The following is a 42,187-nucleotide window of genomic DNA, read 5'->3' as shown; positions in this document are numbered from 1 at the left end:
GGGGCGAGCGAGGGCCTGGTCGATCCGGGTGATGCAGCGCCCGGCCCAGCCTTCACCCGTGACAAGGCGCCGTCTCCGGTGCCGTCCGTGGGGAAGGCGGCGACCGCAGACTCGGCATACCTCGTCACGACGGACGGCGCGCCCACTACAGACGTGCCGGACCCGGGACACGAACCGGACCGCGGTGAGGCCGCAGGAGCCAATGCGCCGGTGGTTGTGGGCGGTTCGCCCACGATCCCGGCGGCGCCTGGCATCGACCGAGGCACGGTCGCGGGGGACTATCTGGATCTAGGCACGCTGGGCCCGGGCGCCTTGGTGGGCGTGGCCAACGTATCCGAGGTCACGGACGAGATCCGCAGGAAGATCGGCGATTTGGTGGGCTCGTCGAGCGTCAACGGACTCGATGACGTGGTACGGGTTGTGCTCGACAATGCGGACGGCACGGGCGCATTGCATACCCTCCTCGGCGCAGGCCGCCCGTTCCCCGTGACGGTGGCCGGTAGACCGATGGAGTTGCGAGTGCGCGTCGAGCTGACGGAGCCTGTCCCCGCGCCGGACCAGGACGCACCCGGCGATGTGACGCGGCTTGACATGACCAGCGTCTCGGCCCACTCAACCAGCGTGGGCAAGGTGCACAGTTCCGGTATGGAGCAGTCGCTGACGGTCAACGTCAACGGCAAGGTTGACCCTCTCGACGTCGTCCCCGGCGGCGGTCTGACCTTGCAAGGCACGCTACGGCGGGTCACCCGGGAGTCTTCGGCCGCCCAGTCGGTGGTGGTGCACCGACAGATGCGTTCCAGCGGCCGCTCCGAACAAGTCAGCGTCAAGGCCAACTATCAGGTGGAGCTGTGGCGCACCGGCCGGCACGGCGACGAAGTTTCGGTCGGCACAGCCGGGATCACGACGACGGCGACGCTGCGGATGCCGGAGTACGCCATGGTGCCGGCCGCGACAACCGAGACCTCCGAGCGGTTGTCGAGCGAGACGCTGCCTCGGGTGCACCAGGTTGAAGCGGCTGTGGTGGAGAGACTGTGGGAGCTGGCCCGCAATACGCTGCCGACTGGGCTGTTCAAGATCGGTTCGGCGAGCCGTGCCGAACTGCAGCGAATTCTGAGCGCTCGTAACGTCGAGGCGTCCTTCGAGCGGCTTGTCGGGGGGCTGGAGGTCCCGGCCCTGTGGGACGACGTCGAGAAGAAGGTGGCTGGGCCGTTCGTCATCAGGGTCACCGCCGACCGGTACACCGCGCTGTCGCGTACCGACGCGCTGCATCTGCGTGACAGCGCGCAGGTCGTCCGGACCGCCTACCACAGCAGCGAAGCCGTGCTGAACGCCAGTGTCAAGGCGCAGGCTGGTTGGAACGGCCCGGTAGACGAGAATGGTCGTCCCGTTCGGTTGATGGCGGGGGGATCCGTTGCCGTAGGGCGCGGGCAGGTCGCGCTGGGTGGTGGTGGCGGTGGTCGGCGGAGGACAATCATTTACAGCGGCGAGACCGAGTTGCGTTCGTATCCGGTGGTATGGGAGTTGAGCGTCCCGGGCCAAGAACCTCTTGCGACTTCGGCGGCGGGTGACAGGGTCTTTGTTCGAGTCGGCACGGACCTGATGACCAAGCCGACGGACCCTATTCGGGTGGAGCCTGGGGATCGGTTGCTGAGCGAGCCGCTCGGTGATGGTGTGGTCCGTGAGATCACAGGACTGGCCGGCGCGCTCGACAAGATCGAAACTCTGTTGCGGGAGTTCCCGGTCGCGATGGCCGCCGATCCCGCCTCGGTCGATACGATCCGTAGCTTGCGGGATCTGATGAACGCGCGGCACAATATCGCCTCACTGCGAGCGTCGTTGTCGGTGCCGACGATGCGGGCCATGGTCGATAGTCTGTTCGACACCGGCGTCGTGGTGAACCTGAAGCGGTACGGCTGGTTCTACAACGACTATGTGCGTGTGGTGCTGACCGCCGAGCGGACCGGCGCGACGCATACCGGCGACTCGAGGACGGTTTCGACACGCCAGCATGACCTTGCCGATGATCGGGCGATCAACCAGGTCGCGGTTCGGCGTGGATATCAGGTTGGTGGCGAGGCGGGCTTCTTCCGCCGCTGGAAGCGGCCTGACAAGCGGGCGTTCGCCGGCGTCGGGGCCGAGCTGCGCTACAGACACGACAGCGATCGCCGATTGAGCACAGGTCAGCAGGTTTCCCAGGTGGAGATGTCGGTGAGTGAAAGGCCGGCGTCTGACCGGATCACCGCCCGGGAGTTCACGATCGGCGTGGACTTCTACGCGGAGGTCAGCACATACCGGCGCCCGCGCCAGCTCATGCGGACGGCAACCATGGGGCTGTGGACGGCGGCCAGCCTGTCCCGGTACGCACACGTGCCTCACGGGATGGAGGTTGACACCGGCTCCGTCGAGCTGTCCGACACACCCCAGCGCGTCTTGCTCGATAGTGGCGAGGTTGTGGTCTGGCAGACCGCGGACTGGGTGGACGCTATGGGGGTGGATGAGCCGTCCACCGCCAATGTGACCGGGATTGAGGACCGGCCGGGCAGCTCGTTGGGCGCCGCCGCAAGCGGCCCCGTGCACTGGCTGCCGCCGCGGTTCCAGACGCATAGCGTTGGGTTGATGGCCGAGATCCGCCAGAACGCCCTGGAGCTGTTGGAAGGGCTGCCCTACGGCCATGTGATGACGAGTCCGGGCAGCGTGTCGCGAGAGCGAATCGATGCGTTCTTCAGCCCCGAGTTCGAGCTCGGGCGGGCTCGTGTCCTGTTTGAACCCGGGCATGTTGTGAGCCATCTCCTGGCGGCCGGGTTCTTCCGCGACCATCACGGCGCGCTGGAGGTCGCGTTCGTCCCAACGCGTTTCCAGCCGGTCGGCATGAAGAGATACGAAGCGGAGTCGTCCACGCTGGGTGTGTACCCGATTGGGCAGGGCCGTTCGGTCCGTCACGGCATCGGCCTGCGTCTGTTCGGCTCGTTCGGTCACCGTAGGGACGCCTATACCGGGTTCGCCGATGCCGATGTCGGCGTTGAGTATGGTGTCGCGTCGGGGCGGGACACGAGCCGCGCCGGCAGCGGTGAGCGAAACGTGGTCCATAACGGGCCGTTCGTCTTCTATCGGGTGGACGGCGACTGGCATCTCAGGGCGAGCGTGCGCTGGGCGGGTGCGCCAGACCTGTTCGTCGGCGGGGTCAACGCTCGTAGCCGGGTGGTGCATACCAAAGACGCCGTGGTGATCGCCGTGGCGGTGCGCGACGTCCACGCGACCAACGACCTGATCCGCGAGCACAATGAGCGAGCGGGGGACGGTGAGCCGACGATCGCCGAGCTTCCGCTGCCTCCCGGTGCCCCGGCGAAGCCGCTGAGTCTGCATAGCACGCAGCCGGAGGCCCGGGGGTGGCATCCACCCGCCTACCTGAGCAGTGACCGCGGCAACGGCCTGTGGGGTGGGGAGATGGGCCGTGGCTACGTGGATGTCATGGGACGGCCCGAGGTCATCAAGTCCATGCTCAGGGAGCTGGCCGCCAACGGTGTGCCGCTCAGGCCCGACGCACCGTTGCGGGATGCGCTGGGGATGGGCAATCTGGACCGGGCACGGGTGACGTTGAGCCGGTTCGGGCTGTCGGCCTTCATGGACAGTCTGCTCAGCCACGACGTACAGCTACGGCTGTTCCGGCGCCGGCGGCTCCCGTGGTTTGCGTATCTGGTGAAGTCGACGACCGGGGTCGACCTGAAGATCGAAGGCCGGCTGCAGGGCCTGAAACTCGTTGACATCGTCACCGACCCCACCGATATCGAGTACTACATCAGGGCGACCGACACGCGCGGCACAAGCAGCAGCCGCGGGCTCGGCATTGAGCTCAGCGGGAGTTACCAGGGCGCACGTGACAACAGCGCGAAGGGCCAAGGTCATACGGGTGCGATGGGGGCCGGGCCCGGAGTGAGCTACGCCCACCAGGCCAGGGTCGGCCGCCGCGCGGGGTCCAGCGACGCGGACGAGCGGGTCGTCGTCGGGGTCGGGCCGCTCGCGCAATTCGAGGCGACCCTGGCCATCACCGTGCAACGTGTCGACAACAACCAGCAGGTGTCGGATCAGACGATCCTGTCGTCTCAGGAGATCCCGATCCGGCTGCGGTTCCCGGAGTCTGAACTGCGGGCAACCGCGCCGGTACACGACGCCGGTGACCGGCGCGTGCGTCCCGAGCCACTCAGCCGCGCGGACACCGATCCGGATGCGATCAAGGCATGGCACGCCCGTGGCACCCGCCTGCCCGGCCAGGCGGTGGTCACCGTCTTCACCGGTGCGCGGGCGGTCGAGGACGCGGCGCGGTCCGCCGTGTCCGCGCACGCACGCACCTCTGTGGCGCAGCAGTGGCTCGGCAACAATCCGCTACGCGATCCCCGGTCGAACATTGCGGAGGCCGTGCACGACATGGCCTCCCCCGAGTGGTCCAAGGCGCAATACCCGAGCCTGGTCCGCCACGGCGTCGACCTGCGCGTCTCTGGCGCGGGCGTGGTGCCGCGCTACGGGGCGGTCCTGCGGCGGTACGTGAAGCTGGGCAAGCCCGTGCTGGACCGCATCGTCGACGACTCCCGGGTGGAGTCCCGCGAGATCGTCAGGTCGACCTCCGACATGGTGGTCGACCGCCAATCGACCACCGGGTTTCGGGTGGTCGATCGCACCGCCGCGGCGCGGATTGTGCCGGACGACGTCAACCAGGCCGCCCTGCGGCTTGGCAATACCACCGGCGGTGTACTGGTAAAGGGGGCAACGGAGGAGAAGAGCGCCTTCATCAAGGCCCGCACGCGAACCATGGTCTTCACGTTCGACGTGGAGGAGCGGATAATCGTGCATGACCTGCACAATCCGCGCCACGGCGTCGGCACGGAGGTGGCTCTGCGCGACGCTGTCGAGGTGCACGTCCCGGAGGATGTGGCACGTGCCAACGGCTGGTTGCACGACGACATGGCGGGCAGTCGTAGGGCGATCCGCGACACTATCGCGGCCTGGGATCATGCCCTTCGGCTGCGCCTCGAGTGGCTCGTCGCCGCAACCGAGTGGGTCGACGCGCGTGCCTCCATGTATCGGCTGGATCCGGCGGTCACCGACGAGTTGCGTGAGCGAGCCGAAGCCGTCGCCAGCGACGCCCGGCCGCGCCGGCCTCGGGCCTCGAGGTGGCTTGACGCCCCAACCCAGTGGACCGACGCGCGTGCCTCCATGTATCGGCTGGACCCAGTGGTCACCGACGAGTTGCGTGAGCAAGCCAAAGCCCGCGTCAGTGACACCCAGGAGCGCAGCGCATCGGCGCAGGCGGTATACCTCGACGCCCGACGAGGGGCCGAGGCAGCCTCAGAACGGCTGCGCGACCACCTGCGACGGGCGCAGGGCACACTCCCGCGCTTGGGCAGGGATCGGCCGCGACTGCCTGGGCGTGTCGCAAAGGCCGCCGAGGCCGCGCGAGCGCGGGAGTTGAACGCGACTCGGCCGTTTGAAGGCCTGCTGGGCAGCCGGATGCGTGATCTCTTCGAGCACTTTGCCCATGTACTCCGCACCCCGGCTGACATCGAGCGGCAGCACCTGCGCACCATCGCTAGGGCAGGACAGACGGTGGATCAGCTGGGACCGCTCGCAGATCAGGTGGCCGTACGACACAAAGCGATGGAAGCCTCCGAGATCCAACAGCTGCTGGACGATGTTGCTCACGCGACAGAGGGCCCAGACCCGGACATGAACCGGCTCGAACGCGCCCACCGGATGGCCCGCAACATTTCCCCATACGGTCATAGGCCCCTGGCCGGGGAAGTGAATCGGCTGATTTATCCCAGCGACTGGGCCAACCGCTCCGCCTCAGAGAGTGAGCGTTATCAGCAAGTCGCCCGGGCCGCCGCGTTGATCCAGCTCGCCGAGGAGACGGACAGGGCGTGGGAGGCCGGCCGTGTCCAGGCCCGCGCGGCGTACGACGACGAGCTTCATCGGCACCAGCAGCCGGCCATTGGTGATGAGCCGCCGCCGTACACGCCCGGGTCAGGCGCTGCCGTTCCGGATCCGGTGGCGAAAGGTCCCGCGCCGCAGGCTCCCGCGCCGCAGGCTCCCGCGCCGCAGGCTCCCGCGCCGCAGGTTCCCGCGCCGCAGGTTCCCGCGCCGCAGGCTCCGGTGTCGGCGGTGAGCGTGCCCTCGGTGGATATGCAGCCGGCCGACGGAAGCCGGGCAGAGCAAGCTGTTTCCGACCTGCCCCCGGCGCAGCAGCGGCGGGTGCGTCGCATCACGGACGCCGCTATACGTCCATTCGTCGGACCGCTGCCGGCGGCCACAGGGGCGCTCTCTGATCTCGGCTCGCGGGCGCTCGCCGCGTTGGCCGAAACGTTGGGTGCGCCGAGTCCTCAGCCGCAAACCGACGAGGCGCGGGCCGCCGCGGCCGTGGCCGGGGCCGCGCCGGCCCCCTCAGTTGCGTCCGGGCAACGGCGCAGCGCGCCGCAGTCTCCCCCGCTCGTGCGGCGGCTGCTGGAAAGCGTGACGTCGGGGCATCCACGCGGTGAACCGAGGACCACCGGCGAGGCTGAGTCCGGTGCCGACACGCCCGGCTCGGCGACGGTGGCGCAGCCGGTTCAGGCTGCCCACCCTGAAACCAACGCCGAGAGGGGCATCCACATCGTTCCGCCGACGCCGCCCGCGTCGCCTATTGACAGCCCGCATGGCCAGCTGGCCCCCCAAACGCCGCCCATGAGCGCCTCACCCGGGTCGCCGAGCGGCTGGCTGCCGAGTAGTTGGCTGCAGTCGAAGATGGAACAAGGCATTTTCGGCATGCGGCAGCTTTCAGTGCCGTCCGACAGCCGCCCCGTTCCCGACGGTGATGCCGCGACCAGCCGCGACCAGCGTCCGCCATCGCCGGGCCAGGTGCTCGAGGTGCCGTCGTTCGGGCGGATGCGCGTGGTGGACATCCCAGGCAACGGCGACTGTCTGTTCAACGCGGTGCTGGTCAGCAGCACCAGGCAGGGCGTCCAACTGCCCGTGTCAGCGCAGGACGCGGCAGAGCTGCGCGACGAACTGGCCAGCTTTGTCCAGCAAGCCCCGCCGGCGTTGTTCGATGGGCTACACCTGCGCTCGGCGGGCCAACTGCTGCGCGACGCCTTGGGGCGGAACGTCCCCAACGACCTGCTGCCCGGCTGGGAAGCGCCAGCGGTGACGGACGACATGCGCGCCCACTGGCGGGAGGAGGCGGAGACTGCCGAGGTCCTGAACGAGGCGCGCCGGCACGGCATCGAAGACGCGTCCGGGCTCGCCATCGAAGAGTTGGCAACAGCCATCCGGACGCGGAACCCCGAGTGGCGCCCGTTGGTTGAGCAGGCGGTGGCGGACCGCGAGCACGGCCACACCGCCTACGCGTACCACCAGGAGCTGATCAGGCGGATCGACGCGGGTGATGACGCGGACGAGCCGGTAGGGCGGTTGTGGGACCACTTTTTTGAAACAGACGACTGGGGCAACGACATCGTCGCCGCGTTCGTACAGGACCACATTTACCACGACGGTCGGCCGCCGAGCGACCTTGAACTGCTTGAGGCGGCCGTCCAACGCACCGAACTGTGGAGTTCGGAGGTCGGCCACGACGTGCCGCCCGCCCTCGCTCGGCTGTTGGCCTTCGCTGCGCGTCAAAATGGCGGCAGGGCCGTCAACTTGGTAGTGGTCGAGGACGGGCGGACTCTGCAACTGCTGCCTGACGCGCCGCAGACGCTTTTCGTTCGGCGCATCGACGGCAACCATTACGATGCCCTCGATCCAGTCCCGTCGGCCCCGTCGGCCCCGTCGGCCCCGCCCGGCCCACCGGCCCCGCCCGGCCCACCGGCCCCGCCCGGCCCGCCGGGATCGGCGGCCTCCGCCGGGCCGGACGTGCAGGATGGCCCGCCCGGCGTCGCCAGCCAAACCGGAGCTGCGCCGCATGATGCTCAAGGGGGAGTCCATGGACCGCAGCAGGGGGCGCCGCAGGACCTAACCCGGCCGATCGGGCCGCCCGGGACCGACGGCAGGTACACCGTGCCCGACGTCCAGGAGGCCGTCATCGAGCGGATCGGCCCGCACTCCCCCGAGCTGTCCGCGGTGATGCAGCGGCTCCTCGGCGACCCGCGCACCCTGAACCTCACCGACTCCCTGCGCAGCCCCGCGCTGCACGAGCGGGCACTCGCCACTATCGAGGAGCTCGCTCGCCGCGACACGCTCCGGCCCTACGGCGGGGATCTGGCGGGCTTCCTGGCCGAGCACCCGGGCCGCGGGCCGCTGTACGAGCAGGTGCCGCACGAGTTCAACTACACCGCCGAGGGCCGGCGGCGGCTCGACGTGTACGTCGAGGAGCTGAAGGCGGCCGACCCGTTAGCGCTTGAGTCTGACTCCACACCGTCGGCCGAGCAGTGGCACGCCGTGCAGGACTACGTCGCCCGTCTGGAGGGCGAGGTCATCCCAGCGGTCGACCGGGAGCTCGGGCCGATCGTCGCCCAGCTGCAGGACGAGGCGGACGGGGCCGTCGACTACAACCGACGGCTGAAGGACGCGGGTGGCCTGCTCGACAAGGTGCAACGGATGATGGAAGGGCGGCCCGGATCGGCTGGCCGCAGCGAATACCGGGTCGGTGACATCGTCGACATGGTGGGCGCCAGGATCACCGTGCCCGATACGGCGAGCCTGCAGCGCGCCTTCGCGGCTGTCGTGCAGCACTTCAGCGCCGGTGCCGGCGGCTGGATCGTCGAGGTCGACAACAGGTACGCCATGCCGAAGAGTAAGAACCCCGCTTACCGGGTCATCCCGCTGGTAATCGGGATCGAGGTCAATGGCCACAGATATGCGTTCGAGCTCCAGCTGATGACGCTGCGCGCGTCCGTCGCTGCCGACATTGAGCACAACTCCCTGTACAAGCCCTATATCGTGCTGACGGACGGCGAGAAGCAGGCGATCCTGGCCGCATTCCACGAGGCGGCTGCCCTGGACCAGTTGGAGATGGCGGATGAGTGACGGACTGAGCGATCGGCCAGACCTCACGACGGTCTATGTGTTCCGTCTCGGCGAGGCTTACGACGACCTGCAGCCGGCGTTTTCTGTCGATGGCCGGGACTACACCGACCCCGGCGCCGTGCGCGCGGACGTCCAGGCCGCGTCGCGTGCGCTGCACGAACGGCACTTGATCGCCGATTACGTGGTGTCGGAGGCCGGGCCGACGACGCCGCGGACCGGGCTGCTGTCGTGGCCGCAGTGGCGGGCGCGGCATATCGAGGGCGAGGAGCCGATCGGCGTGCGGCCGCGCCCGGCCCGCCGAGTTACCCCTGCGGGCTGGCACGAGATGGGTCGGTGGCTGGAGCACTCCCAGCGCTGGCTGCGTGAGCAAGTCGCCGCTGCCGCCGCCGCGGTCGCCAGCGGCCGCGTCTCGCTTCTCTCGGACATGGGGCCCCAGCGGGTCAGCCGCGGCTCGGTCGTCCTCGCCGAGGAGCAGTACCGGGTCGACTGCAACTTCCTGGTGGTGCCGCCCCCTGGTCACCCGGTCCCGGACGCGCTCGCGGCAATCGCCGGCTGGCTGCGCGACTCGGGCTGGGCCGTCGCCGAGCCGCTGGAGAAGCCCACCTCCACCACCGTCGTCGCGACGAATGCCGGTCATCAGATCGCTTTGGTATGGGAGCACCGCACACACTCCGTTTCGCTGCTGGGAACGTCGCCGACGGTCGACGCGGCCTGGTTCGCGCAGCAGCAAGGGCAGGAAGGGCAGGCCGATGCCGCAGACGTTTGACGGGTCGGTGGGCCGGCTGGCGCTGCGGCAGCGGTTCGGTGCTTTGGTCGCTGAGCTCGTCGACTGGGCGGCCGAGTCCGCTGGCACGGGGCGCGGTGACAATCTGGAGCGGCTTTGGCAGGCCCTGGCTGAGGCAATCGACGTGAAGATCGCCGACCGGCTCAGCAACGTCCAGCGCCTGCAGGGAGCGTCTCGATGAGCGACAGCCAGCTGCGCGCTGATTTCCACCACCTGCTGCTGCGGGCCGATAGCCGGTTCCCGGACGATCTAGTCGTCGCGGCCCGGGGCTGGCTGGCGGAGGGTCGGGTGGTCGACATCGCCCAGGCCCTTGCGTTCACCGCTCTGACCAGCCAGATCTTGTTCACCCCCGCCGACGCTGAGTTGCTCGCCGACGCTCTTCGGAATGCGGGTGCCGACGCCGGTGCGCTAGGCGACCTGGCGATTTCCGACGTGGAGTCGATGCCGGAGTGTGGGCTGGCCCCGGTCGCGCCGGACGTCCTCGCCGAGCTCAGTCCGTACGTTCCGCACACCCTCGACTTGACCGGCGAGTACGCGGGTGCGGGCGGCCTGGACCCGGTCGATCTGGCGGCCGTCGCCGCGGCGGCCGACCTCGGCGGGTCCCACGCGCTGTGGCGCAGTTGGCGCTACCCCCCGCCCGAGCGGCAGTCGTCCCCGTCGAAGCGGATGTACCTGCTGTACGCCCCGGAGGTTCGGCCGGACGACCTTCCGGCGATCGCAGCCGACATGCAGACTGCGCTGCTCGGCACGGGGGAGCAGGATCCGCTGGTGCAGGTCTTTGCCGACGAAGCTGCGTTGCCCGCGTTCCAACGCGCGGTGCTGAGCTTCGCCGCGTTGCTGTGGACAATCCTGCCACTGCACCGTATCTGCATTGCCAGGTTCTTCGACGACCCCGACCAGCCGGGCCTCGATCAGACCGAACGGGCGCGGGTCCTGCAGTATCTGGACGGGGGAGACCCGCTGATTGTCACGGCGGAAACCGCCGACGACGTGTTCGACCCTGCAGGGGCCGGTTTGGTGCCGCTCAACGTGCGCACCGACGGCGTCTGGGTGTGGAGCGACGCGACTGCGTACTACCTGGAACACCACCACATCGTCCCGGATCCGTGGCTGCTGCGGCATCTGCGGCAGCGCGGCTACGAACGTGCAGACGTCGATGTGGTCGGCTGGCACCGTGCGCTGGCGGCGCTGCAGGCTGACGCGACACCGGCTGGCCTGGATCTCGCGGTCGGGTGAGGGTGAACCGAACCGCCGGGCCAGCCGTTGTGGGGCGAGACGGAAGGAGGCGGGCCGCGATGACCTCGGCTGCGACAGCGCACACGGCCAGCGACGCTGTAGTCGCCGAGTCGGTCGGCGACGCCCTGCTGCTGCGCACCGCCCACGAGGACGGGCAAGCCCTGGCCCGGCTGGTCGCTGGCCTGCCGACCGAGCCAGACCGGGTCGTGGTTGTCAGCTCTCCCGCGGTGACCGGGCTGCCGGACCTGTTCGAGCTGCTGCATGGCATCCTCAGCGAGGAGCTCGGCGGCTGCGCTGACGGTGTGCGCCTGGTGCCGCTGGGGCGCTACGCGGACAGCGCACTCGTCGAGCGAGCCGCGGGGCGGCTGGCGAGCTGGATCGGCCGGGACGTCGCCGTGCCGTTGTGGCCTCTCAGCGAGGCCGATGTGGCCGGCGCGGCCCGGGGTGGGGACCGTGTCTGGTTGGCCTGTGCGGAGGGCTCGCCACCGCGGATCGACAGGGCGTGGCCGCCCGGCCCGCCACAGCCCGCGCCAGCGGTCGTATTACCTGACGGTCTGCCACAGCCCATGGTTCCGGCCGAGCCGGAACCGGCGGGCACGGCGTCCGTGGGCGGCTGGTCGTTTGTGGACGGATCGGCAGTTGTCGACGTCGTGTTGGCCACGGGCTTTGTCGTGGAGGTCGGGCTCACCGCGACCGGGTTCCGGATGGCCGGCCGACCGGTGCCGCCGGCTGTGATGGCCGACATGATCGCGGCGGTCCGGGGTGAGACCGGCGGGCCGGTCGTCGTCGTCCACCACGGGACCGCACCCACAGGACCCGCCGCCGATCTGCTCTTCGGCGGCCTGGCCGATGCACTCGGCAGCCCGGTGATCGCCGCCGATGCCACGGTCTCGCCGACACCCGACGGCGGGCTGAGCACCACCGGCGCGTTCCATCGGTGGACCGCCCGATCCAGCACGCCTGATGACGCGGGCCGCCACCAACTCCTCGGTGCCACCCTCCACGACACTCCGCCGGCACTGGTGGAGGCGCCGCCGACGGAGCCGCCACCGTCGGCCGATCCGCGGGTGGAGCTGCGGGCACAGCCACCGAAGCCGGTGGCTGTGCCCGCAGAGATGGCCGCGGTGCTCGACGCGGCCAGGTGGCCCGGCCCGCCGCTCCGTGAGCCGCGCGACGCCGGCGTGGACGATCCCGCCGCCGAACCGCACCTGGACCCGGACGAGCCGACAGCGCAGGCACCCGAGGCGCGCCCCGTGGTTGCGACCGGCCAGCCCTCCCTGCCGGCCGCCGCGCCATCAGAGGTGCCCGGACTTAGCATGCCCGTGCGGCAGGCCCCGCTGTGGATCTCCAGTGCGGAGTGGGAGATGCCCGACCGGACCAGGCTGCGCCATGTACTCAACGGCAGGTACGACGCCTATGCCCGCGTGATCGGCCGAACCCTCGCCGAGCAGCCTGGGATGCGCTCCGCGGAGGCTACCGCCGACCTGGTCGCCGGGCTGGTCGCGGTCAGCGCGTATCAGGACGGCGACCGCGACGGCATCAATCGCACGCTGCGCACTGGCGGGGTTCTCCGCGCGCCCGACGAGGACCGGGCGCGCACCTTCGCCCGTGGCGTGGCGTACGGCCTGCAGAGGCTGCCCACTGTCCTCGGGCGGGTCCACGCGACCAGCCGGGCCGCGTTGTCCGTGGTCGATCACTATCGGGTCGGTGACGAGATTATCGAGCCCGCGTTTCTTGACGTTGACACGGTGCCGACCCGGTCACCGGACGGCAGCGTCGAGTTCGTTATCTGGTCGGCCAGCGCGCGCCGCCTCGACCGTGCGGGCGCGGGTGACCTGCACGGCGCCCTTTTCCCCGCGGGTACGAGGTTCGCGGTGCTCGCGGTCGACGGCGACGACGGAGCTGCCGGGCCGGTGCGCATCCTGCTCCAGGACCAGACCGGCAGCGGCGGCGCCCGGCAACCCGGTGGGCGGCTGCTCGAACGGCTGCGCGCTGCGACTCCGCACGATCAACGGCAGCCGCCCGCGCGCCTGCTCGACTTCGCCCCGGGGTTCGACGCCCAGGGTCGCCGGTTCACCCCGCCGCCTGGGAACCTCGCGCTGGCGAACAGGGGTCCGTCCACGTACCACGGAGGTGCACGCGCGTGATCCAGAGCATGGTGTCGGTGTCCCAGAGCGACCCGGGCTGTCCGTCGCGGATCTCCGACGCGCTTGCCATCGCCGGGCCGGGCGTCACCGTGGTGATCCAGCCGGGCGTCTATCGCGAGCACCTCCGGCTCACCGGCGACGTGACCCTAGTGGCCGAGGACGGTCGCGGCACCGTCACCGTCCATGGCGAGGGCGGCACGGCGGTGTTCGTGGCCGGCGGCTCGGTGACCCTGCGGGGGCTCAAGCTGGTGGGCGGCAGCGAGCAGTTTCCCGCCGTGCAGCTCGCGGCCGGCGCGCTGCAGATGGCCGACTGCGATGTGGAGGCAGACGGCGTCGTTGCGGTGCATGCCTTCGCCGGTCGGCTGGAGGCGGGGAACTGTCGGGTGGCCAACCCAGCAGGTGCGGGCCTGCTCATCGAGAAGGATGCCGTGGCCACGGTCGCTGAGACTGTGGTCGCCGATATTGGGTCGGCCGGGATTGTCATCGCAGGCGGCGCCGATCCCCAGTTGCGTGACTGCACCGTCGCCAACGTGCGCGGCGTTGGGGTGCTGTCTACCCGGGCCGGCCGCGGGACGGCGACCAGGCTGGACATCAGTGGCGTGGACGGGCCGGCGGTCGCGGTGGAGCACGACGGCGCGCTCCAGGTGCGCTCGACGATGGTGCGGGACAGCCCTGGGCCCGGTCTCGTCGTCACGGGCGGGCGGCCACAGCTTCAGGACTGCGAATTTCGCGGGATCGGGGGCCACGGGGTCGTCGTCTCCGGCGACGCCGATCCGGTCCTGCGCCGCTGTCGGGTCATCGGCGTCGGCGGGCACGGGGTGTACCTACTGGAGGCGGCGGCCGGCCTGCTGGCCGACTGTGACATTGAGCAGACCGGCGCGGTTGCGGTCGCGGTGGCCGGCTCCGCCGCACCGCGGATCGAAGGCGGACGGATCGCTGGCGCGGATGGCATCGGCCTGCTCTACGACGACTCCGCCACGGGTACGCTCACCGGAATCACCGTGGACGGAGGCCGCGTCGGGGTCCTGGTCCGCGGCGGTGCCAACCCCGTGCTGACCGACCTGCGCACCAACAACAGCGGTGAGTATGGGGTGCATTGCATCGACGGTGGCAGGGCAACGCTGCAGCAGTCCCACATCGAGGGCGGCCGGGCGGCGGTGCGGGTCGCGGCAGGCGGACGGCTCTCTGTCGAGGAGACCAGCCTGCGCGGTGGCGTGCACGGACTGCTCGTCGCGGCCCAAGGCACGGCGTCGGCCACGTCGTCGGCTGTCACCGGCGCCAGCCGCGCTGGTGCGACCGTCGAGGCTGACGGCGACCTGCAGCTGCGAGAGACCCGGGTGCACCGCTGTGACGGTCCGGGCATCCGGTTCGCCGCTGGCTCGCGTGGCGCGCTGGAACGCTGCGAAGTGTTCGACAACGGAGGCGACGGGATAGTAATAGAAACCATAGAGCCTGTCGCGATGACCGACCTCTCCATACGGGGTAACGGCGGGCAGCAGATCCGGCGCGCGGCGTCGGTCACCGTGCCTGAGCCGGCAACCCCGGCCGCGAGCGCTGTCGACGTGAACGCGGCCGTCCCGCCGACCGTGCCCGCGGCTGTGGTCGTGCCGGCCCAAGGACAGTCCACCAACGACGCCGACCGTGCCGGTGCAGACGCGGCCACCCCGCTGCTGGCGCAACTGGACGCGCTGGTCGGTCTGGCCGAGGTCAAACGGGAGGTGGCCACCCTGGTGGGCCTGCACCGGATCGCCCAGCGGCGCAGCGCGGCGGGCCTGCCGATGCCACCCATGTCGCGGCACCTGGTCTTCGCCGGAGCGCCGGGCACCGGCAAGACGACGGTCGCACGCCTGTACGGGCAGATCCTGGCGGCGCTCGGGGTTCTGACAACCGGTCAGCTCGTGGAAGTGGCCCGGGCCGATCTGGTGGCCGAGCACATCGGCGGTACCGCGGTGAAGACCACCCAACGGTTCACCGAGGCGATCGGCGGGGTGCTGTTCCTGGACGAGGCGTACGCGTTGTCCTCGGGCGAGGGCACCGGACCTGACTTCGGTCGGGAGGCGATCGACACGCTGGTGAAGCTGATGGAGGACCACCGTGACGAAGTGGTGGTGATCGTCGCAGGCTACTCGCCGCAGATGCGCGCCTTCCTCGACACGAATCCGGGTCTCGCGTCGCGTTTCTCTCGGACTGTGGAGTTCGACAGCTACTCCAGCGACGAGTTGGTGACGATTGTGGAGCAGTTGTGCCGGACCCACCACTATTCGCTGGAGTACGACACGAGGCTGGCGCTGGCCCGGCTGTTCGACTCCATGCCGCGCACCGAGTCGTTCGGCAACGCCCGAGTCGCTCGCAAGGTGTTCGAGGAGATGATCGGCCGGCAGGCGTATCGGTTGTCCGAGGCGGGCGACGCCTCCGGTGTCGAACTGGCGCAGCTGCTGCCGCAGGATCTCGGCTCGGCGCCAGCCGCGCTGGTGTCGGTCGGGGATCGCCGCTCATCGGCGCTGGAGGGCCTGTTGTCCCAGCTGAACAACATGATCGGCCTCGAAGCAGTGAAGCGCGAGGTGTCGGAGCTGATCGACCTGCTGGCCGCGGCGCGGGCCAGGACCGAGGTCGGCCTGCCGGCGCCGTCGGTCTCGCGGCACCTGGTCTTCTCCGGCCCGCCGGGCACGGGAAAGACCACGGTGGCCCGCCTCTACGGGCAATTGCTCACGGCGTTGGGTGTGCTCAACGGCGGGCAGGTCGTTGAGGTGGCGCGCGGCGACCTGGTCGGCGAGTACGTCGGCCACACCGCGCACCGCACTCGGGAGGCGTTCGAACGGGCACGGGGCGGTGTGCTGTTCATCGATGAGGCGTACAGCCTCACGCCGCCGGACGCGCGTAACGACTTCGGTCGGGAGGCGGTGGACACGCTGGTCAAGCTGATGGAGGACCACCGCGACGAAGTGGTGGTTATCGCCGCCGGGTACGAGGAGGAGATGGCGGCGTTCCTGGCCGCCAACGCCGGTCTGCAGTCGCGCTTCACCCGGCACATTCACTTCGTGCACTACTCGGCGGACGAACTCGTGGCGATCTTCGAGGCGACGGCGCGCGTCGGCGGGTATGAGTGCCCCGGCGAGACGCTGGTAGCGCTGCGCAGCCACTTCGAGCAAGTGCCGCAGGACCGTGCGTTTGGCAACGCCCGTTACGCTCGGCAGTTGCTCGACAAAGCGGTGACCCGGCAGGCCGGCCGCTTGCGGTCAATGTCCTCCCCGAGTGTTGACGACATGCGGATCCTGCGGGTGGGCGACATCGGATCGGTGGGTCGCCGTCACTCGAGCGTTGGCGTGCGGGATCCCCTTCGGTGACCTGCCTGAAACCCGGCTCCAGTAGCTTTCCTGGCGCGCTCACCTCACAATGGTGCAGGCGCGTGCGTAACGCGGCGCCCGGAGCCTTCGGGTGGCTGTTGCTCAGGGGAGGCTGGTCCATTGGTTGGTACATCCAAGGGGGCTGGTCCAGGCGTTTCGACGCCGGACGGCAACAGTTCTGCCGATGCACGGATGGGGGCGTTGTACGCGGCGCACGCCGATCCGCTGCTGCGTTTCCTGATGCGCTTGACGCTGGGTGCCCGCCATCTGGCCGAGGATCTCCTGCAGGAGACGATGATGCGGGCGTGGCGCAGCATCGAGAACCTTCCGGGGGATCCCGAGGACCAGCGTCGATGGTTGTTTACCGTGGCCCGACGGATCGCGATCGACGCTGCCCGCGCGCGCAAGGCACGCCCGGCCGAGGTTGGGACGATCGACATTGGTCGCCTGCCTGCCGAGACCGACGGAGTGGAGCGAGTAGTAGCGGCGCACATCGTGCACGAGGCGCTGCCCAAGCTCAAGCCGGAGCAGCGGACGGTCCTTGTCGACCTGTACTTCCGCGGACTCTCGACCAGCGAACTCGCGCGGCGGCTCGGTATTCCGGAAGGTACGGTCAAGTCTCGGGCGCACAACGGGCTGCGGTCGTTGCGCGCCATTGTCGGGCCAATGGATGTGAGCTGATGAACGACCTCGACAGTGGTCACGCCGAGGCGCTGCAGTCATGCGCTCTGTATCTGCTTGGCGCCCTCGACGAGGACGCAGAGGCGGCTTTTGAATGGCATCTCGCCGAGTGTGCCGAGTGTCAGGACGAGTGTGACCGGTTGGGGCCGATTGCCACGGCGATGTCCGAGTTCAGCGACGAACAGGTCGAGGCGCTGTACGGCGTGCAGCCTGGTGCCGCATCGCTGCTCGTACCCGTGCTGGAGCAGCGGTCCGCGCCCGCAAGGCCGAACGATGCCGGAAAGGCGAGCCCTGGCCGGCCGGCCACCCGACCGCCGTCAGCACCGTCCGCGCCCGCCGTGTCTCGCCGGCCGGGCGCCCGCCGTTCCGTCCTACGGCGGGCGTGGTCGGCCGTAGGGGTGGTCGCCGCGGTCATTCTGGTCGTGGTGGGCCTTGTCATGTACTTGCCGTCGGATACGGACCGAACGCCGACCCATTTGGTCGGCGTATCGGTGACCGCCCAGGGTGCTGCCGGCTCCGCGCGCCTGCAGGTTTCGGTTGCCGGAAATGACGGCAGATCCACCGTCGTCGCCTCCGTCGCCGGTCTCGAAGCTGGCGTCCAGTACCGACTGCACGCGGTAACCATCGACGAGGCGACCCACCAGGTCGCCGCGTGGCAGGGTAGACAGGAGGTGCAGGAGATCACCGGCGAAATCCCAGTCGCCATCGACACCCTCGCCTTCTTCACCGTCACCGCGCCTGACGGATCCGTCGTCGTTTCCGCGCGTATCGCCCGCTGAGCCTTTCCTGGCCTGACCGCGCGGTAGTCTTCCCGCGCGCCGTGCTACCGATCTACGAAGGTATCCCGCTGGCCGGAGTCGGCGGCGACGGCGATGGGGCGGCGTGGTCGGGTCAACTGCTCGGGGTCGCCGAGAAGGGCATCGAGCTCGGCGCGGGTCAGCAGGTCTTGGGCGAGCACCAGTTCGTAGACGCCTTTTCCGCTGGCCAGCGCCTCCTGTGCCAGGCTCGTCGCCTGCGCGTAGCCGATGTACGGGCTGAGCACGGTCAACATGCCGATGGACCGCGCGACGGTCTGCCGCAGGTGGTCACGTTCGGCGGTGATGCCGGGCACACAGCGTTCCGCCAGCACCTGGCATCCGGCACGCAGGTAGGAGATGCTGGTGAACAGGCTGTGCGCGATGATCGGTTCAAAGGCATTGAGCTGCAGTTGTCCGCCCTCGGCGGCCATGGTGACGGTCATGTCGTTGCCGACCACGGCGAAGGCGATCTGGTTGACCACCTCCGGGATGACCGGATTCACCTTGCCCGGCATGATGCTCGAACCCGCTTGCACTGCTGGTAGCCGGATCTCGCCGAGGCCTGCTTGGGGTCCCGAGGACAACAGGCGCAGGTCGTTGCAGATCTTGGACAGCTTCACAGCGATACGCTTTAAGACGCCCGAGAGCTGGACAAAGACGCCGGCGTCCTGGTTGGCCTCCACGAGGTCCGCCGCGGTCTTCAGGGGGATGCCGGTGATAGACGCCAGATGCCGGCACACCACCTCGGCGTACTGCGGATGGGCGTTGACGCCGGTGCCGATGGCCGTGCCGCCAAGATTGATCTCGGTGATCAACGTGGTTGCCTCGGACAGCCGATCGATGTCCTCGCCGACCATGACGGCGAAGGCGCCGAACTCCTGTCCGAGCGTCATCGGAACGGCGTCCTGCAGTTGGGTACGCCCCATCTTGACCACGTCGGCGAACTCGACGGCTTTGGCTTTGAACGCCGCCTGGAGTCCGATCATCGCCGCGCGCAACCGGTCCGCGGATAGATGAAGAGCGATCTTGACCGCCGTGGGGTACACATCGTTGGTGCTCTGGCTCCGGTTCACGTCTTCGAGCGGGTGCAGCACGTCATAGCGTCCCTTGTCGTGGCCCAGGTGTTCCAGCGCCCGATTCGCGATGACCTCATTGGCGTTCATATTCGTCGATGTTCCGGCGCCACCCTGAACCACGTCGACGATGAACTGATCGTGCAGCATGCCTGCGCGGATGTCCTCGCAGGCTGCAAGGATCGCGTCGGTCTTGTCTGCGGCGAGCAGGTCCAGGTCTCGGTTGGCCAGCGCGGCCGCCTGCTTGCAGCACGCCAGAGCCACGATGAGATCGCGATGGGTCGCGATGGGCATGCCGCTGATCGGGAAGTTGTCCACCGCGCGTGCGGTGTGGACTCCGTAGTAGACCTCGGCCGGTACGTCGCGCTCGCCCAGTAGGTCGTGCTCCGATCTGACCAGCAGGTGGGCGGATGCAGCCTCGAGATCGTCGGCGGTGAGCGTCTTCATTGGCGCCTCTCCGGTCGTGCTGTAACTGATTGTGGCTGAGTCAACACGGATCGGGGCGGCTGGTCTGGCAACTTGAGCGTTTCCAGAGGTTGCCGTTCTCTGAACGGGCTCCGGACGCCGCTTTGGCGCCAGACGAGGACGTACTCTTCCACCCTGCGGTAGCCCCTCCCGTGCCGACGGGATGGGCTACCGGCTGGTGCCCTCGGTGAATTGGGCTTGGCGGCGGCAGGTGGGAGATGGCGATGGATCGGTTGCCCAGCGCGGGATTTTCGATCACGGTGCGGGTGAGTATGGTTGCCGACCCGTCGGCAATTGGCCGGCTGACGACAGCTGTGGGGGAGGCCGGTGGCGTTGTCACGGCAGTCGACGTGGTCGACTCAGACCATGTCCGCATCGTCGCCGATCTCACCTGTGACACCGCGGACTCCGCCCATGCCGCGCAGGTGGTGGTGGCGCTGGAGGAATTGCCAGGCGTCGAGGTGCGCAAGGTCAGCGACCGGACCTTCCTGCTCCACCTCGGCGGCAAGATCGAGGTGACCCCGAAGACGGCACTGCGGACGCGCGATGATCTGTCCCGGGCGTATACCCCGGGCGTTGCGCGTGTGTGTCTCGCGATCGCTGAGAATCCCGAGGATGCCCGCCGGCTCACGATCAAGCGCAATACGGTCGCCGTGGTCTCCGACGGCAGCGCCGTGCTGGGTTTGGGCAATATCGGCCCAGCCGCCGCGCTGCCCGTCATGGAGGGCAAGGCTGCCTTGTTCAAGCGCTTCGGCGGGGTCGATGCGTGGCCCGTCGTGCTGGACACCCAGGACAGCGACAGGATCGTCGCGACAGTACAGGCGATAGCCCCCGCATATGGGGGAATTAATCTCGAGGACATCTCGGCGCCGCGCTGCTTCGAGATCGAGGAGCGGCTCCGCGGCCTGTTGGACATCCCGGTGTTCCACGATGACCAGCACGGCACCGCCATCTGCGTATTGGCCGCGCTGACCAATGCGCTGCGGGTCGTTGGTAAGCAGCTCGCCGACGTGCGGGTGGTCGTCTCGGGCGCCGGCGCGGCCGGTACCGCGATCATGAAGCTGCTGCTGGCACAGGGCGTGGGGGACATCATCGCCTACGACCGTCCCGGCACCCTGCACCGTGGCCTGACCGGGCTGAACCCGGCGTGGCAGTGGTTGGTGGAACACACCAACACCGGCAACTACGCCGGTGACCTGCCCGGCGCACTGCGCGGTGCGGACGCCTTCATCGGCGTAAGCGCCCCGAACATGCTCGCCGGTGCCGACATCGCCGGTATGGCCAAGAACCCGATCGTCTTCGCGCTCGCCAACCCGGACCCCGAGGTCGACCCCCGCGAGGCCCGCAAGTACGCCGCGGTCGTCGCGACAGGCCGCTCAGACCAGCCCAACCAGATCAACAACGTGCTCGCCTTTCCCGGGGTCTTCCGCGGCATGCTCGACGCCGGCGCGCGTGAGTTCACCATGGACATGGCCCTAGCTGCAGCCCGAGCCATCGCCGATGCGGTCGGGGAGGAGAAGCTCAACGCGAGTGTCATCGTGCCCAGCGTCTTCGACGCCCGGGTCGCCCCAGCAGTCGCCGATGCGGTGCGGTTGGCAGCTTCGGCCTGACGGCGGCCGCAGTCCCGGGCGGGGCGTCGCGCGCAGCAGCTGCAACGCCAGGGCTGATGGTGAGCCAGGGGTGGCGGTGTACGTCATGATGCGGTGACCGCTGCCATCCGGAAGATGCAGCGCCTGGTAGTCGAGATTGACGTCACCGACCTCGGGATGGTGCAGATGTTTGGTGCCGCTTGTGCACACCTGCACGGGATGCCTGGCCCACAACGAGGCGAAGTCGGCGCTCTTGACCGTCAATTCGCCGATCAAGGCGGCCAACGCTGGATCGTCGGCGAAACGACCGGCAACCATCCGCAGCGACGCGACCGCCAGGCGAGCCTCTTCATCCCATTTGCGATAGAAGTCACGCATGTGTGGGTCGAGGAAGAGCATCCGGGTGAGATTGGGCCGGCTCGTGGGGCGCAGCGGGGCCTCTCGGTCATAGTGGGCGGCGAGCAGGAAATACGCGAGTTCGTTCCATGCCAGGATGTCGTTGTGCCGGCTCAGAACCAGCGCCGGCACGTCGGTCATCGCCGCGATCAGCTGCTGACTGCCGGGGCTAGCGACGGTCGTGCGACGCTGCTGGCGTGGCCTGACTGGGTGCGGCCGGGCCAGCTCGTGCAGATATGAGCGCTCGTCGTCGGTCAGTGCCAGCGCACGGGCCAGTGCCTCGATCACGGACTCCGACGCGTTCGTGCTCTGCCCCTGCTCGAGGCGCGTGTAGTAGGCGGGGCTCACGCCGGCGAGGTGAGCCAGCTCCTCGCGACGTAGTCCAGGAACCCGGCGCCTGCCGAACGATTCGACTCCCACATCCTCGGGTCGGACCCGGGCCCGCCTCGTGCGCAGAAAGTTTGCCAGCTCGCCCCGGCCGTCATGACCACCTCGCATGCGCCCATTGTCCCCGGCGCGGCGGGCAGTTGCCTGTCCCTGGCATGACCAGTCTGCGGAAGCGTAGTCAGCGCGGTGGTCTGGCAGGTGGCGGCAGGGCGGGGCAGGGTCGCAGGAGAGCCGACACGAGACCGGAGCGATGCCATGATCGGAACCGACCAACCGCCAGCGCCCTTCGGTGCGCTGTTGCGCCACTTCGCCGATCTCCGCGACGGCACCCACGGTGACGCCCGCAGCCGCCGGGAGAAGGAAGAGCTGTTCGCTGCTGCAGTGAACTTCCTCGATCAATATGCCCGATTGGTGCTTGAGGAAAGCGACGCGTACCTGCTGGCACTCACCGGTGATCACAGTGCGACCGGCGTGCGGCGCGGTGTGGGTGGCCTCACAGCGCGGTGGATGCTCAGTTGGCCCGAACAGCGCAACGCCGACCTGCCGCCCCTGACGCTCCTCGCGCATTACGGCTGGACCTTTCACCACCCTCACCTGCGCGGTGTGACCGTGGGCGAGTGGCCGCTCAATGTCTTCAGCGAAACGGATGCCGCCGCGGAGCTCCCGACCTTGCGCAGCATTGTCGCTGCCGACATTCACAACCTGGTCTTCCAGCGCGACTACCGGATCGTTCCGGCGACCGTTCGTTGACCGGCACGCACCCGTCCACGCTGCACCGATGGAGATCGACATGACGCTCGCACTGTCCGTGCTCGACCAGTCTCCTGTTCCGGCCGGCGGCAGTGCGGCCGTTGCGCTGCGTGACACCGTGCGGTTCGCCAGGGCGATCGACACGCTCGGCTACACCCGATTCTGGGTGGCTGAACACCACGGCTCTGCGAGCTTCGCCGGCCTTGCGCCGGAGATACTCACCGCCGTGCTGCTGGAGCAGACCCAGCACATGCGGATCGGTACCGGCGGAGTGCTGCTACCCCGATACGACGCTCGTAAGGTCGCCGAGGTGTTCCATGTGCTGGCCGATCTCCATCCCGGCAGGGTAGACCTTGGTATCGGCCGCGCCGGCGGACCAGCCAACACGTTCCCCGACCAACTGGACATTCTGTCAGGGGCGCTGGAGGCGCTCCGTGCGGAGCGACCCGCTGGGAGCGATCCCGAGGTCTGGCTGCTGGGCTCGGGCACCCGATCAGGAAAGCTGGCCGCGGACCGCAGTCTGCGTTTCTGCTTCGGCCACTTCTTGAACCCGGCACAAACCGCTCCTGCACTGTCCGAATTCCATCGGCAGGGTAACCACGGCCGGGCGGCGCTGGCGGTGCGTGTCTTCGTCGCCGAGACGACGTCGGCGGCGCAGGCCCAGGCACGGAGTTACCTGTTGTGGCGCAGCCGCAAGGATCTCGGTGCCGATGAGCCGCTGCCGTCCCCGACCGACGCGGCACGACACCGGTGGACGCCCGCCGAGCGAATCCATGCGGCCGCCAATCAGGCCGCCATCGTGGTCGGCGACCCAGTCGAAGCCTACGACCAGCTCACCGCACTGGCCAAGCTGCACGAGGTGGACGAGATCGTCGTCAACACCCTCGCGCACAACCCGGACGACCGGATCCTCGCCTATCGGCTGCTGGCCGAGGCGTTCGCCTCTCGGTGACGGACCAGCCGCATGCCTACGCCCGAAGGAACTGGTTTGTGCCTGTCGTCGCGACATCCCATGACGGTGCAGTCGCACCAGCTACTCGCGGGGAACCGGCGCATGCCGCCGCCGGGTACGCCAGAAGTGTGCGCCGAGCACGATCAGGCCGAGAACCCCGGTCAAGGCAATGACCAGGCCGACGAGCCGGTGCGGCTGTGCTGGCGCCGTGGCCATGCCCCACGGCTCGTCCTGGTCGACCGGGGCGTGGTCCACAGCCGCGCCCGCGTCGATGACCCCCCAGCCGTACCGCGGCGCCGGCCGGTCGGCGCCGTCCAGGTCGGCGGTGTCGGTGATTTTCTCTGCGACTGCTGCCGCCGGCAGTTGCGGTTGTGCGGAGCGGACCAGCGCGACCAGCCCTGCAACGAACGGTACAGCGAAGGCGGTGCCGCTGCCCTCGATCTGTCCGGCACCGCCGAGGCCGATGCTGGCCACCCGCACGCCCGGAGCCAGTACGTCCACCGCCCCGGCAGGATATGGGTAGGCGGGCTCATCGTCCGCGCCGCTGGCGCCCACCCGGAGCACACCGTCGCGTGGCCCACCGGTGAGTATGGGACCGCTCGACGGGGCCGCCAGCACCACGACGGCGTCGTACGTCGAGGCGGTGTGGAACACGGCGTCCGCCTGTTGCGCAGACAACTCCGCCGCCGCTGGGATCATGATGACGCGGGCTCCGTTGGTCACCGCCAGTTGGACCGCCCGCACCACCTCGTCGCCCTTTGCTGTTCCCGCGGTGAGCGTTATCCGGATCGGCAATACGGTGGCCTCAGGGGCGACGCCTGCGAATCCTCCGCCGTCGCCGGGCTGCGCGGCGAGGATCGCGGCCAATGCTGTGCCACGCCCCAAACAGTCGGTATCGCCGCGACCGGCGGCCGACGTGGCGTCGGCGCCGGGACGGACTCTTCCGGTCAAAGCGGGCACCGTGGCGTCCACACCGGAGTCGATGACCGCGACCGTCACGCCGTGACCTTTGGTGCGGCCCCACGCGGCGTTCGGGGCGACGCGCAGTTGGGCCCACGAGATGCCGGCGGCGGACGGGGCGGACGGGGTGGAGCCGCAGTTTGCCTTGGTAGCGGGCGGTGCCAGGCTGGGCGGGGCCGTTGGCGCCAGCGTGCTGCTGGCCTGGGCCGGGGACAGCACAGGCAGCGGACCGTACCGAACGCCGTCGCCGTAGGCATCCCACGGCAGTACGAGAATCCAGCCCGGGTGGATCTCGGTGGGGTCCGTCATTGCGCTTCCATCTGGTTGCGGTCGTCCCTGGTTGAGTTCGATGATCGACAGCTGCCGTTCACCAGCGCCCAGGAGTCGCTCGGCGATGTCCCACAACGACTCCGCCCGGCCGCCGCCGACGTCCCGTACGACGTAGTACTTGACGAAGCCCTCGACAGGTTCCCGCGGTGACGGATTCTGCGGTATCACCTGCCGGGCGAGGCCAGCGGGGACGTCGGCGCGTGCAGTGCCTACAACTGTGAGCCACATGAGGGGGATGACGAGGGCTGCCGCCAGATACCGCACTGAAGTGAGCAACATGCACCCCCACGACCTGTCGTGACCTTCGTTGCAGGTGGCCGAGAATACCGGACTGCCCACGAGTGCGAAGATCGGCGGCTCGGCCGTGAACCGATGGCCGCGCCGTACGTAGTAGCCGCGGAGTCCCCGCCAGCGGGGTGTGACGAGCGAAGAGGTCCGAGATGACAGGCGACGTCCACCGGATCGTGCGAGCTGGGACCTACGCCGCGAGCGTCACGGCGGCCGGGATCCTCGTCGTGCTCCTGACCGGCATGGCCCTGCTGTCTGCTGCCGCCGCCGCGCCGAGCCCCGCCGGGTCGAACCCCAGCCCAGCGCCTTCCAGCGTGGCGGCTCCTGGCCCGGCTCCTGGCCCGGCGAGCAAGAGCCCAGCAGGCAACCCGTACTACGTGGTTGGCACTCCGGTTGCTGGGCAGCCGGAGTTCCTGTATTTGATCGCAGTCAAGACCCTGGGTGACGGCAACCGCTACCCTGAGATCTTCGAGCTGAACCGGGGCCGGCCTCAATCCGACGGCAGATGGATGACCGACCCGCTGAGGGTAGAGCCAGGCTGGATCCTGATGTTGCCGCCCGACGCTCACGGACCCGAAGTCAGATTCTCTCCGCTGCCCCCGACAACCTCGCCTGCTGAACCGACGTCACCGCCAGCAGAGATCACCGGCGGCGGGCCGCTGCGTTGGCTGAATGCCGCCGCCCTGGTCGTGTTGTTGCTGGCGATGGCCCCGAACGTGCTCCGCTGCCGGCGGCGACCGCTCATCGCAGACGACGCTGCGCAGGACGTCGTCGAGGCGACCCCTGTCGCGCCGCCGTTGGTCCGGGCGTCGCTACCCGAGCCGCTGCCAGCGCGGGATGAGCTCGAGCCGCGATGGCCGGAGGCGGTTCAGGTCGGCGCCGCCGACGAACTGCGCGCCGAACTCGACGACGGGATCGACCGCATCGTGATACACCTGCGCGGCGCCCGCGGAGACCGAGGAACGCCAGCGTATGCCTGGTTGGACGAGGGCCATCGGCTGGCCGGTGCAACGATGCCAGTGGTCCTCGGCATTGCCGGTCGGAGGCTGTGGGCGGACCTTGCCCGGACGCCAGATGTGTTGACCATTTCCGGGCCACTTGACGCCTGTCGGCGGCAGGCGCTTAGCATCGCGGAACAACTGCACGGCGTGGGCCGCGCGGTGATCGTTGTTGGCGACGTGATCAGCGGCAACCTCCCGCTCGGCTGGCACCGGATCGATAGGTTCCCGTCCGTGGACGCGACGGAGCCGACACAGCCGACGGTGGTGATCAGCGGCGGCCTGCGCGGCACGGCGCTGAGGGCTGCTCGACAGATGGTGGCGCGGAGCGGTGGGAGTATGGTGCCACTGCTGATTGGCGACGTGCTTCGCGCTTCCTGGTCGATCATCGTCGACTCCCCATCGACGGAAGGAGGGCGCCAGTGACGGTCCAGTGCCGGGCGCTGGTCTGGTGGTCGTGGTGGGCACTGGCCCTCGCGGCAGCCGTGGCGCAGCTAGTGTTGACCAGCCCGGCTTTGGCCGCGCCGACCGGCGAGGGCTACGTCAAGTACTACATCGTGACATCGTCATATCGTGGTGCACCGGAGAACCTCGAAGAGATCTCTGTTCGGTTCCTGCACAGCGCCGACCGGGCTGACGAGGTCTTCAACCTCAACGCCGGACGACGGCAGCCCGACGGCGGGCAGCTCGCCGAACCGGATGTGCTGCGCCCCGGCTGGTTGATCGTGCTGCCGTGGGACGCGACCGGCGAAGGCGTCCGGTACGGACTGCTCTCGATGGCAGACCCTCCGGTGGCGGCGGGCACACCGAGCCCGGCCGGTGCCGGCGGGGCGACCGGCGGTCCAGCTGGGAACTCCGGTCGGTGTGCCGCGACGACCACGAAGGACGTCGAGTCGGGCTGGGCGCATCTTCGGATGGCGCCGGAAGCCGTGTGGGACCACGCTGACGGACGCGGCGTCATGGTCGCCATCATCGACTCCGGGGTGGACGGTGACACCCCACCTCTCGCCGGACGCGTGTCCGCCGGAGTGGACATCACCGAGGGCAGCAGCCGCGGCAACACCGATTGTCTGGGATCGGGCACCGCGATGGCCGGCATCGTCGCGGCCCGGGACACCGGCGACGGGGTCGCCGGGATGGCGCCCTCGGCGACCGTGTTCCCGGTCCGCGTCGTTGCCGACGAACCCCACGCCCGGCCCGCGACCGCTGCCACGGGAATTGAGGTGGCTGTGTCCGCAGGCGCCAAGGTCATCGCGCTTGGCAGTTATGTCGACCTGCGGGCACCTGAGGTTGCCGCGGCCGTCAAGGCTGCGGCGTTCCGCGATGTGGTCGTCGTGGCCGGGGCACCCACCGGATCGTCGTCCGACGGCAGCGCCGGGCCAAGGCCGGCGGAGACGGCGCTGCTGAAGGTCGGTGGCGTGGGTCCGGACGGGCAACCTGCCGGGAGCTACGTGCCCGGGACGGTGGACCTTGTCGCGCCTGGGATCGACGTAGCCACGATCGCCGCCGGTACAAACCGGATCCGGGCCAGCAGCGGTACCCAGTACGCCGTCGCCTTCGTGGCCGGGGCCGCGGCGCTCGTCCGGTCTGCCCATCCGGAGCTCAACGCTGCACAGGTCGCGCACCGGATGCGGTTGACCGCCGAGCGGGCCGGGATCACTGTGCCGGACGTGCGTACCGGCTGGGGCGTGGTGGTCCCTGCGGCGGCGGTCACCACGGTCCTGCCTGAGGAGCTCCGCGAACTTGAGCGCTCCGCCCCCAGCCGCAGCTCGGGCACGCTGCGCCAAGTTCTTGCGGTGGTGCTGCCGACGATGCTGCTGGCCGCCGTTGCCGCCTACGTCGTCTGGCTGATCCGCCGCGCCAACGAACGTTCCGCAACGCGGTCCCGGACCGCTATCGGGGAGGGCCAGCATCGCCGCCGAGCACGCTATCTTCGCCGCGGCATGGGTAGGCGCCGTCCACCGACCAGCGCACGACATGCGGTGACTCAAGAACCGCAACCCTGAGTTCGCCGTCACCGGGCATGTCTTGCAGTGGAGGGAGTTCGGTCGCCATGAGGTGGAGCAAGGCGGCGGGAGCCGCCGTCGCGGTGTGGCGGCGGTACCGGCTGCTCAGCGCGCAGATGCGCCGGGCGGTCGCAGCAGCGGGGGCGGTCGTGCTCCTCGCGGTAGTTGCCGTGGTTGCCGGTCTGACCGGCGGTCGGGAACGCCCGCCGGTCGGGCTGCCGGTACCGGTCGACCAGGTGAGCGTTATCGACGCAGCCGCGCACTCCTGCCCGACCCTGAGCCCGGTTCGCCTGGCGGGGCAGTTGATGGCCGATACCGGCTTCGACACCAATGTCGGTGCTACGTCGGGTGGTGCGGGCGTCGCGGGCTTGACAGCGGAACAGTGGGATCAGTGGGCGCCGTGGCCCCAAGCCATGCGGCTGGATCCGGCGGCGAACATCGTCGCCCTAGCCCACCATATGTGCGATCTCGTTGGTCAGCTACGCGCCGCTGAGGTCACCGGTGACATATGGCGTAACGCTCTGGCGGCCCACCGCATGGACGTCTCTGCTGTGACCCGGGCTGGCGGCGTGCCCGACGAGGCTGTCGAGTACGTGGAACTCGTCGCGGCGTACACGGCCTGGTACGAGCAGCACAATCCGTTCACCACGGTCAGTGCCGGTCCGGAGCCGCTGTCGCCACCATCGGCCGGCGGTGTGGCCGCCTCGAGCGTGGCTGCGAAGCCGCTGCCGGAGGCGTACCTAACGGCCGTCATTGCCGCGGGACGGATGTGCCCGACGATCACGCCGGCCCGGGTGGCCGCGCAGCTGATGGCAGCCTCGGGATTCAACCCCAAGCTCCTCAGCCCCACGGGCGCTCAAGGCATCGCCCAGTTCCAGCCGGAGCTGTGGCGACGGTACGCCCCGTCACCGGCCGCGTCGCCGTGGGATCCGACCGTGGCGATTCCAGCGCTGGGTTCGGCCATGTGCGACCTCGTCGCGCAGGTGGGCAGCGTCGGCCAGGATCCGTACTCGCTTGCGCTGGGAGCGTTCCAACGGGGATCGGCCGTGGCCGGGCAGCCAGCCGGCGCAGTGGCGGACCCCGCGTTCCGGCAGTTCACCGACACGGTCCTCGGGTACGCCGAGTACTACACCCGGGACACCCGGCTGGCCAGCAAGGCACCGCCCGTCAGTCGCCGTCCTGCCACGACCTCGACGCCCAAACCGCCTCAATCGACGACTGCTGGTCCGGTCACTCCACCGGTGGGGGGATGGACGACCGTGGTGGTCTACGCCACCCGTGTCCTGCTGCCAGGTGAGGCCATCAAGACGAACCGGATCATGCTGCTGATGCAGGGCGACGGAAACCTGGTCGTCATTGACGAGTACGGCCGAATCCGGTGGTCCTCTGGGACCGCGGGTCGAGGTGTGCGGACGGTGTTCCAGGCCGATGGCGACCTCGTCGTCTATGACGGCGGCAACGGGGTCGCGTGGCGCAGTGGCACCGCCGGCCACGACGGCGCCGTCCTGGTACTCCAGAGCGATGGGAATGTCACGATCACCTTCAACGGCCAGGGCCTCTGGCACACCGGCACCAACTGACCGTGGAAAGCAGCGCGGGAGTGTCGAGGGCGCCCAATCCCGCCGACCTCCGTCGGCCGCAGAGAGGAGCCCGTCATGACGGTTGGTCACGGCGGCCGCGTGGATGACGTCGGCCTAGCAGGCAAGGTCGGCTGGAACCGGAGGCGCCAAGCGGCGGCCCGGGCAGCTGTGGTTGCGATCTGCGCCGCGTCGACGGTGCTCACCGGGCCGTTCGGCGCTGCGCACGCCGATAGCGAGCCGCCCGCGCTGCCGGCTGTTTCGGGCCGGTGCACCGGCCCCTCACCGGTGCGCCTTGCCAGCGTCCCGTGGGCGGTGGCCCGGCTGGCGCCGGAACAGGTCTGGCTGTTGACCAAGGGATCAGGCGTGACGGTGGCAGTGCTCGACACCGGGGTCAGTGCGGCGGCGCCGGCGCTGGCGGGGGCGGTGCTGCCCGGACGCGACGTCGTCTCCGGCGGTACGGCGGACAGCGACTGCCCAGGCCGCGGCTCCGCACTGGCCGGTGTCGTGGCGGCGCGCCCGGTGAGCGGCACCGGCGTGGTCGGTGTGGCGCCGTCGGTGACCGTTCTACCCATCCGCATCGTCGACCGGCAGGGGCGGGTACCGGCCGCGGCGCTTGCCAGCGGGTTGCGTGCCGCTACCGCTATGGGAGCTCGCGTGATCCTGCTCGGCACCGGAATCGCCGCCGATGACGCCGACCTGCGGGCCGCGGTCGACGAGGCGATCGGCCGCGACGTTGTGGTGGTCGCCGCGGTCAACGACCGGTCCGAGGCTGGCTCGGGTGGCGCGCCCGCTGTGTGGTATCCGGCGGCGTACCCGTCGGTTGTTGCCGTCAATGGGGTGGACGCCGACGGGATGCCGATCGTCGCCGCTGCTTCCGCTGCCGGAGTCGACCTCGTCGCGCCTGGGGCGGATGCGGTGACGGTCGGCCCATCAGGGCCGGGCCACTACAGGGTCGGTGGCACTGCGGTCGCAGCAGCCTACGTGGCCGGGGTCGCGGCGCTGGTGCGCTCGTACCGGCCGCAGCTGACGCAGGCCGAGGTGCGCCAGCGGCTTGAGTTGACCGCCGAGCGTCCTCCAGCGCTCGTACCGACCCTCGGTGCCGGAACCGTCGACGCGTATGCGGCCGTCGCCGCGGTCGACCCGGCCCAGGCCCGCCGGTTCTCCGGCCAGCCGTCCGCAGTGGATATGCCGGTGGCGGCCCCGGCGGATCCGGCTGTGGCCCGATCGGGGTGGATCGCCGCCGCTATCGCGGCCGCCACCGTCCTCGCGTTGCTGGTGGCCCGTGCGATCGGTGGGGTGCGGCGGCGTCGCTGGCCGGTGCGGTGACCAACGGACCGTTGTCACCTGCAGTGTGATCCGAAGTATCGCTTGCACGCCGACCTGTCGAAGGCGGACGTCGCGGCTGCGGTTCCCCGTGTCTTGTGCCATCTGCGTAGGTCAGCGCCGCGGCATGTCGGGTGTCACATTGTGATGCTCAGGTCAAGCTCAGGTCCTCCGTTCAATTCCCGGAAACATCGTTAACTCGGTGTACGGCACGTCACAGCCAGACCGGGAGAAGTCATGACACAGCCACTCATTGAGCTTGAGGCGGTGCACAAGCACTTCGGCCACCTGCACGTCCTGCGGGCCGTGAATCTGACGGTGGATCGTGGGGAGGTTGTGGTGGTCATCGGTCCGTCCGGCTCTGGCAAGTCCACACTCTGCCGGTCGATCAACCGTTTGGAGACGATTGACTCCGGCGAGATCCGGTTCGACGGGCAGCCGCTGCCGGCGGAGGGCCGCGCATTGGCGCGGCTGCGCAGTCAGGTCGGCATGGTCTTCCAGTCCTTCAACCTGTTCGCGCACATGACGGTGCTGGACAACGTGGCCCTCGGCCCGATCAAGGTTCGTCGGGAGAAGCGGAGCGACGCCCGGCAGCGCGCTCTCGCGTTGCTGGACCGCGTCGGTATCGCCAACCAGGCCGACAAGCACCCGGCCCAACTCTCCGGTGGCCAGCAGCAACGGGCCGCCATCGCGCGTGCTCTGGCGATGCAGCCGAAGGCGATGCTCTTCGACGAGCCGACCAGCGCGTTGGACCCGGAGATGGTCGGTGAGGTACTCGATGTGATGACCAGCCTGGCGGCCGACGGCATGACCATGATCGTTGTCACCCACGAGATGGGCTTTGCGCGTCATGCGGCCGACCGGGTGGTGTTCATGGCCGATGGTCAACTGGTTGAAGAGGCGCCTCCGGCGGACTTCTTCTCCGCGCCGCGTAGCGAGCGGGCCCGCGACTTCCTCTCAAAGGTTCTCACGCACTGACGTGTGCTTACCCGCCAACGATTCCCATCACACCGTCGGCGCCTCGGCGTGACCGGCGGCAAAGACTGAGGAGTAGTTCATGCGACGAGTTCGTATCGTGTCGATCGTGGTGGCAGGGGTGGTGACCCTGGCCGCGGCGACCGCCTGCGGAACGAGCGACCCCGGGGCCGGTGACAAGACCGGACCGGTTGCGGATGTCACGTTCGAGGCCGGTACCACAATGGATCGGCTCCACCGCGCGGGAAAGATCAGGATCGGTACCAAGTTCGACCAGCCGGGGTTCGGGCTCAAGGGCCTCGACGGCAAGCCGACCGGCTTTGATGTGGAGATCGGCAAGATCATCGCCACCGAGCTGGGCATCCCGTCGAGCGGCATCGAGTGGGTCGAGTCCGCGTCGAAGGTTCGTGAGGAGCACCTCGAGACGGACAAGGTCGACATCGTTGTCGCCACCTACACCATCAACTCCGAGCGCCTCAAGCGCGTCGACTTCGCCGGGCCGTACTACGTTGCCGGCCAGCAGATCATGACTCGCAAGTCCGACAACTCGATTATCGGGCCGGAGACGTTCCGCGCCGGCGCGAAGAAGGTCTGCTCGTCGACCGGATCCACGCCGGCGAAGAACATCACCACGTATCTGAAGGATCAGGCGACCCAGCTTGTCCTCTTCGACGTCTACACCAAGTGCGCCGATGCCCTCAAGGCCGGCCAGGTGGACGCCGTCACCACCGACAACGTCATCCTCACTGGCTTTGTTGCCCAGCACCCCGACGACTTCAAGATCGTCGGCGCCAAGTTCACCACCGAGCCGTACGGGATCGGTGTGAAGAAGGGCGACGAGAAGTTCCGGGCCTTCATCAACGATGTCCTGGAGAAGGTTGCCAAGGACGGCCGGTATGCCAAGGCATGGACCGCCACCGCCGGCAAGTACGACGCGGACATTCCAGAAGCTCCCGCGGTCAACCGCTACTGAATTCGCCAGAGTCGGAGGGGTGAGGTCCAAGGAGCTCCCATGAACGTGCTCGTCGACAGGTTCGACCTATTCGCCAACGGCTTCCTGCTCACCCTCCAACTCTGCATCCTGGCGGCGTCCGGGGCGCTGCTCGTCGGGACGCTCGCGGCGGTGATGCGCATCTCGCCCGTGCCGCCGCTGCGGGCGCTGGGCGCCGGATACGTGACGGTCTTCCGGAACGTTCCGCTGACCGTGGTGCTGTTCTTCACCGCCTTCGGGTTGCCCGCCCTCGGCTCGGATGCCCGGTTCCTGGCGATCCCAGGCCTCGACATCATCTTTCCCCGGCTCGGCATTGACTTGCCGTACTTCCGGTTCGCCGTTCTCGGGCTGAGCCTCTACACCGGGGCGTTCGTCTGCGAGGCGTTGCGCAGCGGTGCGAACGCCGTCGCGGCCGGGCAGTCTGAGGCCGCCCGCGCGCTCGGCCTCGGCTTTGGTCAGAACTTGCGCTATGTCGTGCTGCCCCAGGCGTGGAAGGCGGCGATCGTCCCGCTCGGCAGCGTGATCGTGGCGATGATCAAGAATTCGGCACTGGCAGGCTTCTTCGGCGTGGTCGGTGACCTGTCGTCCACCGCCGAGGTGCTCACCTCGCAGGAGGGCCTGCCGCTGATCCCGGTCTTCATCGGCATCTCGATCGGATATCTCATCATGACCATTCCTCTCGGTGTCGTGCTGGACACCGTCGAACGGAGGCGGTGACCATGACCGTCGCGACGGGCGCGCGTAGCGAGTCGCGTCAGCTGCCCACCGGGGCCGGCGTCTTCTACGACGCGCCCGGGCCACGCGCCAGAAGGACCGTGCGGCTGACCAGTGCCGTCGCTACTGTCGCGGTCCTCGCCGCCGCGTGGTGGCTGGTGATCCGCCCATTGCGGGACCAGGGCCAGTTCAGCATGGAGCTGTGGGGGCCGATCGTGGATCCGTCTAATCCGTCGTTCTCTGCCTTGTGGCGTCGATTCGGCCAAGGCATCGGGGCGACGTTGCAGGCGGCGGCGCTGTCCATCACCACCTCCGCACTGTGCGGCGCCGGGCTTGCGGTACTGCGAGTGCAGCTGAAGCAGTTGGCCCGGCGACAGTATCCGGGAATGCCAGCCGCGGTCGCCTGGATCCTGCGCGGTCTCGGCTGGACGCTCAACGCGGTCACCAGAGTCTGCGTCGACGTGTTCCGTGGCATGCCGGTCGTCATCACGATCTTCTTCGTAGGCCGCGCGCTGCCCGAGTTCGGACTGCGGTTCGACAACGTGCTGTGGTACCTGGTCATCGGCCTCACGGCCTACAACATGGTGGTGCTCGCCGAGACGCTCCGCTCCGGCATGGAGGGACTGCCGAAGGGTCAGCGCGAGGCTGCGGCCTCCCTCGGGCTCTCCTCGCTGCAGACCACGATCCTGGTGCTGCTGCCCCAAGCGATCCGCATCATGCTGCCAGCGTTGATCGGGCAACTTATCGTCGTGCTCAAGGACACGTCGCTGGGATTCATCATCAGCTACGAGGAACTGCTCAACGTGGCCAAGACCGCGACCCAGGTGCTGTCCAACCCGATTCAGATGTACTTCCTGGTGGGACTTGTCTACCTGGCCATGAACTATGCCCTGTCACGGCTGGCCGACTGGACCCAGCGGCGCGTGTCTCGGCCCCGGCGTAGCTGAGCCGCCGCGGATCACCAGAAAACCTCGGCCGTTACAGGGTTCAAGTCACCGGCAGATCCGACTACCCTTCAGCCCAAGCAGCACGGCACCCGCGCGTCGAGGGAGAATCCGATGAAGCTGTTGGTCGTTGAGGACGACGACAGAGTGATGGCCGCCCTGCGCACCGTCCTGGCCCAGCACGGCCTGGAGGTCGCCTGTGCCCGCACCGGCGAGCAGGCGCTGGAGCTCGTCGCCGACGGCCCTGACGCTGTGCTGCTCGACCTGGGTTTGCCGGACCGCGACGGCTTCAAGGTGTGCATGCAGATCCGGAAGATGTCGAGTGTGCCGATCATCGTCGTCACCGCCCGGGCAGACTGGCGTTCACGTGTGCACGGGCTGAATCTCGGCGCCGACGACTATGTCGTCAAGCCGTACTACGTTGCCGAACTGGTGGCCCGGATCCATGCGGTCACCCGGCGCGCTGGCACGACGACACCCGTCAGCGCCGAGACCCCGCCACCCGCTGTCATTGCCACGCCGCGGGTGTTCGGACCGGTGAGCCTAGACCCCGCATCGCGCATGGTCATGGTGGATGGTCGAAGGATTCACCTGACTGTCAAGGAGTTCGACCTATTCGCGCTGCTTGCCCGCCGGCCGGGTGTGGTGTTCCGCCGGGAGCAGATCATGAGTGAGGTATGGGGCACCGCCTGGGGAGGCGCGGGACGCACGCTGGAGGTGCATGTCGCATCGCTGCGGCAGAAACTCGCCACGCCCGGCCTGATCGAGACCGTCCGTGGGGTCGGCTATCGGCTGACCCTCGCTGTCTGTTCCACAGCGGTCGCCTGATCTGCCGTGCGTAGGCGGCTGGTTGTGCTGCTGGCGCTGCTCATGGGGTGCGTCCTCGCCGCGCTCAGCGTGCCCTTCGGTCGCAGTCTTGCCGCCGGGCGCCAGCAGGACATGTTTGTCGACCGGCTGCAGGACACCAGCCAGTTCGCCGCCATTGCTCAGCAGGCGACCACGTCTGTCGCTCAGGAAGCACTCCGCGACGATCTGGTGCGCTACGCCGACCTGTACGGCATCACCGCCGCCGTGGTGGGCCGGGGTGGCACGACATGGGCGATCTCCGGCCGTCTTGCGGACCTCGACCGGGGCGACGTCGCCGAACGTATCCGCCAGGCGGGGGCAGGACACCAGAGCATCGCACCATTGACGATCTGGCCCTGGTCGGATCGGCTCATTGTGGTCGCAGTGCCGGTGATCCGCGGCGACAATGTTGTTGCCGTGGCCGTCACAGTTTCCGCCACGACACGTTTGCGTGTGAGCGTCGGACGCGACCTGCTGTTGCTGGTCATCGCCGACTTGGCGGCGATGGTCCTGCTTGTCGGGGTCTCAATCCGGCTCGCGGCGTGGGTGCTGCGACCGGTTTACGTGCTCGATGCCGCGGCCCGCCGCATCAGCTCAGGTGACCTTACGGCCCGAGTAGGCGGGGCCACCGGTCCGGTCGAACTGCGTCGGCTGTCCGCTACGTTCAACGGTATGGCGCAGGCGGTCGATCTCGCGATGCAGCGCCAGGAGGCGTTCGTCGCCGACGCGTCTCACCAACTGCGCAACCCATTGGCGGCATTGGTCCTGCGGCTCGAAGCGCTCGGCACGGGGGTCGACGAGCAGCGGCGCCAGCAACTCGACCTTGCCCGGGAGGAGGCGACGCGGCTCGGCGGAATCCTCGACGAACTTCTCGAACTGGCCACGGTCGTCCATGTGGCGGCGCGGCCTGTGCTCGTTGACGTAGGCGACCTGGTGGACGCCAGGATCGCGGCGTGGCAACTGCTCGCCGATCGACGTGGGGTGCAGCTGCATGGTCCGGCCGATGCGGTGTCCGCCTCGGTGACAGCCCTCGTCGATCCGATTCTGGTCTCCTCCGCGCTGGACGCTGTGCTTGACAACGCGGTGAAGTTCACCCCTAGTGGAGGTCGGGTCGCTGTCACTGTCACCGCCATGGCCGCGAGCGTGGACATCGAGGTGACCGACAGCGGTCCGGGGCTCAGCGAGGAAGATCTGGTCCACGTCGGCGACCGGTTCTGGCGTAGCGCCGCCAGCCAGAACATCGCCGGGAGCGGGCTGGGACTCAGCATCGCCCGCGCGCTGTTGGACACGAACGGCGCGATACTCCGCTTCGCTGCGGCGACGCCGCACGGCCTGCGCGTCACGATGCGATTGCCTCGCCCTGTCGAGGGTGCCGCGTGACGCGTACCTCGGCCCGCCGATGGGTTCTGATCGCGGCGGCCGCGGTCCTGATCGGCGTAGCCGCGTACGGAAGCTCGCCGTGGGTATGGTTCAGCCCCGACGACCGCCGGGAAATGCCGGTTGTGTTTGCCACCGGCAGTCCTGGCGGAGTGGATTACGCCTATGGACAGGCGCTGGCGGCCGCCGTTAGCGGTGAGCTCGGCCCAGCCTATGGCCTGGCTACGGCCGGCGCCGTGGAGAATCTGGAGCTGCTGGGCCGGGGACGTGTGACGTTCGCGTTCGCGACTGCAGATACGGTCGAGGCGTACAGCAGCCAGACGCCCCCAACGGGCGCGACGTCCGTGCGGGCGGTAGCTCGTCTGTACGACAACTACACCCATCTGATCGTCCAGGCTGAACTGCCGGTGCACACGGTCGCTGACTTACGCGGGATGCGGGTCTCTGTCGGCAGCCCCGGATCTGACACCGCGTTCGTTGCCGACCGGATCCTGCGTGCCGCCGGACTCGACCCCAGAGGCGATCTCCAGCGAGTTGACCTGAGCCTTACCGATGCGGTCTCGGCCATGCGCGATCGTCGCATCGACGCCTTCTTCCTGTCTGGAGGGCTGGCGACACCTGAGGTTCTCGACCTGGCCGGGCAGGCCGCGATCCGCTTGACCGACCTCGCCGACATCGCCGCGACGCTTCGCTCCACCTACGGCTCCTATTACCAGACCGGGACCGTTCCGGCTGGGACCTATCAAGGCATGACGGGGTCGATCACCACACTGGTCGTCCCCAACCTGTTGCTTACCGCCGAAGGCACCCCGGACCCAGTTGTCGAGCGGATGACCGGTGTCCTTTTCGCAAGCGCCACAAGGATTGCCGACTCGATCCCTGCGGTCGGACAGATCGACCGGCATGCGGCGATCTTTACGGGTGCGATTCCGCTGCACGACGGCGCCCGTGCGTACTATCGCTCAACAAAGGTGGCGCGCTGAAGTACGCGTCCGAGTCGTCACTGCGGGCCGACGGCTCAGTTCGGACGGATTCGCGTGAGCGCGAAGTCAGCGACGGCCGGATGCGGACGGATCGCGGCGGGCATGTCGCAGCGTCCGTTGTGTCAGGCGGCGTCGGTGGCTGGGGAGCGCGACGAACGTGGCGGCCCTGACGACAGTTCGCCTCGGCCGCACGTCGTCGGCGGGGCCGGTGACGTGCGGCCGAGGCTTGGTCAGGACACCAACGACTGTCGGATCTCGCGTTTGAGGATCTTGCCGGTGGGGCCGGTCGGCAGGGTGTCCACGATGCGGATCTCCCGCGGGTACTTGTAGGGCGCAAGCCGGTCGCGGCAGTACGCGATGAGCTCGTCCGGTGTGACGGTAGCGCCGGGTTTGGGGGAGACGATGGCGATGACCTCCTCGCCGAGCCGCTCGTCCGGCCGTCCGACGACCGCGGTCTCGGCGACTGCGGGGTGGCCGTACAGAACCTCCTCGACCTCCCGCGGGTAGACGTTGTAGCCGCCGCGGATGATCAGGTCTTTCGCCCGGTCGACGATGAACAGGTAGCCGTCCGTGTCGCGGTAGGCTAGGTCTCCGGTGCGCAGCCATCCGTCGGCGAGAACCTTCGCGGTTTCGTCTGGGCGCTGGTAGTACCCCTTCATGACGTTGTGGCCGCGCACAACGATCTCGCCGACGTGGTCGGGGCCGGAGGGCAGCTGTGCGCCGTCGTCGCCGATCACTTGCACATCGACGCCCCAGATGGGCGTGCCGATCGACAGGATCTTGCGCTGCTCGGCACTGCGGTTGAAGGTGGTGGCGGATGCCGTCTCGGACAGGCCGTAGCCTTCGAGGATGACAACGCCGGGGAACTTCTCCTCGAACGCGTGCAGCAGCTCGGTGGGCAGCGCGGAGGCGCCGGAGACGCACAGCCGCAGGGAGCCGAGGTCGCGGGTAGGCCCGTCGACGTGCAGCAACGCGCCGTACATCGTCGGTACGCCGGCGAACACGGTGCACCGTCTTGTCTCGATCGTGTTCAGCACCTGGGCTGGGTCGAATTTGGGCAGCAGGGCAAGGCTCGCGCCACGGCGGACGGCGCCGTTGAGGATTGTGGACAGTCCGAAGACGTGGAACAGCGGGAGGACGGCGAGCAGCGTGTCCTGCTGCCGGAGGGCGAACAGCTCGCTGGTGACGGAACAGTTCATGTACAGCTGGAAGTGGGTGAGCTCCGCTCCCTTGGGCTTACCGGTGGTGCCGCTGGTGTAGAGCAGCACGGCCGTGTCCTCCGGCGATGTGGCCTCGATGTAGCCGGAGTCTTCTGCGGCGTAGAGGCCGGCGAAGGGTGAATGCGTGCCGTTCGGCATACCGACCAGGTAGAGGTCCACGGCGCTGGCCGCCGCGGCCGGGGCTGCCTGATCGAGCGATATCGCCGACGTGATCAGAAGTTTCGCGTTGCAGTCACGCAGGTGGTACTCCAGCTCGCCGGTGCGCAGCAGCGGATTGAGCGGCACAACCACCAGCCCCGCCTTGAGGGCGCCGAAATAGGCGACAATGAACTCCGCCATGTTGGGCAGCTGGAGCGCGACCTTATCGCCGGGCTGTAGGCCGTGCTGGCGCAGGCCGTCGGCCAGGCGGCCGGACAGGCGATCGATGTCGGCGTAGCTGAAGGTCTCCGTCGCTGTGTGACACATCGGCGCAGGTGCGAACGCCTCCCGCGACTCGCGCAGGACGGTTGCGAGATTGAACGTCATGCAGTACCTCGTTCCAGGTGTATCTATTTGACGATGCCGAGGCCGAATGTCATCGCGGCCCCGGAGGCGGTCTCGGTTTGAGCTTGCTCGGGTATGGACAGTCAGGCGGCGCGAAAAGCTGTCGCTGCCGGTGAACGTCGTGTCTTGTCTGTGACGGCCGCGACGAAACTCGTTGTTCGGCTGGGACGGTGTTGCGGCGGAAGTGGCGGACCCCGAACCTGGCGCGGCCGGGGGCGGCATGTCAGTCGCGGAAATCGGGCTGGCGCGCCGTGACCCAGTCAAAGAGCGGCTGGGCCTGGACCCAGCCGGCGAGATGGCCGCCGATTTGTCGATGGACCAGCAGGGCGGTGTCACGGTCGATGAGCTTCGGGGTGCCGGCGGCCATGGCGAGCAGTTGGGCCTGGCACGAGCGCTCCATGGTGACGAACCACCAGACGGCCTCGGCGACGGTGTGGCCGATGGTCAACAGGCCGTGGTTCTGCAGGATGGCCGCCTTGTGGTCGCCCAGAGCTGCGGCGATCCGCTTGCCCTCCTGTACCTCGTTGACCACGCCACGGTAGTCGGTGTAGAGGCCGTGATCCTCGAAGAAGGCGCACGCGTCCTGGGTCAGCGGGTCCAATAGCCGACCGAGGGAGGAGAAGGTCTTGCCGTGCACCGAGTGGGAGTGCGCGGCCGCGACCACGTCTGGCCGCGCCGCGTGTACCTGGGCGTGGATGACGAACGCGGCGCGGTTGACGGGGCGGCGGCCCTCGACGACCCTGCCTTCGTCGTTGACGAGCACGAGGTCGGACGCCTTGATCTGGTTGAAGCTCATACCGAACGGATTGACCCAGAACAGGTCCGGGTGCTCCGGGTCGCGGGCGGTGATATGCCCGGCGACGCCCTCGGCGAAGCCGAGTGCGCCGAACAGGCGGAAGCCGGCGGCGAGCTGCTCCTTGCGGTGGTGGCGCTCCTCCTCGAGCGAGCCGAACTCGGGCGGCAACGTCACGGTCAGGGCTTCAGCGCCCGGGCCGAGAGCGGCGGCAAGAGCGTCGGGCAGACAGTTGGTCATCGGGGTGTCCCTTCGTTCGTGACAGGGCCGTGATGTCATCCGATACATATGTGTATCGGATACGTTGCTGTACCGTAAGCTTGGTCACAAGTGTTGTCAACGGGTGGGGAGACCAATGCCCAAGGGAGTAACGAAGCGGCGCCCGGAGACCCTGGGGCGGCTCCTCGATGCGGCTGGCGAGGTCTTCGCCGAGTGCGGGTTCCGGGGTGCCGGCATCGAGGAGATCTGCCGTCGGGCGGGCTACACGCGTGGCGCGTTCTACTCGAATTTCGCGACCCGGGAGGAGCTGTTCTTCGCGCTCTTCGACCGCCACGCCGCGCGGGCACTCACGCGCGTGGAGGAGCTCGCTGCGCAGGCGAGTGGCGCATTGACGGTGCCGACGATCGCCGAGATGCTCGCCCGCGTCCACCCCGACGAGCGGTCGTATTTCCTGGTCGCGACCGAGTTCAGCCTGCACGCCATGCGTGACGCTGCGGCGGCAGAGGTGTTGTCCCGGCGGGACAGGGAACTGCAGATCGCGGTTGGCCGACTGGTGATCGGGCTGCTGGAACGCGCGGGTCGGGCCGTCGAGGTCCCGCCGCAGACACTCGGACGCATGATCATAGTGATCCGTGAGGGAGCGCTGCTGCAGAGCTTCGTCGACCCCGTAGCCCTGCCGCCGGGCCAGCTGGAACGTCAGATGTTTGATCTGCTGCTGTCGGCCCTATCCGGCGTCGCTGTCCGATGATGTGAGACCCGATGATGTGACACCCGATGTCGGAACGGCACGCCGGGACGTGGCAGTGCCGCAGTGGGTACCGCGATCGGCGAGCCCGAGCGCACCGGGGTGGACTCGTGCTGCACCGCATCGGATGCGTGCAGGCGCCGGCCCGGCGGGCCGCCGAACGCGACGAGGAGGCCGTTGCCGGGGCCGAGGGACAGCAGTGGCGGGTGACAACAGGACGGCGGCGCTGCGGGGCCTGGGTTTGTTGCGGCCTCTGGGTAGGTGCCGGCCGCAGATGCTGCCGCCGGAGCGGCGGGTGACCGGGGCCAGGCCGGCGTAGGCGTCCAGGCGTCCAGGGTGGTGGCCAACCCGGCGGCGTCGCCGACGTCGAGCAATGCGGGCGCCGGTCCTGATCCCGATGCCGGGCATCGAGACCTCCGATCTTGCTAATCGTCAAGTAGTCATCTCTGTCCTTTGTGGACGCCCTGGCGGGTGGGAAAATGGGGTGGTTGCCCGCCGACGTCGTCGCGGCTTGGTTCGATGAGACCGTCAAGTAGTCTGACGCTGGGAGCCGGTTCCAGGGCCCTGCATTGTTGCTTCGAGCACGCGAGTCCGCCTCTTGTTGTCCCTCGGCCCCGCGGGCAGCCACCTGATGGTGTCTGCACCGCACGACGAGGAGCAACGGGATGGAAGCAACCGACGAAACAGTGCAATTGGTAGAGCGGATCGCCGCGCTGGATATCGGCAAAGCCGGTCTGATGGCGTGTATCCGGGTGCCGAA

27 protein-coding genes and 2 pseudogenes are annotated in these 42,187 nt (G+C 68.7%); 23 read left to right on the top strand and 6 right to left on the bottom strand.

The genetic code is table 11. From position 1 onward, the window contains the following. The first annotated feature begins 87 nt into the window (after positions 1–87). The 8 genes from ABZS66_RS11470 (at position 88) to ABZS66_RS11435 (ending at position 17,962) form a co-directional block, all read left to right on the top strand. A complete protein-coding gene (locus ABZS66_RS11470) occupies positions 88–8,991 on the top strand; it encodes a hypothetical protein (protein ID WP_354757017.1) in 8,904 nt (2,967 codons plus the stop codon). Beyond that, on the top strand, positions 8,984–9,757 hold the full coding sequence (locus tag ABZS66_RS11465) for a hypothetical protein (RefSeq protein WP_354757016.1): 774 nt from the start codon (positions 8,984–8,986) through the stop codon (positions 9,755–9,757). The genes ABZS66_RS11470 and ABZS66_RS11465 overlap by 8 nt, the downstream gene beginning before the upstream one ends. Continuing rightward, complete coding sequence (locus ABZS66_RS11460; protein ID WP_354757015.1) at positions 9,741–9,956, top strand: hypothetical protein; 216 nt, start codon at positions 9,741–9,743, stop codon at positions 9,954–9,956. Before ABZS66_RS11465 ends, ABZS66_RS11460 begins: the two co-directional genes overlap by 17 nt. Further along, the gene (locus ABZS66_RS11455) at positions 9,953–11,011 is read left to right on the top strand and encodes a hypothetical protein (RefSeq protein ID WP_354757014.1); all 1,059 of its coding nucleotides are present in this window, start codon (positions 9,953–9,955) and stop codon (positions 11,009–11,011) included. Before ABZS66_RS11460 ends, ABZS66_RS11455 begins: the two co-directional genes overlap by 4 nt. A gap of 59 nt (positions 11,012–11,070) precedes the next feature. Next, a complete protein-coding gene (locus ABZS66_RS11450) occupies positions 11,071–13,158 on the top strand; it encodes a hypothetical protein (protein ID WP_354757013.1) in 2,088 nt (695 codons plus the stop codon). Then, on the top strand, positions 13,155–16,502 hold the full coding sequence (locus tag ABZS66_RS11445) for an AAA family ATPase (RefSeq protein ID WP_354757012.1): 3,348 nt from the start codon (positions 13,155–13,157) through the stop codon (positions 16,500–16,502). Before ABZS66_RS11450 ends, ABZS66_RS11445 begins: the two co-directional genes overlap by 4 nt. A 192-nt stretch (positions 16,503–16,694) precedes the next feature. Beyond that, complete coding sequence (locus tag ABZS66_RS11440; RefSeq protein WP_354757011.1) at positions 16,695–17,183, top strand: sigma-70 family RNA polymerase sigma factor; 489 nt, start codon at positions 16,695–16,697, stop codon at positions 17,181–17,183. Beyond that, positions 17,183–17,962 (top strand): zf-HC2 domain-containing protein, encoded by a 780-nt coding sequence (locus ABZS66_RS11435; RefSeq protein WP_354757010.1) that lies wholly within the window; start codon positions 17,183–17,185, stop codon positions 17,960–17,962. The genes ABZS66_RS11440 and ABZS66_RS11435 overlap by 1 nt, the downstream gene beginning before the upstream one ends. 44 nt (positions 17,963–18,006) lie before the next feature. Here the strand turns inward: ABZS66_RS11435 and ABZS66_RS11430 are convergent, their stop codons facing one another. Further along, a complete protein-coding gene (locus tag ABZS66_RS11430; RefSeq protein ID WP_354757009.1) occupies positions 18,007–19,500 on the bottom strand; it encodes an aspartate ammonia-lyase in 1,494 nt (497 codons plus the stop codon). Positions 19,501–19,736: 236 nt separating this feature from the next. On the opposite strand from ABZS66_RS11430, the gene ABZS66_RS11425 reads away from it, so the two are divergent. Beyond that, positions 19,737–21,128 (top strand): NAD-dependent malic enzyme, encoded by a 1,392-nt coding sequence (locus ABZS66_RS11425; protein WP_354757008.1) that lies wholly within the window; start codon positions 19,737–19,739, stop codon positions 21,126–21,128. Between the two features lie 45 nt (positions 21,129–21,173). Here ABZS66_RS11425 and ABZS66_RS11420 read toward each other — a convergent pair. Further along, positions 21,174–22,001 (bottom strand): annotated as a pseudogene (locus ABZS66_RS11420) (helix-turn-helix transcriptional regulator); the annotation flags it as partial. 144 nt (positions 22,002–22,145) lie between these two features. Here ABZS66_RS11420 and ABZS66_RS11415 point away from each other — a divergent pair. Both ABZS66_RS11415 and ABZS66_RS11410 read left to right on the top strand, forming a co-directional pair. Continuing rightward, positions 22,146–22,640 (top strand): hypothetical protein, encoded by a 495-nt coding sequence (locus ABZS66_RS11415; RefSeq protein ID WP_354757007.1) that lies wholly within the window; start codon positions 22,146–22,148, stop codon positions 22,638–22,640. Positions 22,641–22,668: 28 nt separating this feature from the next. Next, on the top strand, positions 22,669–23,592 hold the full coding sequence (locus tag ABZS66_RS11410; protein ID WP_354757006.1) for an MsnO8 family LLM class oxidoreductase: 924 nt from the start codon (positions 22,669–22,671) through the stop codon (positions 23,590–23,592). Between the two features lie 81 nt (positions 23,593–23,673). On the opposite strand, the gene ABZS66_RS11405 is transcribed toward ABZS66_RS11410, so the two are convergent. Further along, on the bottom strand, positions 23,674–25,146 hold the full coding sequence (locus tag ABZS66_RS11405) for a S8 family serine peptidase (RefSeq protein ID WP_354757005.1): 1,473 nt from the start codon (positions 25,144–25,146) through the stop codon (positions 23,674–23,676). Positions 25,147–25,322: 176 nt separating this feature from the next. Here ABZS66_RS11405 and ABZS66_RS11400 point away from each other — a divergent pair, with 176 nt between their 5' ends. The 11 genes from ABZS66_RS11400 (at position 25,323) to ABZS66_RS11350 (ending at position 37,907) form a co-directional block, all read left to right on the top strand. Next, positions 25,323–26,594 carry a hypothetical protein gene (locus ABZS66_RS11400; protein ID WP_354757004.1) on the top strand — a complete coding sequence of 424 codons (1,272 nt, stop codon included), beginning with the start codon at positions 25,323–25,325 and terminating at the stop codon, positions 26,592–26,594. Between the two features lie 89 nt (positions 26,595–26,683). Beyond that, positions 26,684–28,174, top strand: coding sequence for a S8 family serine peptidase (locus tag ABZS66_RS11395; protein WP_354757003.1), 1,491 nt, complete (start codon positions 26,684–26,686; stop codon positions 28,172–28,174). A gap of 47 nt (positions 28,175–28,221) precedes the next feature. Then, on the top strand, positions 28,222–29,754 hold the full coding sequence (locus ABZS66_RS11390) for a hypothetical protein (RefSeq protein ID WP_354757002.1): 1,533 nt from the start codon (positions 28,222–28,224) through the stop codon (positions 29,752–29,754). 99 nt (positions 29,755–29,853) lie between these two features. Beyond that, positions 29,854–31,080, top strand: coding sequence for a S8 family serine peptidase (locus tag ABZS66_RS11385; RefSeq protein WP_354757001.1), 1,227 nt, complete (start codon positions 29,854–29,856; stop codon positions 31,078–31,080). 234 nt (positions 31,081–31,314) lie between these two features. Beyond that, positions 31,315–32,055: an amino acid ABC transporter ATP-binding protein gene (locus ABZS66_RS11380; RefSeq protein ID WP_354757000.1), complete on the top strand. Its 741-nt coding sequence runs from the start codon at positions 31,315–31,317 to the stop codon at positions 32,053–32,055. A gap of 79 nt (positions 32,056–32,134) precedes the next feature. After that, entirely contained in the window at positions 32,135–33,025 is an 891-nt protein-coding gene (locus ABZS66_RS11375; protein ID WP_354756999.1) for a glutamate ABC transporter substrate-binding protein, read from the top strand. A 39-nt stretch (positions 33,026–33,064) separates the two neighbouring features. Further along, the gene (locus ABZS66_RS11370) at positions 33,065–33,760 is read left to right on the top strand and encodes an amino acid ABC transporter permease (protein ID WP_354756998.1); all 696 of its coding nucleotides are present in this window, start codon (positions 33,065–33,067) and stop codon (positions 33,758–33,760) included. 41 nt (positions 33,761–33,801) lie between these two features. Continuing rightward, on the top strand, positions 33,802–34,704 hold the full coding sequence (locus ABZS66_RS11365; RefSeq protein ID WP_354757063.1) for an amino acid ABC transporter permease: 903 nt from the start codon (positions 33,802–33,804) through the stop codon (positions 34,702–34,704). Positions 34,705–34,815: 111 nt separating this feature from the next. Beyond that, positions 34,816–35,529: a response regulator transcription factor gene (locus ABZS66_RS11360; protein WP_354756997.1), complete on the top strand. Its 714-nt coding sequence runs from the start codon at positions 34,816–34,818 to the stop codon at positions 35,527–35,529. A gap of 24 nt (positions 35,530–35,553) precedes the next feature. Beyond that, a complete protein-coding gene (locus tag ABZS66_RS11355; RefSeq protein WP_354756996.1) occupies positions 35,554–36,927 on the top strand; it encodes a HAMP domain-containing sensor histidine kinase in 1,374 nt (457 codons plus the stop codon). Continuing rightward, positions 36,924–37,907, top strand: coding sequence for a TAXI family TRAP transporter solute-binding subunit (locus ABZS66_RS11350; RefSeq protein WP_354756995.1), 984 nt, complete (start codon positions 36,924–36,926; stop codon positions 37,905–37,907). The genes ABZS66_RS11355 and ABZS66_RS11350 overlap by 4 nt, the downstream gene beginning before the upstream one ends. Before the next feature lie 230 nt (positions 37,908–38,137). On the opposite strand, the gene ABZS66_RS11345 is transcribed toward ABZS66_RS11350, so the two are convergent. Next, positions 38,138–39,892, bottom strand: coding sequence for a long-chain fatty acid--CoA ligase (locus ABZS66_RS11345; protein ID WP_354756994.1), 1,755 nt, complete (start codon positions 39,890–39,892; stop codon positions 38,138–38,140). A gap of 1 nt (position 39,893) precedes the next feature. Continuing rightward, on the bottom strand, positions 39,894–40,703 hold the full coding sequence (locus ABZS66_RS11340) for a class II aldolase/adducin family protein (RefSeq protein ID WP_354756993.1): 810 nt from the start codon (positions 40,701–40,703) through the stop codon (positions 39,894–39,896). Between the two features lie 115 nt (positions 40,704–40,818). On the opposite strand from ABZS66_RS11340, the gene ABZS66_RS11335 reads away from it, so the two are divergent. Further along, positions 40,819–41,430 carry a TetR/AcrR family transcriptional regulator gene (locus ABZS66_RS11335; RefSeq protein ID WP_354756992.1) on the top strand — a complete coding sequence of 204 codons (612 nt, stop codon included), beginning with the start codon at positions 40,819–40,821 and terminating at the stop codon, positions 41,428–41,430. Positions 41,431–41,667: 237 nt separating this feature from the next. On the opposite strand, the pseudogene ABZS66_RS11330 reads toward ABZS66_RS11335, so the two are convergent. Further along, positions 41,668–41,835, bottom strand: a pseudogene (locus ABZS66_RS11330) (transposase); the annotation flags it as partial. Positions 41,836–42,187 lie beyond the last annotated feature (352 nt).

Origin of the sequence: Dactylosporangium sp. NPDC005572 (assembly GCF_040605515.1) — a bacterium.
In the GTDB taxonomy this organism is placed as follows: Bacteria; Actinomycetota; Actinomycetes; order Mycobacteriales; family Micromonosporaceae; genus Dactylosporangium.
Note: the sequence above shows the minus strand (reverse complement) of the source record. Positions and strands in the feature narration are given on the sequence as shown.

Coding starts and splice junctions, on each gene's coding strand:
- ABZS66_RS11465 (WP_354757016.1), top strand. CDS start 8,984: ATGAGTGACGGACTGAGCGATCGGCCAGACCTCACGACGGTCTATGTG.
- ABZS66_RS11460 (WP_354757015.1), top strand. CDS start 9,741: ATGCCGCAGACGTTTGACGGGTCGGTGGGCCGGCTGGCGCTGCGGCAG.
- ABZS66_RS11455 (WP_354757014.1), top strand. CDS start 9,953: ATGAGCGACAGCCAGCTGCGCGCTGATTTCCACCACCTGCTGCTGCGG.
- ABZS66_RS11450 (WP_354757013.1), top strand. CDS start 11,071: ATGACCTCGGCTGCGACAGCGCACACGGCCAGCGACGCTGTAGTCGCC.
- ABZS66_RS11440 (WP_354757011.1), top strand. CDS start 16,695: ATGGGGGCGTTGTACGCGGCGCACGCCGATCCGCTGCTGCGTTTCCTG.
- ABZS66_RS11435 (WP_354757010.1), top strand. CDS start 17,183: ATGAACGACCTCGACAGTGGTCACGCCGAGGCGCTGCAGTCATGCGCT.
- ABZS66_RS11430 (WP_354757009.1), bottom strand. CDS start 19,500: ATGAAGACGCTCACCGCCGACGATCTCGAGGCTGCATCCGCCCACCTG.
- ABZS66_RS11425 (WP_354757008.1), top strand. CDS start 19,737: ATGGCGATGGATCGGTTGCCCAGCGCGGGATTTTCGATCACGGTGCGG.
- ABZS66_RS11415 (WP_354757007.1), top strand. CDS start 22,146: ATGATCGGAACCGACCAACCGCCAGCGCCCTTCGGTGCGCTGTTGCGC.
- ABZS66_RS11410 (WP_354757006.1), top strand. CDS start 22,669: ATGGAGATCGACATGACGCTCGCACTGTCCGTGCTCGACCAGTCTCCT.
- ABZS66_RS11400 (WP_354757004.1), top strand. CDS start 25,323: ATGACAGGCGACGTCCACCGGATCGTGCGAGCTGGGACCTACGCCGCG.
- ABZS66_RS11390 (WP_354757002.1), top strand. CDS start 28,222: ATGAGGTGGAGCAAGGCGGCGGGAGCCGCCGTCGCGGTGTGGCGGCGG.
- ABZS66_RS11380 (WP_354757000.1), top strand. CDS start 31,315: ATGACACAGCCACTCATTGAGCTTGAGGCGGTGCACAAGCACTTCGGC.
- ABZS66_RS11375 (WP_354756999.1), top strand. CDS start 32,135: ATGCGACGAGTTCGTATCGTGTCGATCGTGGTGGCAGGGGTGGTGACC.
- ABZS66_RS11370 (WP_354756998.1), top strand. CDS start 33,065: ATGAACGTGCTCGTCGACAGGTTCGACCTATTCGCCAACGGCTTCCTG.
- ABZS66_RS11360 (WP_354756997.1), top strand. CDS start 34,816: ATGAAGCTGTTGGTCGTTGAGGACGACGACAGAGTGATGGCCGCCCTG.
- ABZS66_RS11345 (WP_354756994.1), bottom strand. CDS start 39,892: ATGCCGCCCCCGGCCGCGCCAGGTTCGGGGTCCGCCACTTCCGCCGCA.
- ABZS66_RS11340 (WP_354756993.1), bottom strand. CDS start 40,703: ATGACCAACTGTCTGCCCGACGCTCTTGCCGCCGCTCTCGGCCCGGGC.
- ABZS66_RS11335 (WP_354756992.1), top strand. CDS start 40,819: ATGCCCAAGGGAGTAACGAAGCGGCGCCCGGAGACCCTGGGGCGGCTC.